The sequence below is a fragment of the Acidihalobacter yilgarnensis genome, assembly GCF_001753245.1.
Lineage (GTDB): Bacteria > Pseudomonadota > Gammaproteobacteria > DSM-5130 > Acidihalobacteraceae > Acidihalobacter > Acidihalobacter yilgarnensis.
Map to the genome: position 1 here is coordinate 885,169 of NZ_CP017415.1, position 57,671 is coordinate 942,839.

46 protein-coding genes and 3 pseudogenes (2 of these 49 only partly in view) are annotated in these 57,671 nt (G+C 57.6%); 31 read left to right on the plus strand and 18 right to left on the minus strand.

All coding sequences use genetic code 11. The annotated features are described in order from the left end of the window. The 7 genes from dnaB to BI364_RS04325 all read left to right on the plus strand — a co-directional run. Positions 1-1,199: the 3' portion of a replicative DNA helicase gene (gene dnaB, locus BI364_RS04295; RefSeq protein WP_070077703.1), read on the plus strand. The gene continues 208 nt to the left of window position 1, outside the view; 1,199 of the gene's 1,407 nt are visible here — the last part of the coding sequence; its start codon lies beyond the left edge, outside the window; its stop codon occupies positions 1,197-1,199. Then, positions 1,196-2,299, plus strand: a complete 1,104-nt coding sequence (gene alr, locus BI364_RS04300) for an alanine racemase (RefSeq protein WP_233279575.1) — start codon at positions 1,196-1,198, stop codon at positions 2,297-2,299. Before dnaB ends, alr begins: the two co-directional genes overlap by 4 nt. A 289-nt stretch (positions 2,300-2,588) precedes the next feature. After that, entirely contained in the window at positions 2,589-3,908 is a 1,320-nt protein-coding gene (locus BI364_RS04305) for an OmpP1/FadL family transporter (RefSeq protein ID WP_070077704.1), read from the plus strand. Between the two features lie 113 nt (positions 3,909-4,021). Next, on the plus strand, positions 4,022-4,963 hold the full coding sequence (locus tag BI364_RS04310) for a hypothetical protein (protein ID WP_070079881.1): 942 nt from the start codon (positions 4,022-4,024) through the stop codon (positions 4,961-4,963). 107 nt (positions 4,964-5,070) lie between these two features. Next, complete coding sequence (locus BI364_RS04315; RefSeq protein ID WP_070077705.1) at positions 5,071-5,508, plus strand: hypothetical protein; 438 nt, start codon at positions 5,071-5,073, stop codon at positions 5,506-5,508. 5 nt (positions 5,509-5,513) lie between these two features. Next, positions 5,514-6,536, plus strand: a complete 1,023-nt coding sequence (locus BI364_RS04320; RefSeq protein ID WP_070077706.1) for a lipoate--protein ligase family protein — start codon at positions 5,514-5,516, stop codon at positions 6,534-6,536. 31 nt (positions 6,537-6,567) lie between these two features. Next, complete coding sequence (locus BI364_RS04325) at positions 6,568-6,957, plus strand: hypothetical protein (RefSeq protein WP_070077707.1); 390 nt, start codon at positions 6,568-6,570, stop codon at positions 6,955-6,957. Positions 6,958-7,003: 46 nt separating this feature from the next. Here the strand turns inward: BI364_RS04325 and BI364_RS04330 are convergent, their stop codons facing one another. Further along, entirely contained in the window at positions 7,004-7,321 is a 318-nt protein-coding gene (locus BI364_RS04330) for a hypothetical protein (protein WP_070079882.1), read from the minus strand. Between the two features lie 120 nt (positions 7,322-7,441). Between BI364_RS04330 and BI364_RS04335 the strand changes: the two genes are divergently transcribed. The 11 genes from BI364_RS04335 to wecB all read left to right on the plus strand — a co-directional run bounded on the left by BI364_RS04335 (position 7,442) and on the right by wecB (position 20,413). Next, on the plus strand, positions 7,442-7,849 hold the full coding sequence (locus BI364_RS04335; protein ID WP_070077708.1) for a hypothetical protein: 408 nt from the start codon (positions 7,442-7,444) through the stop codon (positions 7,847-7,849). 112 nt (positions 7,850-7,961) lie between these two features. Continuing rightward, positions 7,962-8,813: a CbbQ/NirQ/NorQ/GpvN family protein gene (locus tag BI364_RS04340; RefSeq protein WP_070077709.1), complete on the plus strand. Its 852-nt coding sequence runs from the start codon at positions 7,962-7,964 to the stop codon at positions 8,811-8,813. Positions 8,814-8,826: 13 nt separating this feature from the next. Further along, on the plus strand, positions 8,827-11,367 hold the full coding sequence (locus tag BI364_RS04345; protein WP_070077710.1) for a nitric oxide reductase activation protein NorD: 2,541 nt from the start codon (positions 8,827-8,829) through the stop codon (positions 11,365-11,367). Further along, positions 11,364-12,599 carry an acetoin utilization protein AcuC gene (locus tag BI364_RS04350; protein WP_070077711.1) on the plus strand — a complete coding sequence of 412 codons (1,236 nt, stop codon included), beginning with the start codon at positions 11,364-11,366 and terminating at the stop codon, positions 12,597-12,599. Before BI364_RS04345 ends, BI364_RS04350 begins: the two co-directional genes overlap by 4 nt. A gap of 40 nt (positions 12,600-12,639) precedes the next feature. Continuing rightward, the gene (locus tag BI364_RS04355; protein WP_070079883.1) at positions 12,640-13,803 is read left to right on the plus strand and encodes an aldo/keto reductase; all 1,164 of its coding nucleotides are present in this window, start codon (positions 12,640-12,642) and stop codon (positions 13,801-13,803) included. Between the two features lie 26 nt (positions 13,804-13,829). Then, the gene (locus tag BI364_RS04360) at positions 13,830-15,401 is read left to right on the plus strand and encodes an endonuclease MutS2 (RefSeq protein ID WP_070077712.1); all 1,572 of its coding nucleotides are present in this window, start codon (positions 13,830-13,832) and stop codon (positions 15,399-15,401) included. Positions 15,402-15,660: 259 nt separating this feature from the next. Then, positions 15,661-16,548, plus strand: coding sequence for a hypothetical protein (locus tag BI364_RS04365; RefSeq protein ID WP_070077713.1), 888 nt, complete (start codon positions 15,661-15,663; stop codon positions 16,546-16,548). Between the two features lie 55 nt (positions 16,549-16,603). Then, on the plus strand, positions 16,604-17,290 hold the full coding sequence (locus BI364_RS04370; protein ID WP_070077714.1) for a phosphatidylserine decarboxylase: 687 nt from the start codon (positions 16,604-16,606) through the stop codon (positions 17,288-17,290). Further along, a complete protein-coding gene (locus BI364_RS17775) occupies positions 17,287-17,454 on the plus strand; it encodes a hypothetical protein (RefSeq protein ID WP_156782619.1) in 168 nt (55 codons plus the stop codon). The genes BI364_RS04370 and BI364_RS17775 overlap by 4 nt, the downstream gene beginning before the upstream one ends. A gap of 352 nt (positions 17,455-17,806) precedes the next feature. Continuing rightward, positions 17,807-19,057 (plus strand): glycosyltransferase, encoded by a 1,251-nt coding sequence (locus BI364_RS04380; RefSeq protein ID WP_083251157.1) that lies wholly within the window; start codon positions 17,807-17,809, stop codon positions 19,055-19,057. Between the two features lie 237 nt (positions 19,058-19,294). Continuing rightward, entirely contained in the window at positions 19,295-20,413 is a 1,119-nt protein-coding gene (wecB, locus tag BI364_RS04385; RefSeq protein WP_070077716.1) for a non-hydrolyzing UDP-N-acetylglucosamine 2-epimerase, read from the plus strand. A gap of 223 nt (positions 20,414-20,636) precedes the next feature. On the opposite strand, the gene BI364_RS04390 is transcribed toward wecB, so the two are convergent. From BI364_RS04390 to BI364_RS19085, 5 genes are all read right to left on the minus strand, one after another. Next, positions 20,637-21,044, minus strand: coding sequence for a DUF4332 domain-containing protein (locus BI364_RS04390; RefSeq protein ID WP_070077717.1), 408 nt, complete (start codon positions 21,042-21,044; stop codon positions 20,637-20,639). Positions 21,045-21,134: 90 nt separating this feature from the next. Next, positions 21,135-22,508 carry a glutamate decarboxylase gene (locus tag BI364_RS04395; RefSeq protein ID WP_070077718.1) on the minus strand — a complete coding sequence of 458 codons (1,374 nt, stop codon included), beginning with the start codon at positions 22,506-22,508 and terminating at the stop codon, positions 21,135-21,137. A gap of 7 nt (positions 22,509-22,515) precedes the next feature. Then, positions 22,516-23,967, minus strand: a complete 1,452-nt coding sequence (locus BI364_RS04400; protein WP_197495859.1) for an amino acid permease — start codon at positions 23,965-23,967, stop codon at positions 22,516-22,518. Positions 23,968-24,279: 312 nt separating this feature from the next. Next, on the minus strand, positions 24,280-24,582 hold the full coding sequence (locus BI364_RS18890; protein WP_156782620.1) for a sulfur oxygenase reductase family protein: 303 nt from the start codon (positions 24,580-24,582) through the stop codon (positions 24,280-24,282). Then, the gene (locus BI364_RS19085; protein ID WP_156782621.1) at positions 24,522-24,911 is read right to left on the minus strand and encodes a sulfur oxygenase reductase family protein; all 390 of its coding nucleotides are present in this window, start codon (positions 24,909-24,911) and stop codon (positions 24,522-24,524) included. Before BI364_RS19085 ends, BI364_RS18890 begins: the two co-directional genes overlap by 61 nt. 227 nt (positions 24,912-25,138) lie before the next feature. On the opposite strand from BI364_RS19085, the gene BI364_RS04405 reads away from it, so the two are divergent. The 3 genes from BI364_RS04405 to BI364_RS04415 all read left to right on the plus strand — a co-directional run bounded on the left by BI364_RS04405 (position 25,139) and on the right by BI364_RS04415 (position 28,580). Continuing rightward, positions 25,139-25,840 carry a VIT1/CCC1 transporter family protein gene (locus BI364_RS04405; RefSeq protein ID WP_070077719.1) on the plus strand — a complete coding sequence of 234 codons (702 nt, stop codon included), beginning with the start codon at positions 25,139-25,141 and terminating at the stop codon, positions 25,838-25,840. Positions 25,841-25,935: 95 nt separating this feature from the next. Continuing rightward, positions 25,936-27,792 (plus strand): dihydroxy-acid dehydratase, encoded by a 1,857-nt coding sequence (ilvD, locus tag BI364_RS04410; protein ID WP_070077720.1) that lies wholly within the window; start codon positions 25,936-25,938, stop codon positions 27,790-27,792. Positions 27,793-27,800: 8 nt separating this feature from the next. Then, positions 27,801-28,580, plus strand: coding sequence for a DODA-type extradiol aromatic ring-opening family dioxygenase (locus BI364_RS04415; RefSeq protein ID WP_083251158.1), 780 nt, complete (start codon positions 27,801-27,803; stop codon positions 28,578-28,580). A 27-nt stretch (positions 28,581-28,607) separates the two neighbouring features. Here the strand turns inward: BI364_RS04415 and BI364_RS04420 are convergent, their stop codons facing one another. Continuing rightward, complete coding sequence (locus BI364_RS04420) at positions 28,608-29,195, minus strand: CBS domain-containing protein (RefSeq protein WP_070077722.1); 588 nt, start codon at positions 29,193-29,195, stop codon at positions 28,608-28,610. 101 nt (positions 29,196-29,296) lie between these two features. On the opposite strand from BI364_RS04420, the gene BI364_RS04425 reads away from it, so the two are divergent. Together BI364_RS04425 and BI364_RS04430 are read left to right on the plus strand one after the other, a co-directional pair. Further along, positions 29,297-31,198, plus strand: a complete 1,902-nt coding sequence (locus BI364_RS04425) for an ATP-binding cassette domain-containing protein (RefSeq protein WP_070077723.1) — start codon at positions 29,297-29,299, stop codon at positions 31,196-31,198. A 479-nt stretch (positions 31,199-31,677) separates the two neighbouring features. Then, entirely contained in the window at positions 31,678-32,985 is a 1,308-nt protein-coding gene (locus tag BI364_RS04430; RefSeq protein WP_156782622.1) for a DEAD/DEAH box helicase, read from the plus strand. Positions 32,986-33,009: 24 nt separating this feature from the next. On the opposite strand, the gene BI364_RS04435 is transcribed toward BI364_RS04430, so the two are convergent. Then, positions 33,010-33,768, minus strand: coding sequence for an SDR family oxidoreductase (locus BI364_RS04435; protein WP_070077725.1), 759 nt, complete (start codon positions 33,766-33,768; stop codon positions 33,010-33,012). Positions 33,769-33,803: 35 nt separating this feature from the next. After that, on the minus strand, positions 33,804-34,514 hold the full coding sequence (locus tag BI364_RS04440) for a M48 family metallopeptidase (RefSeq protein WP_070077726.1): 711 nt from the start codon (positions 34,512-34,514) through the stop codon (positions 33,804-33,806). 156 nt (positions 34,515-34,670) lie between these two features. Between BI364_RS04440 and hemG the strand changes: the two genes are divergently transcribed. The 6 genes from hemG (at position 34,671) to BI364_RS04470 (ending at position 40,579) form a co-directional block, all read left to right on the plus strand. Next, positions 34,671-36,032 carry a protoporphyrinogen oxidase gene (gene hemG / locus BI364_RS04445; RefSeq protein ID WP_070077727.1) on the plus strand — a complete coding sequence of 454 codons (1,362 nt, stop codon included), beginning with the start codon at positions 34,671-34,673 and terminating at the stop codon, positions 36,030-36,032. A gap of 33 nt (positions 36,033-36,065) precedes the next feature. Further along, complete coding sequence (locus BI364_RS04450; protein WP_070077728.1) at positions 36,066-36,581, plus strand: cupin domain-containing protein; 516 nt, start codon at positions 36,066-36,068, stop codon at positions 36,579-36,581. A gap of 192 nt (positions 36,582-36,773) precedes the next feature. Then, positions 36,774-37,382 (plus strand): DUF2058 domain-containing protein, encoded by a 609-nt coding sequence (locus BI364_RS04455; protein ID WP_070077729.1) that lies wholly within the window; start codon positions 36,774-36,776, stop codon positions 37,380-37,382. A 69-nt stretch (positions 37,383-37,451) separates the two neighbouring features. After that, positions 37,452-37,913: a hypothetical protein gene (locus BI364_RS04460; RefSeq protein ID WP_197495861.1), complete on the plus strand. Its 462-nt coding sequence runs from the start codon at positions 37,452-37,454 to the stop codon at positions 37,911-37,913. 316 nt (positions 37,914-38,229) lie between these two features. Beyond that, on the plus strand, positions 38,230-39,390 hold the full coding sequence (locus tag BI364_RS04465; protein ID WP_207644999.1) for a nitroreductase family protein: 1,161 nt from the start codon (positions 38,230-38,232) through the stop codon (positions 39,388-39,390). 403 nt (positions 39,391-39,793) lie between these two features. Beyond that, the gene (locus BI364_RS04470) at positions 39,794-40,579 is read left to right on the plus strand and encodes a PEP-CTERM sorting domain-containing protein (protein ID WP_156782623.1); all 786 of its coding nucleotides are present in this window, start codon (positions 39,794-39,796) and stop codon (positions 40,577-40,579) included. A gap of 164 nt (positions 40,580-40,743) precedes the next feature. Here BI364_RS04470 and BI364_RS04475 read toward each other — a convergent pair. Next, a pseudogene (locus BI364_RS04475) lies at positions 40,744-41,016 on the minus strand (integrase core domain-containing protein); the annotation flags it as partial. A gap of 86 nt (positions 41,017-41,102) precedes the next feature. On the opposite strand from BI364_RS04475, the gene BI364_RS04480 reads away from it, so the two are divergent. Beyond that, positions 41,103-42,383 carry an IS110 family RNA-guided transposase gene (locus BI364_RS04480; RefSeq protein ID WP_156782624.1) on the plus strand — a complete coding sequence of 427 codons (1,281 nt, stop codon included), beginning with the start codon at positions 41,103-41,105 and terminating at the stop codon, positions 42,381-42,383. A 227-nt stretch (positions 42,384-42,610) separates the two neighbouring features. On the opposite strand, the pseudogene BI364_RS17240 reads toward BI364_RS04480, so the two are convergent. The 8 genes and pseudogenes from BI364_RS17240 to glgA all read right to left on the minus strand — a co-directional run. Then, a pseudogene (locus tag BI364_RS17240) lies at positions 42,611-43,425 on the minus strand (IS3 family transposase); the annotation flags it as partial. Positions 43,426-43,502: 77 nt separating this feature from the next. After that, on the minus strand, positions 43,503-46,292 hold the full coding sequence (prsT, locus tag BI364_RS04495) for an XrtA/PEP-CTERM system TPR-repeat protein PrsT (RefSeq protein ID WP_083251160.1): 2,790 nt from the start codon (positions 46,290-46,292) through the stop codon (positions 43,503-43,505). A gap of 27 nt (positions 46,293-46,319) precedes the next feature. Beyond that, positions 46,320-47,672 (minus strand): PEP-CTERM-box response regulator transcription factor, encoded by a 1,353-nt coding sequence (prsR, locus tag BI364_RS04500; protein WP_070077734.1) that lies wholly within the window; start codon positions 47,670-47,672, stop codon positions 46,320-46,322. Next, the gene (gene prsK / locus BI364_RS04505; protein WP_233279609.1) at positions 47,669-49,000 is read right to left on the minus strand and encodes an XrtA/PEP-CTERM system histidine kinase PrsK; all 1,332 of its coding nucleotides are present in this window, start codon (positions 48,998-49,000) and stop codon (positions 47,669-47,671) included. The genes prsR and prsK overlap by 4 nt, the downstream gene beginning before the upstream one ends. Next, positions 48,910-49,776 (minus strand): hypothetical protein, encoded by an 867-nt coding sequence (locus BI364_RS18570; RefSeq protein ID WP_070077736.1) that lies wholly within the window; start codon positions 49,774-49,776, stop codon positions 48,910-48,912. The genes prsK and BI364_RS18570 overlap by 91 nt, the downstream gene beginning before the upstream one ends. 68 nt (positions 49,777-49,844) lie before the next feature. Beyond that, positions 49,845-51,251, minus strand: coding sequence for a TIGR03013 family XrtA/PEP-CTERM system glycosyltransferase (locus BI364_RS04515; protein WP_070077737.1), 1,407 nt, complete (start codon positions 51,249-51,251; stop codon positions 49,845-49,847). A gap of 761 nt (positions 51,252-52,012) precedes the next feature. After that, entirely contained in the window at positions 52,013-54,826 is a 2,814-nt protein-coding gene (gene ppc, locus BI364_RS04520; RefSeq protein ID WP_070077738.1) for a phosphoenolpyruvate carboxylase, read from the minus strand. 126 nt (positions 54,827-54,952) lie between these two features. Continuing rightward, positions 54,953-56,394: pseudogene (gene glgA / locus BI364_RS04525) on the minus strand (glycogen synthase GlgA). A gap of 296 nt (positions 56,395-56,690) precedes the next feature. Between glgA and zwf the strand changes: the two are divergent. Beyond that, a protein-coding gene (zwf, locus tag BI364_RS04530) for a glucose-6-phosphate dehydrogenase (protein WP_070077739.1) crosses the window boundary here: on the plus strand, positions 56,691-57,671 show its 5' portion. The gene runs 525 nt beyond the window's last position; the window shows 981 of its 1,506 coding nt (coding positions 1-981); its start codon is at positions 56,691-56,693; its stop codon lies off the right edge, out of view.

Sequence of the window (57,671 nt, forward strand, 5' to 3'; positions counted from 1 at the left end):
CATCGCAGAACCAGCCAGTCGACGTTGTGACGCTGTCCGAGGCGCTTGAACGCACGAGTGACCTGGAGCAGGCCGGGGGGCTGGCCTATCTCGGCGTACTCGCCCGCGACACCCCTAGTGCGGCCAATATCCGGGCCTATGCGGATATCGTGCGCGAACGCTCGATTCTGCGTCAGCTCATCAGTGTCGGCACGCGTGTGGCGGATAGTGCCTTCAATCCAGAAGGGCGCGACTCCAGAGCGCTTCTGGATGAGGCCGAGAAGGCCGTCTTCGAGATCGCTGAGCGTGGCGTGCGAGGGCGTGAAGGCTTCACGAGTATCAAGCAGTTGCTGCGTCCCGCACTCGACCGTATCGAGATGCTCCACGAGCGTCAGGATGCGATTACCGGCGTCGCTACTGGTTATGACGAGATCGATGAGCGCACCTCGGGCTTCCAACCCGGCGATCTGGTTATCGTTGCGGGCCGGCCCTCGATGGGCAAGACGACTTTCGCGATGAATATCGCCGAATACGCCGCGGTTAAGCATCGCACGCCGGTCGCAATCTTCAGCATGGAGATGCCGGGCGAGCAGCTCACCATGCGTATGCTGTCCTCCTTGGGGCGCATCGATCAGCACCGTTTGCGCACCGGCCGTCTCGACGAGCAGGACTGGCCGAGGCTGACCAGCGCGGTGCAGATGCTGACCGATGTGCCGCTATTTATCGATGATACGCCCGCGCTGACGCCGACTGAGTTGCGTGCCCGCGCGCGCCGCCTCAAGCGGGAGCACGGCCTGGGGCTGATCGTGATCGATTACCTCCAGCTCATGCAGGTGCCAAGTACGCGCGAGAATCGGGCCACCGAAATTTCGGAAATTTCGCGTTCGCTCAAGGCCGTGGCTAAGGAGCTGGGTGTGCCCGTGATTGCCCTTTCACAGCTCAATCGGAGTTTGGAACAGCGCCCGAACAAGCGTCCCGTCATGTCCGATCTGCGTGAATCCGGTGCTATCGAGCAGGATGCTGACCTTATCGCATTCATCTATCGTGACGAGGTTTACAATGAAGACAGCCCGGACAAAGGTACGGCCGAAATCATTATCGCCAAGCAGCGTAACGGGCCAATCGGCATGGCGCGCCTGACCTTCTTGGGGCAGTTCACGCGCTTCGAGAACCACATTTCGGATGTCTATGGCGGCGGGGGCAGCGGGGGATTCGAGTGAGTTCGTTGGCGCGTGCCGCGCAGGCCAGAATCGATCTCGATGCGTTAAGGCATAATTGCCGGCATATACGCTCACTGGCACCCAATAGCCGCTTGCTGGCAATGGTGAAGGCCGATGCCTACGGGCATGGTTTGCTGCCGATATCGCGGGCATTGGCGGATCTGGCCGACGGTCTGGGGGTCGCGTGCGTACCCGAGGGACTTGCCTTGCGCGCCGCCGGGATTGCAGGACGCATCGTCGTGATGCAGGGATTCAAAAATGACGACGAGTTGTCTGCGGCCAGTGCTCATGCCCTGGATGTCGTGATCCACGAACCTTGCCAGATCGAGCGACTCGCCTCGCGGACGTTTGGGCCGCAGGGCGGACTGTCCGTGTGGCTCAAGATAGATACGGGTATGCACCGCATCGGTTTCGCGCCGCACGAGGTGGCCAACGTGACGGCGCTGCTTGCCAAGTTGCCGATGGTGGACCCAAACCTCCGTTATCTCACGCACTTCGCGTGTGCAGACGAGCCTGGTTCGGCGATGACCGCTCAGCAAATCGGGTGTTTCGTGCGGACCACGCAAGGGCTTGTCGGCGAGCGCAGTCTATGCAATTCGGCAGGGATTTTGACGCATTCCGAGGCGCATGCAGACTGGGTTCGGCCTGGAATTATGTTATACGGTGCTTCTCCGTTGAACGACACGCCGGCTACCTCACTCGGTTTGCGGCCGGTGATGTCGCTGGAGGCGCCGTTGATCGCCATCCATACATACCAAGCGGGCGATTCAATAGGTTACGGAGGTACGTACCGATGTCCCGTGCCGTTGCGCGTCGGTATCGTGGCCATGGGTTATGGCGATGGATACCCGCGACATGCGGCGAATGGCACGCCGGTGGCGATCGCTGGCCAGCCTGGGTCAATCGTCGGGCGCGTTTCAATGGACATGCTGGCAATCGATCTGGGCAGCGTCGATTGTCGACCGGGCGATTCCGTCACATTCTGGGGCGGTAGCGTGGCGGCCGATCTGGTGGCTGCACAAGCTCAAACGATCAGCTACGAATTATTCTGCGCAGCAGGGCCGAAGGCACACCGAAGCTATTCTACTTATGCAGCATGAAAAAATAATTATAAGCGCAGCTGCCTAACGAATATATGGGTCCTGACGGGCCTGCAAAATGATCGCTATAAACATATTTTTGTCTTGCCGCAGTAATTTCCTTCCCACCACGTGTGGCCTTTGAGGTCGATTATTGGGTGATGGAATGGCGCACATCGTTATATTAGTGAAGCCTGTTTGACATTTTTGCGACAAGGTTTAGTCTTGAATCGCTGAAGAACGCGAGTTAAATCTGAATATTAGACATAACTAATAAATTGTCGATTAAAACAGGACTCCGGAGGATTCGATGAAGCATGTTCTCAAACGCTCACTGATCGCCACCTCGATTGCAGCTGCCTTGGGCCTTGGCGGCGCAGCGCATGCCACAAACGGTTACAATCTCATCGGTATCGGCGCTTACCAGATGGGTATGGCGGGTGCGGTTGTCGCCGACCCGGGTTCGGCGATGACGGCAATTTCCAATCCCGCCGGTATGACCGAGGTGCAGCCGCAAACTGATTTCAGCATGGAAGCGTTCATGCCCACGCGCGACGTGAACAACGCGGCAACCGGCGGTAAGAAAATATCTAGCGATAGCAATATGTACGGTGTACCTGCCCTGGGTTGGTCGGCGCCTACCTCGCAGGGCTCCAATGTCTACTTCGGTGGCGGCATGTACGGGACTTCCGGCATGGGCGTGGATTATCCGTATACGGCTAACGGCGTGATGTCGGGTTCATCATTCAGCGGATACAGCAATATTGCCTTATGGCAGATGGCCCCGGCGTTGGCTTGGAAGGTGAACGACAGATTGAGTCTCGGTGCGGCGTTGGATATTGGTTACATGTCGGCCTCATTTCTGCAGTCATACGGTTTTGCTGCGGCACCTTCGCCGGCAGGTGGCACGGCTTACGGCCCATACAGCATCAATATGACCCGCTCAGCGAGCGCTTTCGGGCTCGGCGTGACCTTGGGCTTGCTTTATAAAATCAATCCGATGTGGACGGTAGGTGCCGCTTACACGAGTTCGCAGACCTATAAGCTCAATTACAATCTGGCGCCCGGCGATATTACGGTGCCGGGTGGTGCGAGCCCGAGTGCGCCCGGCAGTTATCAATTCCCCGGTGGCAAGTACACGCTGACCATGAAAACACCGCAGACGCTGACGGTGGGCGGTACCATGCGTCCCAGCAGTGCGCTGGCGATCAGCGCACAGCTCAAGTGGATTGACTGGAAGAGCGTGATGAATAACTTGAGCATCACCGGTCCGCAGGATTTCACGGGCTTTACGCCGAAGTGGAAAAATCAGACCGTGGTTGCGATTGCGGCCAATTATTATGTGAACCCTCATTTCCAAGTGCGCGCTGGCTACAATTACGCCAAGTCACCGATCGACAGTAATGCAGTTGCTTACAACATCATTCTGCCGGCTATCGTGGAGACGCATTACACCGCAGGTTTCACCTATGATCTGAACAATCGTTGGACGGTCGGTGGTGCCTACATGTATGCACCAAAGAAAACTTATACCGCGCCGATGACTGCGAGCATGACTGACCCAAGTAAGGGGCAGAAAATATCTCTTTCGGAACAGGCCGTTTCATTTAATATCGGCTACAAGTTCTGAGATTCAATATCTCGCAACCGTTTTTTCAAAGGGCCATGGAGACATGGCCCTTTTTTGTGTGAAAAGCAAAGTGCCGGCTTTGTCTATAACTAGAATGCATTTGGAGGATGAATATGATGTTCACTGCAAAATTACTACGGTTCATTTTCCTGTCCGTATTATTGGTGTCGTCAAGCGTCGCAATGGCGGCGCAAACTTATAAACCCTTTATCCTCGCGTCTGTGGGTGCGGGAGATTTCCACATGGAAGTTGAAAAGGTTCGCTCGGCACTGACGCAGGCCGGATTCGATGTTGTCGGGACCTATAACCCGGATTTAGGTAGCTATCACCCCTATCAGGCGGCAACGATTTTCATCGTGACCAATGCTGATTTGTTAGCTGATGCGGCCAAGACGCCGCGGGGTGGCTATGGTGCAGTCATGCGGGTCTCTGTGACACAGACGGATGGCCAAATTCAGGTTGCCTATGTCAATCCGCTCTACGTGCAGTACGCTTATCGGATGAAGGCTGATCTTGCACCGGTGAAGACGATGCTAGCGAAGGCGTTGGGTGAGCAGGAGTCGTTTGGTGCCAACGGCTTGACTGCCGATCAGCTCGAGCACTACCACTATACCTTCGGTATGGAGTATTTCGATGAGCCCTATCACCTCAATGACTTCAGCTCTCATGCCAAAGCGGTATCGAAGATCAAGGAGATGCTGGATGCAGGGGCTCACGGTATACATTTCCTGTACGAGCTGAATATCCCCGGTACGGATCAGACGGTATTTGGGGTTTCGATGGATGACAAGAATAATCAGAACGTCAACGATGCCTATCAGATGTCCGTTGTCGACTTCCAGAAGCTCAAGGGAACGGCGTATCTGCCGTACCAGATACTCGTGAAGGGCACCAAGGTCGAAGCATTGAACATGCGTTTCCGCATGGCCGTTTTCTTTCCGGGTCTATCGATGATGGGTGACCACTCCTTTATGACCTTGATGTCTGCGCCGGCAGCAGTGCACCGGGCACTTGCCAAGGCCACCGGCGGTTCATACAGTGAGTCTTTGTTTTGATTCGGCAGGTATAAATTTATTCGATCCGACTAACCCCGGCTCACCCGGGGTTTTCTTTGTGTGGGTGATCGGCCAGAATGACCGCTCGAACATCCTCGGAGCGCCGTATGAAATCGATCAAGATCAGCAATCTGGGCGAGATTCGCAATGAGCTGAATAAATATAAAAAGGGCAAAAAATTCGATATCCATCAGTTCAACCAGATGGCGCGTCTGGCTTGGCTTGGAAAGATCGTGATGCAATCGCTCGATCCACTCGATGAGAAGTGCGAGTCCTTTTTGCTGTACTGCGAATATCCAGATGATTTCCAGGAGCACTTCCTGGATACAGACAAGGACTTGGTTGGGCAGATGCACATTGTCGATGGCGAACAGGCATTGGCGTTGTCCCGGATATTGCAGCAGGGCGTTGAAGAGCGCGCGCTCCTGTACCAAGATCTTCGTCGACGCGACTTCTATTTTGGCGAGTTTTACCGCCCAAAGGAGCCTAAAGAAACAGCGGGCGAGGACGCTGCGGAAGGCGAAGTCCCAAGCGATCCGCGTTAGCCCGCTTGTCGCGTCTCAAGTTCTATGATGCAGGCTGGTTGTCGCCCTACGCCTTGCATGCCAGCTATGCGGGACTGGCGGCTTCATTGGGCGAGGGCGATGAAGCTTGGCTGGTCCTGGCGCGAGCCGATCAGGGGCATATTGCCTTGGGCGCGAGCCAGTACGCCGATGCAGAACTGGATCTCAATTATTGTCGCATGCGCCGGATCCCGGTTGTACAAAGAGCGTTGGGTGGTGGCACGGTCTGGGTCGACAGCCGGCAACTCTGTCTGTTTTTCATCTTCCCGCGAGGATTGGCACCACGTTCGCACGGAGCTTTGTTCGACACGTGTCTTGACGTGCTGGTCGAGGCGTATGCGCAAGTGGGCGTGACGGTTACGCGCGTGGGTGGACAGGATCTGTGGTGCGCTGGGCGCAAGTTGCTGGGCAGCGGCGCCGCTTCCATCGGGCAGGCGATAGTCTTTGGCGCCAGCATACTCGAGCGCTTTGATGCGGAGAGCTTTGCGGCTTGCGTGGATTGCTCGAGCCGAGGGTTCCAGACTTGGTTGCGTGAAGCGCTTGCCGAAGGCATGACCGATCTGCTGTCCTTGGGATACGCTCAGCGCGCTACCCGATTTGCCGATGTGCTGCGGGCCGTCTGCGATACGCGCTGGGATACGGTGCTTGCGCGGCCCGACGCAGTGCAAAATGCCGCTATAGCGGCTGTCGAACACGAGTTGCGTCAATCACTTGAGCTAGGTGGGCGGCGTTTGGTGCGTGGTGGGCTGAAGATCAATCGAGAAACTTATTTATTGGAAGATACGACCTCTCCCTGGCTGAGGCTGCTTTGGCGTGGCGGAAGTGTGATGCGTGCGGCGAGTGCCGACCATCGCATCGATACCGTGCTGCAAGCCTGCGTGGGCCGGCCGCTGGCGGGAGGGCGGCTCGTGTATGAGCAGGCGTTGGCGCACGGTCTTTCTGAGGCGATGGCCCAATCGCTGGTACTTCGAGTCGAGGGCCTGTGCCGGAGTTTGGGGCAGGACGCCTGACGGCATATCGATATTAGCAGGAGAGCAGCAAATGGCTGAACCGACCATCGCCACGCGCATGATGCGCAAATACATCGTGATGACGGGCGATCAGGCGATACTGGATAGATTCAAGACGCATACACCTGCCGAGTGGACGTGCGTGTCGGCGACCGATCTCGATCAGTTGGGTGAGTGGCATGAAGTATTGTTGCATAGATTCTTGCTGCTGGATCTTGACGAAATCGATGCCTTTGATCCTCTTGATGTGATCCGTATCCTGCGGCAGCAGTATCAGATCAACCTTGGGGTTTTCTGCTTTGGCGGGGATGAGGCCATACAAGACGAAATGCGGATTGCACGCGCGGATCGTTTTTTCGGGCGAGATGAAATGGTGGAGCGCCTGCCGGAATTCTTCCGTCAGTACGATTGGGGCGAGTGAGTGTTCGCGCGCGGCCCCGAGATGGCAGCCGCACGTACTTCAGGCTTCAGCCGATCCAGGCATGTTCGATGACATCGATGCGGATGTCCTGGCTGTAAGTCTCGCCATTGCCTTCGATGACCAGCTTGCCGACATATGAGCCGGGGGCCTTGTAGCTGAATTTGCATTCGAAGGTGCCGGGCAGGTTCACTGTGGCATTGCCCTTGTTCTCGCCGTCGACGGTGAAGTTGCACTTGGCAGTTCCCTGGCCGTCGAGCAAGGCTTGTAGACGGAACTCTTTGTTGATGGGGCGGCGGTAGACGTTCGGGTCGCGGTTGGCGTTGTATTGCAGGTTGTTCAGCTTGACGAGTTTGACCAGTTTCATGGTGACTCCCGTGGTTAGGGTATTGTCGAGCATATTAGTAGGTTATGATATAAACGTGAAATAATACCACGTACGGTGAAATATTCACCCCCATACACCGCAGTAAGACGATTGCCTCGCATGGATAGAAATAGTCAACTGGCTGAACGCTTTGTCGCCATCGATACGCACATTCGTACGTTGGAGGCCCAGATCGCGGGGGCCGATGCGATGGCCGACTTCGATGATCTGCTCGGGCGAGCCGCCGGGGTTGCCGGGGATTTGATGGCGGCCTATGCCGGGCATGTCGGTAAGCCGATGCCGGAAACGGACGATCTACTTGAGAAATTGCGTGCCTTCGTAAAAGGCGATCCTAGCCTGAATGCAGTGAGAGACAATGTCAGGGAACTGGTCTACTACCGCAATTGCCTAGAAATGGGTAAGGCGGAGGCGCTGCCGACACGGCCGGCGCACATGGCCGTGCGGACCGCGCGGCACTTGTATCTGTATCTGTATACCCGCTGCAGTCAGGAGCATCGCCTCCCCTGAGGCCTTCGCATCGCTGCCGCCGGCACACGGTATGGTGTCGGCGGGGCGGGCTGCCGGGTACTTCAAATCGAGCATGCGTCGATAGGCGCATGCCAGCGGACGAGGACCGACGATGGACAACAGGGTCAAGCATGAGCGCGGCGTCGAGCGCGACGTAATTCAGCAACCGGTGGCTGCGAAGGCGCCGTTTTATCTGCCACAGACGGACGAGATCGAAATTTTCCGTGCGGCCTATTCAAAGCGCCTGCCAGTGATGCTCAAGGGCCCCACTGGCTGCGGCAAGACCCGCTTTCTGGAGCACATGGCCCATAGCTTGCGACGCCCGCTGGTGACGGTGGCTTGCCATGAAGATCTGACCAGCTCTGATCTTGTCGGACGATTCCTGCTGCAGGGTGATGAAACGGTGTGGCAGGACGGACCGTTGACGCGTGCAGTCAAGGAAGGCGCGATCTGCTATCTGGATGAGATCGTCGAGGCGCGTACCGATACCACGGTCGTGATCCACCCGCTGACCGATCACCGACGTCAATTGCCGCTCGACAAGAAAAGCCGCTTCATCGAGGCACACGACGATTTCATGCTGGTGATCTCCTACAACCCCGGCTACCAGACCGCACTTAAGGACCTCAAACCCTCTACCAAGCAACGTTTCGTCGGTATCAACTTCGATTATCCGGATGAAGAGATCGAACGCCGTATCGTTGCTGGCGAATCAAGCTGCCAGGATGTTGCGCTGATCGAGCGTCTGGTGGCTGCCGGTCGACGTGCCCGGGCGCTCAAGGAGCATGGGTTGGAAGAGGCGACCTCGACGCGTGTGCTGTGTTATGCCGCCGAACTGATCAGTGCCGGTCTGTCGCCACGTGTCGCCGCGCGGGCGGCGATGATTGCTCCGATCACGGACGATCCCTCCCTGGTTGAAGCGCTGGAGGAAATATTCGAGGCGCATCTCGGCCCGGCAGCCTGAGCGCGGCCGGCGCATGAGTTCCCCATTGCCGGAATCGGAAGCGCTGGTCCGCTGCGAAGAGGTGCTGCAGCACCTTGAGGATGTCAGCTTCGTGGCTCAGCGCGATGCGCGCGCGGCGCTGCCCTCGCTGGCGAATGCCGATGCGCAGACGCGACTCCATTGGCTGGAGGCGGCACGAGACCTTTTTTTTCACGACCGTGAGGCGGGCAAGGCCTTCATGCGCCGTACCCCCGAGCTGGTGGCATTGTGGCCAGACATCCGCCGCTGGACCGATCACGCGCAGACTTTTCGCGAGTGGGTGAATTCCTGGTACGCCCTGGATGGCTATCTGGCACAAGCCGGGCACATATTTGAAGAATGGGGTGAGGCGGGCGTGCAGGGCTGGTTCGATACCGGGCGACGCTGGTGCACACGCAGCATCGAGGATGGCCGCGTCTACTTCGAGGCCGACTATGCCCGCTTGGCCGATGGTGAGGGACTGTCCGGAATCGAGGCACTGTTGGCACCTGCCGAGCGGCTCTACGACGCCCGCAGGTTGACGCTGGAAACCTATCTTCCCGGAGCCTTGGTGGCCCGCAATGTGGTTGGCACGCCTGGGTTGGAACCCTGGGCGCGGCGAGGCGCTGATCTGATGCAGTCGGGGCGCTCGCGCGGCGAGGCTTATTTCCGTCTAGCCAACGAGGAAGGCTTGCGTTATCTGCTGGACGAGCTGCCGGGTTACCGACCGCGTCAGCACAGCCGCTTTCTACAGATGCTGTTGCTCGCCTGGTTCGATGAATTGATCCCGTTGGCCGACAGCGATTGGCGTCCCGGCAAGGGAGCGCCGATGATGCTCTGCGACGGCCGTTCACTGTTGATGCCGGCAGTACTTGCGGATCGCGACGAGGCCATCGCCGCCGCGCTACACACCGCGGCGCATCTGCGTTTCGATACCTACGCAGGCGAGGAGGTAGAGGCCCTGTTCGAGGCGCGAGGCATGGCGCATCCGCCGCTCGACGACGATCAACGCATCACCTGGCGACCCTTGTTTGCCGAATTCGGCGAGCGCCTGTTCCGTTTTCAGGTGTTGTTCGACCTATGCGAGGACCTGCGTGTTGACAGTCGCCTCGGCGCGTTGGTGCCGGGTTACTTCAGCCGTCTGACCCGTTTGCTGGATCGAGCCGAGACGCCGGCGGGTGCCGCGGGTTACTTCTATGACTTCGCGCGCGTGCAGCTACGCGCGGTCATCGCGGGCGAGGCCTTGGATGCACGCCTTGCCTTGCTGACCCGGCCACAGGCGCGTCTGCTGGATGCCTATGAGGTGGCCATAGTGCTGTTCGCAGACACATCTTTTCCAGAGCTGGACGCAGCGGATCGCGATCTGGCCTATCTGCCGGCCCACGGCCTCAATACCGGACTTGCGGTCTATCCGCGCCCGCGCTACGAGGTGCTGCACGATGCGCCGCATGCCGATGCTTATTCAGAGCACAAGGCTACGCGCGAGCGCCAACGCGAGGATCAGCCGCAACAGGCGCCGGGTCAACGTCAGGACGACCCGGACGCCGATATCAACCAGTCGCGCGAGAATACCTCTGGCAGCGGCGGACGTATCGGCACCGGTATCCCGATGCCGGCCAAGCACATCAACGGGCGAGGTGCGACGCGAAAGGCGCCGCCCGGTGGCATTCCCTATCCGGAATGGGACTACCGTGAACAGCGCTATTTGCACGACTGGGCCAGGGTCCATGAATCACGACTGACGGAAACCGCGTTCAAGCGCGCGGAGCGCATTCTGAGCGAGCATGCCGGTGTGCTCAAACGTCTGCGGTCGGCGCTGGAAATGCAGCGTCCCAGTCGCCCTGCGCCACTGCGCCGCCAGCCCGATGGAGACGACCTCGACATGGAGGCCACCGTATCCTACGTGACCGAGAAACGCGCGGGGTTGTCGCCGGAAGGTTTGATTTACCGCCGTCGCGCGGCACAGCACCGCGATACTGCCGTCATGCTACTTGCCGACCTGTCCACCTCAATCATGGCACGCCATCCGAGCGGACAGGGTAAAGTGATTGACCGTATCCGCTCAGGACTGATCCTGTTCTCGGAGGCGATCACCAGTCTGGGCGATCCCTACGCGATCAGCGGCTTTGCCTCCAAGCATCACGACAACGTCAATTACTATGTGGTGAAGGACTTCGCCGAGCCCTCGGGCGGTGAACTCAACGCCCGCTTGGCGGCATTGTCAGGGCGTCTGGCCAGCCGTATGGGTGCGGCGATTCGTCACTCGATCCGGCGCTTTGCCAGCGTCGATAGTCATCACCGTCTGCTGCTATTGCTCACCGACGGTCGGCCGGCCGATTATGACGATGGCGGCGACCCGCGCTATCTCAACGACGACACGCGCATGGCGATGAAGGAGGCTCGCGATGCGGGTATCCACCCCTTCTGTATCACCCTCGACCCCAGTGGTGGCGATTATTTGCCGGCGATTTTCGGACCGGGCCACTACACCTTGATCGACCGCGTGGACGAGCTGCCAGCACGCTTGCCGGAAATCTATCTGAGGCTGCGTCGATGACTGAAAGGCAGACCAAGCCAGCGCGTGCGGTACTCATTGCCGCTGCACGCTACCGGCGTCACAGCTATGGCAACAATCACCCACTCGACATTCCGCGAGTGTCGTTGATGCTGGACGTGATTCGTAGCTATGGCGCGCTGGACGAGGGTGAGTATGTGGAGTCGCGGCGTGCATCCGTGTCGGAGTTGGAGTGGTTTCATACCCGCGAATATGTTGCCGCGATACAGTGTTGCGAGGCCATGGGCAAGGTAACCGACACCTACCGTCAGCGGCACAATATCGGCAATCTCGAAAACCCGTATTTTCACGACTTCTTCGCCACGCCAGCTACCGCGACCGGCGGCAGTATCCAGGGTGCTGAACAACTGCTGGCGGGCCGTGTTGCCTTCAGCCCAGCGGGCGGTATGCACCACGCGATGCCCGATCGCGCACAGGGTTTCTGCTATTTCAACGACGCGGCGCTGGCGGTTATCCGCTTGCGCCGCGCAGGGCTACGCGTGCTTTACGTCGACATCGACGCGCACCACGGCGACGGTGTGGAGCATGCCCTGCGTGACGACGCGCAGGCCTTTACCCTGTCATTGCACATGGATACCGACAGGGCCTATCCCTTCGCCGGTGGGAGGAGCGAGGACATTGGCGGGCGGGGCAACGCCATCAACTTGCCGCTGCCGCCGGGTACGCACGACGACGAATACCGGTATGCCTTTGAGCGCGTGTGGCCGGCGGTGCTGGAGGCGGTGCGTCCCGATGCGATCGTGCTGCAGGCCGGTACGGATCCGATCATGCCCGACCCGCTGGGCAAATTCCGCCTGTCGACGCAGGCCTTTCTTGAAGTAGTCGCCCGTATTCACGCCGACGCGCCGTGCCACGCCGATGGCACCCCGCGCCTGCTGGTGATCGGTGGCGGTGGTTATCACCCCCTCGTACTCGCGCGTTGCTGGACCGGCGTCTGGGGGTTGCTCAGCGGGCGAGTGCTGCCGGCCGAGCTGCCGGCGAAGGCCCAGGTGCTGCTGGCCGAGGTGCGCTGGGGGGCGGAGGATCCGGAGGATGACGACGAAGATGAGCAGATCGAGCGTGCCGGCACGCCTTATCGCGAACTGCTGACCAGCCGCCTGGACCGTCCGCAGACCGGTCCGGTGCGTACGGATATCGTTGGACGGGTCGGCCGCCTGTTGGACAGTCACCCCGTATTCCGTTCCGCCACGAGCCATCGCGACGCATTCTGCTAGTCTGCTCACAATTGACCAGGGAATTCGAAAGACCGTGACCATAGATTCTGCCGCCAGCGCATTGCTACCCGGATATGCCAACGCCAAGGCGACACAGGCCTACGCCCAGGCTCATGTTGAGGCCGGCGATGCCGCCGAAGGACATTACAGCGACTTCATGCGCGCGCGCATGCGACTGTCTAGCCTCGGCGTGGGCAGCTTTGGCGGCGGCGCCGAGCCGGCGGTGGATGCCCGTATCGCGGCGGTTGTCGCGGAGGCCTTGATCAAGGGCATCAACGTGATCGATACCGGCGCCCATTACCGTTACGGACGCTCATTGGCGGCGGTGGGTGCAGGTATCCGCGCGGCGGCGGCGCAGGGCGTGCCGCGCGAGGCTATGTTCCTGATGTCCAAGGGTGGTTTCCTAACCTTGCGCGGCGGGATGCCGGCCGACTTGCCGGCCTGGTTCGAGCGCGAAATCGTTACGGCGGGGCTCGGTACGCGTGACGATCTGGCCAAGGGCGCGCATCTGTTGACGCCGGCCTATATCAACTACCAACTGGAATTGTCGCGGCATCTGATGGGTGTGGAGACGCTCGATGCCTTCCTCGTCGATCAGCCGGAGGTGCATATTCCAGAAATCGGCAAAGAGGCAACGCACCGTAAGCTGGCCGCTGTGTTCGAGATGCTCGAGCGTGCCGTGCAAGAGAAACGATTGCGTGTGTATGGCATCAGCACCTTTGAGGGCCTGCGGGTGGAGACCGACAGCCCGATGTTCGAGTCGCTGACCGCGATGGTTGGGCTGGCCGAGCGCGCCGCACAGCAGGTGACCGGCGATGCGCGGGCCCGCCACCACTTCAAGATCGCGATGTTGCCCTTCAATCAGGTGATGTCCGAAGGCTTCACGCGATTCAATACCGCCACCGGACAGGGCAATGTTGCCTCGCCGCTGCAGGCAGCCTATCAGCTCGAAATCTACATGATGGCCAGCCACACCCTGTTCAAGGGCCATCTGGCCGATCAGTCGGTTGGGCCGGTGGCCGAGCGTCTGGCCGCGTTGGCCAATCCCGCGCAACGCGCGATGCAGTTCAACCGATCAACGCCAGGTCTTGGTACCGCACTGATCGGCATCAGCTCGCCCGATCACTTGTCCGACGTGTTGGCGACGGCGCGAGTGTCGCCGATGCCGCGCAAGGATTATCTGGCAATGTATCAAAAGGCCTGAGCCGCGCAGCCTTCCGGAGGGTTTTCATGCACGCCGACCTCAAACCACTGGAATTCAACGCTATCCGACGCCTGCTGGAGCGGTTGAGTGCCACGCCCTACGGTGCCGATGCCGCGCGTGGCCTGGAGCCGGCGCCAGATATTGAAGTCGCGCGTCGTATGCAGCGTGCGGTCGATGTTGCCCGGTTGCTGCTCGATGCCGGTCGGCGCCCGCCATTGGGCGCGTTGCCGGATATCCGTGCTGCGTTGCGGCAGGCCGCAACGGTTGGTGCTTCGCTATCCGGCCAGGCATTGTTCAACCTGCAGGAGGTGATGGCAGGTTGCGCGCGACTGGCCGGAGCGCTGCAGCAGGATGCGGCGATATTCCCTGGACGGCTCGATGATTTACAGCCACCTACCGCGCTGGTCGAGCGCCTTAATCGGACGCTTGTCGGCGCTGGTAGTCTGCGCGACGACGCGAACGAAGCGCTGGCGGCGTTGTTCGTCGAGCGTCGCCAATTGCGCGAGGAGGCCGAGGCGGTGGTACGTAAGCGTATGCAGCGTGCCGACGTCAGCGAATTGTTCGAAAATGTAGAAAAGGTCAGTTGGCAGAACGAACGCACGGTGGTGGTCGTGCGGGTGGCCGAAGCCGAGCGTATCAAAGGCGTGCGCCGTGGCAGCGCGCTGGGTGGGCGCGATGTGGCGATAGAGCCGATGGAAGCCGTACCGGTCAACAATCGGCTGGAGGCGGTGATGGGCCGCATCGGTACCGAGCAGCAGCGTCTGTTCCGCGATATCACGGCACAGGTACGCACGCATGTGGATGCCTTGCAGGCAATGATTGCGGCGCTGACCTGGATCGATCTGGCACTGGCAGCAGGTCGGCTTAGTCAAGCCATGAATGCGCACGCGCCACGGCTGACCGACTCGGCCGAGGTTGAGTTGAATGAGGCCTATCATCCGCTGTTGCTCGTCCAATTTGCTGACGGTACTGGCCCGCAGCCCGTGCCCCTATCGGTACGTCTCGATGATCGCGACCGCTTATTGGTAATCACCGGACCAAACACCGGCGGCAAGACCGTCGCGCTCAAGACCCTGGGGTTACTGGTTGCCATGGCCTACTGCGGCTTGCATATACCTGCTGAGCGTGACTGTATCGTCGGCCGTTATGCGCGGCTGATCGTCGACGTCGGCGATCACCAGAGCCTGCATCATCACCTGTCGACCTTTGCCGGCCACGTCGAGGTGCTCAAACGGGTGCTCAACGAGGCCGACGGGCATACCCTGGTATTACTGGATGAATTGGGTACGGGCACCGATCCGGAAGAGGGGGCCGCACTGGCGATGGCGGTGCTTGATGAGCTTGGCGCACGTGGCGTACAGGGTGTGGTCAATACACATCTATCGCCGCTCAAGGACTATGCGGCTGATCGGGAGGGCGTGCGCAACGCGTCTATGCACTTCGATGCGGAAACGATGCGCCCGACCTACGAGTTGCGCATTGGCGTGCCGGGTAAGTCTCTTGGCTTGATCATCGCCGAACAAAATGGTCTGCCGGCTACGCTGGTCGCTGGCGCCCGTAAGCACTTGCAACGCCTGGCTACCACCGGGCACGGCTGAACCGGGAGCCCCGGTGCGGTGACGAGGTGCCTCCATCGCTACATGGGGCATTTCTCAATCGGATGCTGGTGACCGGATTCTCCCTTCGCTCGTCATCCAGCCCCAAATATCACTCCAGGAGCTGTGTGCCGGCAGAATATGCATCGGATTCCCACCTGCTTATTGCAATGACACTATGCTATAACCGAGTTTCCGCACAGGTATGAGTGCGGATGTGGGCTTATGGGGAGAAGGGATGTTCTATCGAATCAGAAATCGCATGGCCCGGCGTAAACTGGATATCGCGCAGCGAAAAATATTGGCGACCCCCCCGTTGCAGAAAACCGAGAGTACGGGCCCTGCGGTGCTTTCGATGATCAGGTCGATGGACCTTCACATGTACTTGACCGCGCTCAAGTCGTTTGCACGTCATTGCCCACCGTCTCGGGTCTATGTACTCAATGACGGCACACTGGGCGCTGCAGAGCTTGCCGCTCTACATGAACACATTCCATTCGTTGAAATACTGGAGCTGGGCGATTACCAAAGCTCGAAATATCCCACTGGCGGAACCTGGGAGCGTCTTGCGGCACTTGCGACCTTGAGCGGCGAAGGTTATACGATCCAACTGGATGCCGACACGCTGACCGTGGGCTCGATTGACGAAGTTGTGCAGACAGCGCGTGAAGGTATCCCCTTTGCCCTGGGTTCCGCGCAAGGCACGCATTTGATTGGGGCCGATGAAGCCAGTCGCAATGCGCAAAGCTTTCAACGTGAGGGCGATACACACATCCAGGTAGCCGCTGAAATGGCGCTGGGACAACTGGCGGGTGCTGACAGCCTACGGTATGTCAGAGGGTGTTCCGGGTTTACTGGAATCCCTATGGGAGGGCTGAATGTGGATGCCATCGCGCAGTGGTCGGCACGATTTTCAGCGGTATTGGGCGCGCGCTGGAGCGAGTGGGGAACCGAACAATTCATGAGTAATTTTCTGATAGCGAACATGCCGGGAAGTCGCGTGTTGCCACATCCGAAGTATGCAACTTGCCCACCACAGATGGGGAATGGGAATGCCTTTGTGCATTTTGCAGGCTACTGCCGCTTCGAGGGAGGCCGTTATCAGGGTTTATCCCAGCGCGTTATCGAGGAATTACAGTATCAGGCCTAGCGGATATTTTTCCGCAATATGGATTTCCTAAAACACTTATCGACTGACTGACTCAATGCTGTTGATCGACCTTTTAATACTGTCCGCCTGCGCGATTGCATTGTCATTGTGGGCATTGAATTTCCCCTATCCATCACCATTGATCCGACGCTGGCTGCCAGCGCGGCAGCGCTGGCCCGAGGGATTGATCCGAAAATGGTTGCGAGAAGGCGGTTTTGACAAAACCTATTTGCGCTATTTCTATCGTGATCCCGAGCGCCAAGTGCCGGCGGAACCTGGCCTGGTGGCGCCAGCCGATGGTTTGATTACCTCGCTGGAGACGCGAAATGGCACCCGCTATTTGGTGGTGGCACTGAGTTTCTGGGATATGCACATTCAGCGCAATCCACTGGATGGCGTGGTGGAGTCGATTGAAGATGCGGGCAGCGATTATATGGATGGGGAGGGACGGGATTTTGCATTCCTCCAGGAAAAGACATGCCCGGTACAGAAGCGAATTGCGTTACGCACCGCACACGGCCCGGTGGCGATTCGGTTGATTACCAGCCTGGCGGCCAGGCGTTTGGAGGCGTGGGTCCGTGTGGGTGAACACGTCGCGCGCGGTCAGCGCATCGGCAAGATATTGCTGGGCAGTACAGTGGTGCTGGAGCTGCCCGAAGACTGGCCGGTTTTGGTGAGGCTGGGGGAGCGGGTTTGGGCGGGTGAGACAGTGATCGCTAAGGCAAGGAGCGATACCCGATGAATTTATGGAATGTGGTCGCGGGCGCAGCACTCGTCACAACGGTTGTCCTGCTCACGTTCGATTACGCCTGGCGGATCACTTCGTTCTCGATTCGCAGGGCGGTACTACCGGTCCTGTTGATTTGGGTCGCTGGTCTGTGGTGGGTCTATTGGGTGCTAGCCTGATAAGGCGCAGACGATTGCCGGGCGGCCGTGGCATGTCTGATTCAGAAGGTGCTGTGGGTCGGAGGCGTGCATCTCATTATGCTGGAACTCGAAGATTGGTCGATGCCCTGGGAGGGACAGAATCGGTCCATGTTCTCTTGTATTAGTGAATATCTATTCGATTACTTGATTTTAGGCGGAAAATATTTTCTGCTATCGAAATTTCATGCCTAAAACCGTGGAATTGTAATAATCAAAAAAACAGCTGGTGTGCGACGATTGGTCAATGTCACGGCGTTTTGCATGATGGCTTCGCTAAAATTATTCGGAATTATCGTGGCGGGTGTTTGACAGGTGTAACGCAGGAGGAAATTTGAGCGATAAGGTTTTGATGATTGCCTACCACTTTCCGCCTTCCGCCGAAGTCAGTGGCGCTCTGCGTACCTTGGGTATGGCGCGTTATTTGGGGGAATCAGGTCAACAAGTGGTTGTACTGACCCCACGTGCCCTAGCTTATCCGAGACGAGATCCCTCGACGCTTGGCATGGTGCCATCTTCATGCGAGGTAGTGAGGACCTTTGCCCTGGATATCAGACGTCATATCGGTATTCGGGGTCGCTACCCATTATGGCTTGCCCAACCTGACCGCTGGAGTTCGTGGTGGGTGTCGGCAGTGCGCTGTGGCATGCGTATCGTCGCACGCGACAAGCCACGCGTCATCTGGTCGACTTATCCGATCGCCACGTCGCATTTGATCGCAGCAAGTTTGCACAAACGATCGGGTATTCCCTGGATTGCCGATTTTCGGGATCCGGTTGCCGCGCCCGTTGGACAAGAGAAACGCTTGACCGCGAAGACACTCGCATGGGTGGAGCGCGAGACGGTCCGGCAGGCCAGTGCATGCGTTTTTGTCACGCAGGGTGCGCGTGCGTTGTACGAGGCGCGTTATGCGGATATCGAACATGGTCCCTTCGTCGTCATTCCGAATGGCTTTGACGAGGAGGCTTTCTCCGGGCTCGCTTGGGCACGTGAGCCAGTGCCGAAGGCTATTGGCGAACCGGTCGTCCTGGTGCACAGCGGCGTGTTGTATCCGCGAGGCCGCAATCCCGAGGCGTTTTTCAGGGCAATCAGTTCATTACTGAGTGATGGGAGACTGGTACCCGCAGCATTGCGGGTTATCCTGCGCGCCAGCGGGTCCGAGCCAATGTTTGCGAAAATGGTGGCGCGATATGGCCTGGGAGACGTCGTCGAGTTGGCGCCAGGCACGGATCGTGGCTCGGCGCTTGCAGAGCAATCGGCAGCTGACGGTTTGCTGCTTTTCCAGGGCAGTGAATTCAACGCCCAGGTGCCAGCCAAGATATACGAATATTTCCGTGTCGGAAATCCGGTGCTGGGGCTGGTGGATGAGGCAGGAGATACCGCAGCTCTGATCAGGCGAGAGGGCGCGGGTCTGACGGCGAATATCCTGGATAGCGAGGCCATCGCAAATCGTCTGCTTGAATTTGTTGATGGTATTCGTCAGGCGTCGTTCAAACCGATCAGTCGTGATGCCGTGATGCATTACTCGAGACGAGCGGGTGCGGCACAATTGCATGAACTGATGGACCGGCTGGCTCCAGTATGAGCGAATGGTATATGCATAGAAGGGGGGTGGCGCGGATTCGGGGTGGGTGCGCCGGCGAGTCAATTACGCTATTCGAAACGTCAGATCGGAGGTCGATGGCGCACGATGTCATCGTCCAACAAGTGAAGAAAATGAAACCTGGGTCGGGTAATGTTAGCCGGGCGGTGGAGTGCCCGATGCACTTCGATGCATATCCAGGCATGCTCATGTCACTACTGCCCATTACAGGGAGCGTCTATGTCGACCGTTACCGTAGATCTGATCGCCGCGGCACGCCCGAATTTCATGAAAGTGGCGCCGTTGTATCACGCGCTGATCAGGGAGCCATGGTGCAACGTGCGCCTTGTTCACACCGGACAGCATTACGACAAAAATATGTCGGATACGTTTTTTACGGATTTCAATTTGCCGAAGCCACATCTGCACCTGAATGTCGGTAGTGGCACGCATGCGGAGCAGACAGCGGGTGTCATGCTGGCCTATGAAAAAGTCTGTCTTGAGGCCCCGCCAGATAGAATCATCGTCGTGGGTGATGTGAATTCGACCATGGCGTGTACGTTGGTGGGCGTGAAACTTGGAATCCACGTCGCCCATCTTGAGGCTGGTTTGCGCAGTCGTGATCGTAGCATGCCGGAGGAAATCAACCGGCTGGTGACCGATTCGATTGCCGATATGTTGTGGACTCCATCCCCCGATGCGGATGAGAATCTCAAGGCCGAGGGTGTACCCGAGAGCCGGATCGAATTCGTCGGTAACATCATGATCGATTCGTTCGAACTGCTGCGCGAAAAAATAGAAACCGATACGACACGCCAATCTCTCGGACTCGACCATGCGGCCTATGGGATTGTGACCTTACACCGGCCCTCGAATGTGGATAATCCGCAGACGTTGCAGATGTTGGTGAACGAACTGATTGCGGTGAGTGAGCGGGTGCCGCTCGTGTTCCCGGTTCACCCTAGAACGCGTGGTCGGCTTGTCGCCGCCGGTCTGCTGGCTGAGCTGGAGTGTCATGCCGCAGTGACCTTGCTGGAGCCTCTGGGCTACATCCAGTTCATGAACCTGGTGGTCGGTGCGTCAGTCGTCATCACGGATTCCGGTGGGATTCAGGAGGAAACGACCTATCTCGGTATTCCCTGCCTAACGCTCCGTGAGAATACCGAGCGGCCGATCACGGTCACGCACGGCACTAACCGCTTGCTGCGGCCTTCACAACTGCGTACGGCCGTCGACACCTTGCCAAGTACGCCGCGAGTGGATGCCGTGCCGCCGCAGTTTTGGGATGGGCATACCGCCGATCGAGTCGTACAAAGCTTGCGTCGTCTTGTTGCCGAGGGCGGTGCATCGACATCGTGAGGCGCAGCCGATGACCCGTTGGCTATCCGCGTATCGTTGTCGCCGATGCAAGCCAGGGTCAAGTAGCCATTCAGGTGGCAAACTATCAAATCCTCCAGCACAGAGGTGTTATGGGATGCCATGGTGCCCGCCATACCTAATGGGGACCTTCGCATCGGTGGACACCTGCCGGGCAATGCGGGCAAACGAAGCATAGGGCTTTGCTTGCCCGCATTGACTGGTATCAATATTGCAACTTGCCGCCGATCCTTTTGGCTTCGGCCACCCAGCTTTCGATTTCCCCGAGTGTGGGTGCCCGCCCGGCAACTTTGTGCTGCGTGTTGACTTCGCACATCTTGGTATGAAGGTTGTCGGGTCGGCGCGTAGCCAGTTCCTTGACCGTATCTACTCCGGCTTGTTCGAGCAGGTCTCCGAAGACGCCCGCGACACCCTTGATCCGGGCAAGGTCGGCGCGATTGGCGAGTTCCAAGATGTCGCGCTCGCGAGTGCTGGTATCGGCGGCAAGCCGCTTGCGTCCGGCCGGCGTAGCTGCCGCCTCGAGCAGTTTGTCGGATTGGCTGATACCGCTCTTTTTGAGTTTGTCCGCCAATGCTTGGTTCATGCCGCGCAACTTGCTGATCGATATCGTCATGAGTCTTCCCCTTACGGATGGATACAGCCGAAGCGGCCGTCTATTGGCATAGCACATTCTGCGAACAATGCCATGCCGCCCTGGTACTCATCAGCCGTGGTGGAAGCGTCCGTCCGCGGTTTTGGGGTGGGTGGGCGGCGATGCCGAGAGTTCGTCGACTACCTTGGATAGGTCGTTCAGCAGCAGGTCAGCCATGTCGCGCGAGAAGCCCTCGCGTATGACCACACGCAGTACGGCGATGTTCTGGGCCTCTGGCGGCATGGTGTATGCGGGTACCTGCCAGCCGCGTATACGTAGGCGCTCGGAAACATCGTATACCGAGTAGCGTGAAGCATCCTTGAGGCGAAAGGCGAAGACCGGAATCGCACTACCGTCGCTAAGCAGGTCGAAGGGGCCGAGCTTGGAGATGCGCGCGGCGAGTTCGGTGGCCGTGTCCCGCAGCGTTGACATGATACGCGTATAGCCCTTTCGGCCGAGACGGAGGAAATTGTAGTACTGGCCGACGATCTGGTTGCCGGGGCGGGAAAAATTGAGGGTAAACGTGGGCATGTCGCCGCCGAGGTAGTTGACGTGGAACACCAGGTCCTCGGGCAGGTGCTCCTGGCTACGCCATACGGCCCAGCCGACGCCGGGGTAGACCAGGCCGTATTTGTGGCCCGATGCGTTGATGGAGACGACGTTGGGCAGGCGGAAGTCCCAGCGCAGGTCCGGGTGAATGAAGGGTGCGACGAAACCGCCGCTCGCGGCGTCTATGTGCAGCGGTACGACCAGGCCATGCGTTTTGTTGTGCGCGACCACGGCATCGTGAATCGCCTCGATGGGTTCGAACTCGCCGGTGAAGGTAGTGCCGAGGATGGCCACAATACCGATGGTGTTTTCGTCGATACGCTCAAGCACCTCCTCCGGCGTGATCACGTAGCGTCCCTCACGCATGGGGATGTAGCGCGGTTCGACCTCCCAGTAGCGACAGAATTTTTCCCACACGACCTGCACGTTGGCGCCGAGGATCAGATTGGGTTTGTCGGCAGACTTGCCGGAGGCCTCGCGGCGCGCGCGCCAGCGCCACTTGAGCGCCATGCCGGCGAGCATCACTGCCTCGCTGGAGCCGATTGCCGACACGCCTACCGCCGCACCGTCATCAGGGACGTTGAATAGACGCGCGATCATGTTGACGCAGCGGGTCTCGATCTCGGCGGTTTGTGGGTACTCATCCTTGTCGATCATGTTTTTGTCGAAGGTCTCGGCCATCAATCGCTCAGCCTCAGGCTCCATCCAGGTGGTGACGAAGGTGGCCAGATTGAGGCGTGCGTTGCCGTCGAGCATGAGTTCATCGTGGATCAGTTGATAGGCGGTTTGCGGCGCCATCTCACCATCCGGCAAGGCATATTTCGGCACCGGCTCGGACATGGCGCGGGAGCCATAGGTGGGGGCGAGATCGGTATCTGGTAGTAATTTCTTGACCATGTTCGAGTTACTCCGGTTTGGCGGCGATTGTCCAGGTGGGACGGCGCCAGCGGTGAAGCAGCAGGGGGATGATGAGCATGATGGTGAGGGTGGCGAGCATGGCCGGTGTGTAGGCATCCTCGGCAATACCGCTACCGGGCGGCAGCAAGCCGATCAACAGGCACGCAAGCGTAGTGGCAAAACCGGTGCCGGCAACCAACCATAGGCCCCAGGTGCGCCCGCCCGGCACGCGGTAGGGGCGGGGCGCGTCGGGTTCGCTGTAACGCAGGCGGATGGCAGCAGCAAACAGCATGAGATACATGGCTGCATAGAGCACGACCGCCGCCGAAGTGAGCAGGAGGAAGGCGGTATTCACCGAGGGTACGATGAGAAATATCAGGGCCACCGTGCTCATGGCCAGCGATTGGACGACGAGCAGGTTACGCGGTACTCCGTGTGCGTTCACGGCTTGGAGTGGTCGCGGCAGATTTCCAGCACACCCCGCGGCCCATAACCCCTTGATTGGGCCTACCACCCAGGTACTGACTTGACCCGCGGCGCCGAAGGCCACCAGTAGCGCGAATACCGGCGCGAGAGCCGGCAGATGGGCGAGATCGAGCAGCCGGGCGAGGGCTTGCGTGGCGCCCGAGACCAAGTCGAGCTGTTGAACCGGAATGATCGCCGCTACCGCCAGTCCGCCCAGCAGCGTTACCGCAAAACCGAGCACGGCGGCGGCAAACACGGCCATCGGATAGTTTCGGCGTACGTTGCGCACTTCGCGCGCATGGCTGGCGGAAACCTCGATGCCGACCACGCCGAAGATGAAGCTCAGAAACAGCACCAGCGATTGCTGCGGGTGGGCGAGTGGTAGCCAATTCGATGCGGCCGATGAGAGGTTCAGGTGCAGCGGATGGCCCTGGATGACGTACCACGTGGCAAGGGCGATGAGCACCAGGCTCGGCAGCAATACGCCGGCACCCAGGCACACGCTGGAGATCAATCCGGAGGCACGTGTGCCGCGCAGATTGACCAGCGTTGCCGTCCAATATACGACCAAGATCACGGCGACGATGAAATAGCGGTCGCTCGCCAATTTGGGGTCAATTGCCCAGGCGAGGCTGGCGGCGACGTAAGACAGAATGGAGGTGATGCCGAATAGACTTTGCACCCACTGCAACCAAACCGCGACGAAACCCCAACGTGTGCCGAAGGCCTCCTCGACCCAGTGGAACACGCCATTGCGCGGCCAAGTGGTGGCCAGCTCTGCTGATACCAGCGCAATGGGTATGAGAAAGGCGAATACCGTGACCGCGTTGAAGAACACCATCTGCAACCCCGTCGCGGCCATCATTGGCATGTTGCGCAGGGTCAGGAACAGTGCTGCGGTCATCAGCGTGAGCGTGACCACGCCAAGACCACCACGGGCATTGTCACGATGACCGTGTGGATCGGTGCTCGCCACGGGCGCGCGCGTATTCAATACGATAGGTTTCCCGGCAGTCTGGATCTGGATGACACAAGCGGGTTCGGGCTTTGTCCTAGGTGCTCAGGCATGCTGGGTGGCGTCATATATCGTTCTCCTTTTTCAATGATGTGCTGCGTTGCAGGCACCGCATCTGCCGCAATCCGAAAGCGGATTTTGCTCCGTTCCCCGTGGCGCGCGACGCTTACAGTGGTTTGGCGAGGTGCTCGCCGATAGCCACGGGACGCCTGTCGGTCAGGACACTGGCCAGCACCTGTGCATCACAAGATTTTTCGATTTGCTCATTATGGTTCGCGTAGGACCAGCCATTCATGTTCGGTACGTTTTCCTCCGTTCAGGCGAAGGTTTGTGCGGTGTTTTATCAACATCACTTTCGTGGTTGTGCGCCACCCAATGATCGGCTATGACACGTTTCGATGCCGACGCGATCTTGGACGTCAGGGCTTCACGTGCGAAGGTGCTGCCGAGCGCACAAGGCGTGTCGGTCATGTACGGAATTCTCGGTAAATCTGATTTCACCACTTCACAATAAGGCTCCCAGATGCGCTCGATCAGCATATCGAGGGACCTGTCGCATAATTCATGAATTTCATTGAAATTATCGTGATGTATTCATTGCGTGAGAATGAACGTCCTGCCACACGGTGCATTGATACATTCCGATAGGGCGTGGCGTATCGTGCATGCCGACTGATATACCCCCCGTAACGCCTGGCCATGGGGAGTGTGTCGGTTTGGGTGGGCTGCTCGAAGTCGAAGAACTCAGGGTGGAATCGTGTGGTGATGCACATTTTATGGCCCATCTTCATCATGGCTTCAAATTGCCTTGCGTGGTACTTGCCTTGCGCATGTTGATGCCGATAATGGGATTTTGATTGGACATGAAACCGACTGCAATTTCCATCGAATTTAGGGTGAAAAAATCGCCCCTGGCTATTCATGCGACTGATCGTGATCGAATTCGTTCAGTGGATAGCCTAGAGTGTTCGTAATCGCATGCGGATTTCGGTGGGTTTTTATTATTGAGAGGCTGCTGCCGGAGCGTGTCTGCTATCGTCCGTAACGTAATATTCGCCATGCATACCGCGTTGCGAATGTTATATTCGTGGTCGGCGTAACCTCATCGCCACCCTTGCACCATTACCTTGTTGATTTCGGAGTATTTAGAGTGACCACAACCCACCGTGAAACCCATCGGACGCAGCGCATTGGCTGGTTACGAGCCGCCGTTTTGGGTGCGAATGACGGCATTATTTCCACTGCTAGCCTGATTCTGGGCGTGGCCGCCTCGAATGCATCGCATTCGGCGGTCCTGGTTGCCGGTGGTGCGGGTTTGATGGCCGGGGCGATGTCGATGGCCGCTGGAGAATATGTATCAGTGAGTTCCCAGGCTGATACCGAGCATGCCGATATCGAGCGAGAACGTCATGAACTGGCGACCAACGAACCGCATGAACGTGCCGAATTGGCTGCGATTTATGTCACGCGTGGTTTAGATCGGGCGCTGGCCGAGCAGGTCGCCGATCAGTTGATGGCCGGGGATGCGCTGGCCGCGCATGCGCGTGATGAGTTAGGTATCTCCGAGGTGCTGAACGCCCGTCCGGTGCAGGCGGCATTGACCTCTGCCGCGACCTTCTCGGTCGGCGCGGGCCTGCCACTGATCGCTGCATTGTTGGCGCCTACCGCAGTACTCGCCGTGTGGGTGGCTGCCGCATCATTGGTGTTTCTTGCCGTGCTCGGCGCGTTGGCTGCGCGCACCGGTGGTGCGCCTGCGCTGGTCGGTGCCGTTCGCGTGGCGTTCTGGGGGGCTTTGGCCATGGGTGTGACCGCTGGTGTGGGCGCATTGTTTCGTGTTGGCGTAGGTGGATAGCACGAGAGGTTTGGCGAGATGGTCCCGATTCGGTCTAAACTGGCCGTTTCATGGCCGCGCGTGCGGCCCGGATACCGCTAGCCCAGAGGTTTGACATGCCGCAATACCGTTCATGGACCACTACCCGCGGCCGAAACATGGCGGGCGCGCGCGCCTTGTGGCGCGCCACCGGCATGAAGGACGGCGACTTCAATAAACCGATCATTGCGATCGCCAACTCGTTTACCCAGTTTGTGCCGGGTCACGTGCACCTCAAGGATCTCGGCCAGCTGGTTGCGCGTGAGATCGAGGCGGCCGGTGGTGTGGCCAAAGAGTTCAATACCATCGCCGTTGACGACGGCATCGCCATGGGTCACGGCGGCATGCTCTATTCTCTGCCCTCGCGCGAGCTGATCGCCGATGCCGTGGAATACATGGTCAATGCGCACTGTGCCGATGCGCTGGTGTGTATCTCCAACTGCGACAAAATCACGCCCGGCATGCTCAATGCCGCACTGCGGCTGAACATCCCCACGGTATTCGTCTCCGGCGGGCCCATGGAATCCGGCAAGGCAGTGATCGGCGGCAAGACCGTGCACCTCGATCTCGTCGACGCCATGGTATCGGCCGCCAATCCGCATGAGAGCGATGAGGATGTGGACATCATGGAGCGTTCGGCCTGCCCAACCTGTGGGTCCTGTTCTGGCATGTTTACCGCGAACTCCATGAACTGTCTGACTGAGGCGCTGGGGTTATCGCTGCCGGGTAACGGTTCGCTGTTGGCCACGCACGCTGATCGCGAGGCGTTATTTCGCCGCGCCGGGCGCCAAGTGGTCGAGCTGGCGCGTCGCTATTACGAACAGGACGATACCCAGGTATTACCGCGTGCCATCGCTACCTTCGAGGCCTTCGAGAACGCGATGAGCCTGGACATTGCCATGGGTGGATCGACCAATACCGTGTTGCATTTGCTGGCTGCCGCCGAAGAAGCCGGTGTTGATTTCACGATGAGCGACATGGATCGTCTGTCGCGCCAGGTACCCAATCTGTGCAAGGTTGCGCCTTCTACTCCGCTGTATCACATGGAAGACGTGCATCGTGCCGGTGGCGTGATGGGCTTGCTCGGCGAACTGGATCGCGGCGGATTGTTACATCGCGACGTGCCCACGGTACACAGCGCGAGCATGAGCGAGGCGCTGGATACTTGGGACGTGTGCCGGACACGCGATGAGGCCGTGACCACGTTGTATCGCGCCGGGCCCGGCAATGTGCCTACGCAACAGGCCTTCAGCCAGGACAAGCGTTGGCCGACGCTCGACCTCGACCGTGAAAACGGCTGCATTCGAGATATCGCGCATGCCTATAGTCGAGACGGTGGCCTCGCCGTGCTTTACGGCAATCTCGCGGTTGACGGTTGCGTGGTCAAGACCGCGGGTGTTGACGCATCCATCCTGCGCTTTTCCGGCCCGGCGGTCGTCTGCGAAAGCCAAGAGGAGGCGGTTGAGAAGATTCTCGATGGCGCGATCAAGGCCGGCGATGTGGTTATCATCCGCTACGAAGGGCCGCGAGGGGGGCCGGGCATGCAGGAAATGCTCTATCCCACCAGTTACCTGAAATCGCAGGGTCTGGGCAAGGCCTGTGCGTTGATCACCGACGGACGCTTCTCCGGCGGCACCTCCGGATTGTCGATCGGCCATGTGTCGCCAGAGGCTGGTGAGGGTGGCGCGATCGGTTTGATTGAACCGGGCGACCGGATCGAGATCGATATTCCGGCGCGGAGCATCCGCATCGCGGTCAGCGACGAGGTGCTGGAGAGCCGGCGTGCGGCCATGGAGGCGCGCGGCGCAGCAGCCTGGAAGCCAGCGAACCGCACGCGCGAGGTATCGCCCGCGTTGCGCGCCTATGCGGCGATGACTACCTCGGCCTCGCGCGGCGCGGTACGCGACGTCAGTCAACTCGAAGACAAGCGCTGAGGTTCAGGGTGAGTGCCCGTGCACCGAGCCTGTTCGTCTCCCATGGCTCCCCGATGATGCCGTTCGAGCCGAGTCGTGTGCGTGAGTTCTTGCGGGCGCTGGGCGTCGAGTACCGGCCGCGCGCGATTCTGTGCGTGTCGGCGCACTGGGAAACCGGCGATCCTATGCTGGGCGGCGCTTCCTGGCCGCCCACTATTCACGATTTCTATAATTTCCCGCCGATGCTCTATGAACAGCGCTATCCAGCGGCCGGTGATCCTGCCTTGGCTGCGCAGGCGCTTGCGCTGTTGAACGGCGCGGGATTTATGGCAGCGATGGATGGCGAGCGCGGCTTCGACCATGGTGCCTGGGTGCCGCTGATGTTGATGTATCCAGAAGCGGATATTCCGGTGGTACAGCTTTCCGTACAACCGATGCGGGATGCCGGCCACCACCTGCGATTGGGCAGGGCGCTGCGTGGCTTGCGTGATGAAGGTGTGTTGATCCTGGCGAGTGGCGGTGCCACCCACAATCTTGCCGACCTGCGCCAATCGTCGGAGGGGGAGCCGCCGGTCGCTTATGCCGGCGATTTCGACGATTGGTTGTGCGCGGCAGTGACGACTGGGGACGAAGCGGCGCTGGTCGCCTACCTCGAAGCTGCGCCTGAAGCGCGGCGCAACCACCCGACCCCCGAACACTATCTACCCTTGCCGGTGGCCCTGGGTGCGGCATACGACCCGAATGGCCGGGTATTACACCGTTCCTTTGGCTTCGGCACGCTGTCGATGAGCGCCTTCGCCTGGGATTGATGGATTGAGGTGCCGGGCCCCGCATCATCAGTGATGAATCAGGTGCTCCAGTTCGGCCACGCTCTGTGCAATGCCGGAAGGTTTGAGTTCGGTTCCCATCTGGCGTCCAATCTGGCTGAGCGAAAACACGCCGCGCACGACCGGCCCGCCGTGCGTATCGTGCTCGACGACCAGGGCATGTTGTCGGTCGGCCTCGCGTAACGCTTGCACTACATCCGATACCCGCGCCCGCTCCACCTCGCGCATGTCCATCACCTGTACCTCTGCCGCTGAGGTCATGATGTGCTCAACCCGCAGTTGATCATGGGAAATATGCTCGCGGGCGGCCATGGTCATGGGTTTTTCACCCATCAGGTCTCGATCGGTGATCAAGCCGACGACCGCGCCGTTGCGGTCCAATACCAGCAACAGGCGCACACCGGTATGGATCATCCGTTGATGCGCATTGTCCAGGCTGGCGCCGTCGACGGTGGTTACCGCCTTGATGCGCTGCAGGTCGGTCATCACGTCCAGTGCCGGATTGTCTGCTGAGACGTGCTCCGGTAGACAGGTTTTGCAAATGGCCACGGTCGTGCCGGCCTGCAGGGGATGGGGGTGCAGTCGCTGTGTTGGCATGTCGTGACTCCTTTCGGAACGTGAGCTTTCTGTCCGGTGGCGACGGCCTGCTGTCTGCTAAGATGTCGCCACCCTTCGCTGTACTTTTGAGATTCGACCCTATGTCATTGCTGACCCTGCGAGCCGTCACCCTCACTCTGGGCGGTGCTCCGCTGCTTGATCGCGTCGATCTTAATGTCGAACCCCACGAGCGCCTGTGCTTGGTTGGGCGTAACGGCGCAGGCAAGTCGACGTTGATGCGCTTGATCGCGGGCGAGCTGCAGCCAGACAGTGGTGAGATCGTGTGCCGCGGCGCCCTGCGCATCGCCTATCTTGGACAGGAAATTCCCGTTGACGTTCGCGGTACGGTTTATGAGGTGGTTGCGGATGGCCTTGGAGAACTTGGTGCGCTCTTGGCCGAATTCCACCGCCTGAGCGAGGCGCTTGGCGCCAGCGCCGAGGTGGCCGACCTGGATCGTCTGGAGCGCGTGCAACACAGCCTTGAGGCGAAGGATGGCTGGACCCTGGGGGCGCGAGTCGATGCGGTGATTTCGCGACTGGAATTGCCGGGCGAGGTTGCTTTCGAATCGCTCTCTGGTGGCCTCAAGCGCCGCGTGCTGCTCGGCCGCGCGTTGGTCAGTGATCCTGAGATGCTGTTGCTCGATGAACCTACCAACCACCTTGATATCGAAGCCATCGAGTGGCTGGAGGGTTTTTTGCGCAATTTCGCTGGCAGTGTGATGCTGGTGACCCATGATCGGGCCTTCGCGGCTGCCTTGGCGACGGCCGTACTTGATCTCGACCGCGGTCAATTGACGCGCTATGCCACCGATTATGCGGGCTATCTGCTGCGCAAGGCCGAGGATCTGGAGAACGAAGCCGCTCAGTCTGCCGAGTTCGACCGGCGACTGGCTATCGAAGAAACCTGGATACGGCAGGGTATCAAGGCTAGACGTACGCGTAATGAAGGTCGGGTCCGCGCGCTCAAGGCGATGCGTGAGGCGCACCGCGAGCGCCGCGAGCGTGGCGGACAGGTGCGCCTTGCCGTCGATGCCGGTGGTGCCTCCGGACGCCTGGTTGCGGAGGCCGAGGCTGCGCAGGTCGCGCTCGGAGGACGGGCGGTGATCCGCGACCTTAATTTGACGCTCTTGCGTGGTGACAAGCTCGGCATCATCGGCCCCAATGGTGCCGGCAAGACCACGTTGCTGCGTTTGCTCACCGGTGCATTGCAGCCGGACTCCGGCAGCGTGCGCCTAGGTACGCAACTTGCCGTGGCCTACTTCGATCAGCAGCGTGAGCAGCTTGATCCCAACAGTACCGTCGTCGATGCGGTGGGCGAAGGGAGTACCCAGGTCACCATCAACGGGCAGTCCAAGCACATCATGGGGTATTTGCAGGATTTTCTGTTCAGCCCATTGCGGGCGCGTACACCCATCCGAGCACTTTCCGGCGGAGAACGTAATCGCTTGTTGTTGGCGAAGCTGTTCACGCGTCAGGCAAACCTGTTGATCATGGACGAACCCACCAACGATCTCGATGTGGAGACACTGGAGTTGCTTGAGGGTTTGCTCGTGGAATACAGCGGCACCTTGATTTTGGTGAGCCATGACCGCGCCTTCCTCGACAACGTGGTGACCAGCACCCTGGCCTTCGAGGGCGAGGGTCGCTTCGTGGAGTACGTGGGAGGATATCAGGACTGGTTGCGCCAGCGTCCACAGGCATTGGTCTCCGCGCCGCCAACCGCTGCCTCTGTAGCGACGGTTGGGCGAGGCACGCAGCCCGCATCCCTCAAAGCGGCGCGCAAATTGAGCTATAAGGATCAGAGAGAACTGGAGCTGCTGCCCGAACGGATCGCCGAGTTGGAGCGAGAGCAGGCTGCCCTTGAAACTGCACTGGGCAAGCCCGAGCTGTATCGTGATGCCGAGGGCGTACGCGAAACACGGCTTCGTCTGGAGGGGATCGCTACCGAATTAGGCATCGCTTTTGCCCGTTGGGAGCAATTGGAAGCGTCCACAAACGGATGATCTGCGAGCGCCTGGATCATAGCGGATACGACGTTGATGCTATCTGGTACAGAGCGTATAAGGATTGACTGGTGATCGTCGCGGATGGGGCGTATAGTGCGCGGCTCAAACAGTGCGTTTTGCGCGTTGGTATATATTCGTCCGCCACACCCGTCCCAGTCCTGGCGCCCCTTGGCCCGGTGATTGGTGATTGCTCCACGGGACCCGTCGTTCGGGGTTGCAACCTGGGCCGTTCGCAACCCACCCGCGCCTGTGGACCTGAAGCGTCTTTTGAATTTTAAGGCGAATGAAAGACTTCAAAACCTGTTCGGGTAATCCATCCACCGGATTTCGGCGATTGCCGACCGGATGAATACGTGTTTCCGCCTCGGCGAGAGCCAAACCGTTTATGGCGTGAGCCAACCCGGTGTCTCCTCGTTTGGGGCCATGTAGGTATTCCCCGCCATGGCGGGTGATCGCTTGGAAAGAGGAAAACTATCTTGGCAGAATCATTTGCAGACTTGACGCTCGCGGACCCCTTGTTGGCAGCGATTGAGGAACTTGGACTTGTCGCCCCCAACGAGATGCAATCTCAATTGATTTCCGCGGTACTGGCCGGGCGCGATGTGCTGGCTGTCAGTCCTGCGGGCAGCGGTGGTACAACGGGTTATCTGCTGGGCCTAATGCAACACCTGTTGGCACAAGCACCCCCCGAAGGACGTGGCCCACGTGCATTGGTATTGGCGCCAACGCGGGATCAGGCCATGCAGGTTGGCCGCATGATCAAACAGCTCGGACACGATACCCGTTTACGCTTTGGCACGGTGGTCGGTGGCAGGCCTTACCCGACCCAACATCAATTGCTGCGCCGCCCACTCGACATATTGGTGGCTACGCCAGGACGTCTGATGGATCATATTCGTCGTGGGCGAGTGCCGTTCGAGCGTCTTAAACTGCTGTTGCTCGACAAGGCCGATCAGATGCTGGATATGGGTTTGGGCAGCGAGATCTATAGCCTTGTGGATGCCGGCGGCTCGAATCTCGAGCAGACCATAATCCTCTCCGATGCGCCCAACGACGCCGTGGGCCTGTTGGCTGCGCGGTTGACGCGTGATCCCCAGCGTGTGGGGTTGGCAGCCGAGCTAGCCGCTCCGGCAGTGAGCGCACCGGCGCTACCCACGACCGAATCTGCTTCCGCCGAAGATATCGACGATCTCGACGAGGACGAAAGACAACCGGCGGGACTGGGTGACACTGACGCGCAACCGCGAGCACATGCCCCGCGTGCCAAATCTTCGCGGGGTTCGCGCCGTTCGGGGTCGGGCAATAACGGCAATAACGGCAATGGCGCCCAAGGCAATAAATCCAGTGCGGTGGGCAAGCCGCCGCGTGGTCCGCGTCCCCCTCGTCAGAGTAACAACGGTAACGGTAACGGACAGAAACCCGCTGCGCAGGCGCCTGCCAAAACGGCTGGCAAGCCGGCTAAAGGCGGGCTACGCGGACCTGGACGCCGCGTGGTGGCCGGTGGTGGTGCCCAGCAGCCGGGACAAGGTGGCCGGGGGCGGCGCCCCTCAGGGGTGCGTTTCCCTAGTGATTATGCCTCTGGGCCAGGTGGTCCCGCCAAGGCAGCACCGGTCGAGCCGCGCGGGCCGCAGCCGAACGAACCGGTGCAATATTCCGCAGACTACGGTTTTTCGGTGGCCCCTGGCGCGCGTAAGCCGGTCAACGTGGTGTATCGCACCAAGAATCGCCGTCGCCGCGATGACGACGACGAGGGTGACAACAAGAGCGAGAACGGCAGCGATTGAAACCTAGTGGCGTACGCGGGGCGCTTAACGTGTCTCGCGGTGGACCGCAAAAGGCCCCCATGCCTGATCGGTCGGCATGATTTCCAGCGTGTTGATGTTCACATGTGCGGGTAGCTCGGTGACCCAATGTACGGCCTCGGCGATGTCTTCGGCGAGCAGCGGTCGCGTGCCCGCGTAGACCGATTCAGCCTGTTCGGCATTCCCCTTGAAACGCACCAGGGAGAATTCAGTCTCGGCCATCCCTGGTTCGATGTTGGTTACGCGTATGCCGGTCCCTAACAGGTCGGCGCGGAGATTGCGCGAAAATTGCTGAACAAAGGCCTTGGTCGCGCCATAACAATTACCACCGGGATAAGGCCAACTGGCTGCGACTGAGCCAAGGTTGATTACGTGTCCACGTGAGCGCTCGCACATGCCAGGCAGCACCGTTCTGGTCACCGTCATTAGACCCTTGATGTTGGTGTCGACCATCGCCTCCCATTCATTGAGGTCAGCTCGTTGAGCAGGTTCTAGGCCGAGCGCGAGCCCCGCATTGTTCACCAGGATGTCGATGTCGGCGAACATTGGCGGAAGGTTGGCGACAGCGCTTTCGACACCCGCGCGGTCTCGCACGTCTAGCGTCAGCGGTAACAGGGTCGCGTCGGGCAAGGAATCGACCAGTGCTTCGAGGCGATCACTACGGCGGCCGCTGGCGATGACATGGCAGCCGGCTTGTGCGAAGCGCCTGGCGATAGCCTCGCCGAAGCCGGAGGTGGCGCCGGTAACGAATACGGTTTTGGTCATGTTTCAAACTCCAGTACAAATATAGATCGGGCGGCCTAGTGTTCCAGCCATCCGGGCAGTGACGACGAGGCCTGACACAGCGCGCGACGGTGGCTGCGCCAAGCCGGGTCGGCAGCTTCGACGACGGCCCAGAAGGCGGGTGAGTGGTCGAGATGGCGGATATGCGCGAGCTCGTGAATGATGACGTGCCGCATCAGCGCTGGGCTCAGCAACAGCAGCTTGGCGTTCAGGCTGATGTCGCCGTGCCGGTTGCAGCTACCCCATCGAGTCCGTTGCAGACGCACACTCACACGTCCGTGGCGCAAGCCCATTCGCTCGGCCTGTTCGGCGATTACCGGCAGGTAGGCCGCATGAGCGCGGGTACGCAACCAATTGGTGAACAGCGTCCGCCAGACGTCATGCGTGCGCCAGTCGCCAGTCAGATACAGGCCGTTACACGTTTCGCGCAGATGTGGACGTTCCCGGCTTTCCGATACGAAGTGTACGGCCAGATCGAGCCCCAGTGCCGGTAACGCCACGCGCTCGGGTGGACCCGGAGGCGTGGGCGGCGGCAGGCGCGCGAGTTGCCGTTCAATCCACTCGCGCTGCGTTTCGACGAAGGCCAGCGCGCGCGCGCGACTGATACCGGGGGGGAGCGTTACGACCACCCCGCTACGCGGTGATACGCTGATGCGCAGGCGCTTCGCTCGATACGAATGGCGAAATTCGCAGTCATCGAGCCAAGCGATCGCGGATGTAGCAGTCATGGCGTGAAGTGATCGGGTGTGAGTGGTGGGCATGCGCCTTCATAGCCCGGCGAGTGTAGAACGATCCTGCCGGGCTGCGCTACCCGACGCCGGTTTGGCAATATTGTTCGGAATCGGGTACAAGGTAGGTCCGCGCATATTCCTGATGATCGCTGCATGAACGATTTTCTTATCGTCGGTGCGGGTATATCCGGCCTGACACTGGCCTGGTCGCTGCACCGACGCGGCGCGCGCGTCCGCATACTGGAAGCCGGCACGACGGCGGGCGGGAAAATCCGTAGCCGTCTGACCGATGGCTACCTGTCGGATGCCGGCCCCAATTCCCTACTCGATCGTGGAGAGGGGTTGAGCCGTTTGATCGACGCACTCGATCTGCGGGGGCACGCCGTTGAAGCAAATCCCTTGGCCCAACGCCGTTATGTGACACGCGCTGGGCGCATGATCGCCTTGCCCGCCAGTCCGCTGGCTTTTTTGCGTACGCCGTTGTTCAGTCTGCGCGCCAAGCTTCGCCTGCTGAGCGAGCCTTGGCGGGGACACGCGGAAACCGACGAGAGCGTTGCGAGTTTTGTCCGGCGACGGTTGGGGCCGGAGTTTCTCGACTGGGCGGTTGACCCCTTTGTGTCCGGTGTCTATGCAGGAGATCCTGAGCGGCTTTCGGTGCGTGCGGCGACTGGGCGTATCTATGCGCTTGAGGCGGAGGCGGGTTCGCTCTTCCGAGGCGCCCTGCGGCGCGCCAGGCAAGGACGTGCTAGTGGGCCGGTGCCGCAGGGGCGATTGATCAGCTTTCGAGGCGGCGTTGGCGAACTGCCTGCAGCATTGGCTTCGGCGCTGGGTAGTGCGCTGGCCACCAACACCCCAGTGACCGCTTTACGACGCACTGATCGGCATTGGGTAGCGGAAACATCCAAGGGCATTGAGTCTGGATCGACTCTCATCTTGGCTACCCCAGCCTTTGTGGCGGCAGAATTGCTGGAGCCATTCGATCTTGACCTCGCGACTCGTTTGCGTGCCGTCGAATATCCGGGCGTCGTCAGCCTCGCGCTCGGCTTTGCGCGGGAGCAGATCAGGCATCCGCTGGACGGTTTTGGGCTTCTGATTCCGCGGCGAGAAGGGTGCGAGACGCTGGGCGTCCTGTTCTCGTCAACACTGTTCCCAGGTCGGGCGCCTGCTGGCCACGTACTGCTGACGGCCTTCATTGGTGGTGCCCGCAATCCTGGGGCACCCGCGCATGAGGACGCCGCCCTAGTCGCGCGCGTGGTCCAGGATCTACAACCCTTGCTGGGCGTAATTGGAACGCCTGCGTTCAGTGCGGTGAATCGCTGGCCGCAAGCCATCCCCCAGTACACGGTCGGTCATCTGGAACGGATGGCAATGATCGAGCAGGGCTTGGCGGCCTTGCCAGACATCCACGCTGCGGCTAATTGGCACGGTGGTGTCGCGGTTGGGGATTGCATCAACAACGCCCTGGCATTGGCCGAGCGTCTAGTGCCGACTGAGGCGCCGCACGGTGAGGTGTAGCGAGTGAAGGCCTTACCGCCGGCGCAAAATGACATGAATGCGAATCCAACGTTGCGCGCCTTTGTCGACGGTGTCCGAGTTGATCGGCAGGCGAGCCTGAGCCCGGGCGGGGCGGCCCGGCGGCATAAGCCGTTATATCGTATGGGGGGCGAATCTGGTTCGGTCATCGGTGTGGTGCGCTATGCACCAGGAAGGTGCCTTAGCGCGCATCCACATTCTGCCGATGAGGCATTTTTTATGCGTTCGGGTGTGTTCTCGGATGAGCGAGGCGATTACCCGGCAGGTAGTGGGTTGCTCAAGCCGGAAGGCGTTGTGCACGCGCCTTATTCGGCGTCCGGGTGGGAATTCGCGGTCGGCCTGCGTCAGTACCCTGGTGCAGGCGGTGCGCGGCGGCGACAGTCTGCGTATGCCATGGCGACATGGTGTGCCGGTATCGACGTATCCGGTTTGAGCTTACTGCCGTGCTACCGCGACCTTGGCGCGTCTGGCGTCTGCCACCATACTGCCCAGGCTGACTTTTCCTTCGAGCGTGGAATGCTTCGTGCTTGAAGGTTCGTTGCGCGCGGCAGGTGACGTGTCGTACGGCCCCGGCACTTGGCGCTTGGTTGGGGTTGCCCCTGCACAGCGCGCATACACCGCCCAGCGGGTCGGGTGCGTTGTATTATCTACGCCAGAGCCAGTGCTCTGGCGATATCTACGAGCAATTTGAACCGGATTAGGTCCGATGGTGAGGATGTTGGCATGAATAACGCGTTGCGCGATCAACTGCTCAAAGCGGGATTGATAACGGAGGATCAGGTCAAGGTGGCGGATGATAAACCGCGACGTGAGCCGTCTCCACGCAAACCCAAGCGAGCGGACGCAGAACGTAAACGTGAGCGACGGGTAACAGAGGATACTCGCCCACCGCGCCGCAAACCTACGCCAGAACCTAGCGCTGCACGTGTCCGGTCGAAACCGACGAACGGGGGTAAAGCAGCGAAAGCGAGCAATCCCGCACAGACGCCTAGCCCCTATGCCCATCTCGACAAGGCACAGCGCGAGGCCGTGCGCCGCTTTCTGCGCGAACAGCGTGTCAATGCGGGTGATGGCGAGACGCCGTATCACTTTCAAGAAGGCGCCGCGGTGCGCAAAATATGGGTGACGGCGGCGCAAAGGCAGATGCTGGCCGACGGTGCGTTGGTGATCGTGCCGCGCAATGAGCGCTACTACGTGATTGACGCCGCACAGGTGGAGCCTTTGCAAGTGCTTGATCCCAAGGTCAAGATCATCCGTGCTGACGCACTGAGCGATGAGGATGAGGATCCGGCCTACAAGGATCACCCGATACCGGATGATCTGGTCTGGTAATCGTATTCGATTCTTGATCCTTGCAGAGCAGCAGCTGCGGTCGTCGTTATACTTCCAAGGGCGTCCGTCGTGGGTTCAGGGCTTCCGGCATCTGATGAATCAACTGCTAAGCTAAAGGAGGACGCATGTGCGTCCCAAACGCTGCTGCCGCAGCTCCGCTGCATGGTGGTCGGCAATATGAGCGACGCAAGCATGATATCGATAGTCCCACCGTCGCAAGACAAAAAAATCCAGGTCATCGTGCGAATCGAACCTGGTTGTCTCGGCGCCACTGGAGCCGAGCATATCGATGCGTTTTGCCGTTTCGCAGAAACTGAATTCGAAATCGTTGACCCCGGCTTTACATGCTGGACGTTTCTGCCGAGAAACGATAAATCCTTAGCTGAGATCGAATATCAATTGACCAACAAGCGTCTCAATCGCGCGCAGGCGTTTCAATATCTCAGTGTCTTTGGAAAGCAGTTGGAAGATTTCGAAGAGCAATTGCACCTGCATTTGGCGGATCTGATCGATCGTTATAGGTCACGTTGATTATCACCTAGTGTTGTCTGAGTTGAGTGGTTCGATAAAACTTCCACCGTCATGCTTGACGCGCGCAACGATTGATTTCACATAAACGGCAGCACAAATTTGTCAGGTCGTCGATTCTCGTGAAAAAAATTGGTGTTTCTGACAGGGTCGCCTCTGGATGTGTCGTTCATGTGCAAAAAAATTAATGGGTTAATTAATCATGTAGTGGCGGTATATTCGCTTGATATTTACTTGATAAGCGTCAAGTGTCCGGTTGTTCCCTATGGTGTATGAAAAAGGCTAGGGGATGACGTCATGAGTATGCTGTATATGCTATTTGCTGATGATGGCGGCTTGCCTCGCGAAAGGAGCCGAATCCATGTCACCGAAGCGGTTATGCGGCCATTGGTTTAAGGGTGTATCTGGGGGCAAACGTAGCATGGGTTCGCTGACGCCAACGCGCGAGAAAATATTGGCTGCGGCCGTTGCCGCACCATCGGCCGATAATTCACAGCCCTGGCAGTTACGCTGGCGAGGGGGCGCACTTGAATTGTGGATCGACGAAGAGCGATCCGGGCATGATTCAGATTCATCGTATTTATTGAGCGATCTTGCGCTGGGTGCCTGTATAGAAAATATTTGTATCCAAGCTAGCGCCTTGGGTTATGTATCTCATGTGGCGCTGATGCCAGAACTCGATCATGAGCCACGTAAGGTGGCGATCATCACTTGGAGTGCAGCACCGAAACTGGACGTTGATTTGGCCGCGGTGATTCCTTGTCGGCATACGGATAGGCGCTTCCCATGGGGCCCGGTCGCCGAATCCTCAGTAGTGCGGCTGCAATCGGTTGGCATAGATGATGGTACTGCCCGTATCCAGCTGATTCCGGCTGGCGAAGCCAGGGCGCGTGCCTCACGTATCCTGATGCGGGCTGAGGGATTGCGTTTTTCCAGCCGAACCTTACATGCGGAACTCTTCAGGGCTATACGGTTCGATGTCGGTTGGCACCAAACATGCGCGGAAGGGCTTGCACCAGGAACGCTGTTTATCGAGCGTTTGCTTCGCCTACCGTTCACGGCGTTGCAGTACTGGCCCATAATGCGCAGCCTCAATGTCCTTGGCGCAGCTTCAATGCTCGCCTGGCGTGGCGCCTATCTGCCAGTATCAAAATCCCCGCTCCTTTTTCTATTGACCGCAGAGTCGCTCCAGCGCTCCCACGTTTTAGCTTCGGGGCGCCTGTTGGAGCGTTTTTGGCTGAGAGCAACGGCACTCGGCCTGGCTGTGCAACCCTTCGCTGCATTGGGGGCGGCCGCTTACGGCACGGTGCCTATCGAATCCCGCCTGGAGCGTCGTCGTCAATCATTGAAAGCGAGCGTGGAATCGATTTCTAAGTCGGGAGTCGGTTTGGTTTTTTTGCGGGTGGGTCAGGCGGATGCCAGTAGACCGCCGATGCGTAACGCGCGCCGTGAGGTCGTAGATCTTTTGATGGAAGCGTGATCGCCATGCACACATATGAAGCGATGCGTCGAAATTTCTTACGCCAGTCTGATCACATTCAATCGATTTGAGTGGATGTATACGACCTTTAGCATGACACGAGGGTAGTAGGCGAGTGTGGCCATTGGGTTCAGTCAATATATTGAGCGGACACCTTGTCGATATTCTTTACGTGTTGGTATGGCCTCTCCTGAAATCATTCAGTGAAGCGTCTGAGGCTTATGAAAAATCATTATATATAACAGATGGTTGCGCTTAATATTGCCGGACAGGCCCATGCTGGCCCGATAAATGCTTTATCCATGGTGGCGAGGTTGATTTTGGATGGGCCGGGCTAAGGTACATCGGATCAGGCAGCTCTGCTGCGCAACGTATTTCACTGTATTTCTGGAGGTTTAACGCGATGAAAAGCTTACAAAAAAGCAGATTGATTCTCAGTGGCTTGATTATGGCGGGGGCCATGGGGATGGCTCAGACGGCATCGGCAACGGCCATTGATGGTATTAACTTGCCCGCTGGGAACGGTTTTACTAGCACCAACGGTTGGGAAACATTGGTGAGTGGAACAGGCCAGACGGTTACGGGTTGGGGTATCGTCAACAGCTTCAACAACTCCGCCTCTAGCTATTGCGCCGGCGGCACTGCCTGTCAGTTGACCTATTACTTTACCGGCGATGTGACTAAGTTTGATCCGACGGCTACCAATGGTAACAAGATCATTCTGGACAATGTGAATGCGTATTTCTACGCCAACCCAACCTTTACGTACAATGGTTCCGCGCAGAGTATGGCGGCTGCGAACGTGACGGACGGAAGCTTGTGGTTGCAGGCGGCGGGTCATACCAGCCTTGTCAATGGTGAAACAGGCCAGATCTTTGGTACGGCGGTGGGTACGACTGCGCAGACTTACAGCGGTTTCGGTGCCGGTCTGCTGGATGCAACAGGTGGTCCTGCTGCACCTTACTTCATCCCGTCGTATACGGACGGGCTTACAAACAACCTGGCTGCCTTCCTGCTGACCATGACTTACAATCACTCGGCGGGTAATACGGTAGTGCAAAATCAGGTCATGACCGCGAATTATAATGCGGTGCCTGAGCCGAGTGACCTTGGCATGATGGGACTTGGCCTACTGATGGTCGGTTTGATGGGGCTGCGCTTCCGCCAGTCACGTTACCGCCGCGACTGAGCTGCAATTGAATATCCTCCCCGTATGACTTGAAGTCACACATGGGAGAGTACTTGAGGCGCCCCAAGTGGGCGCCTTTTTATTGTTTATGCAGTGGTAATCTGGCGATGAAGTAACTTTGGGGGTAATCCCCCCATTTTTAGCGATGTTCAGAAATGGAAGGGTTAAGCCACCAGGGCGAGCTTCTGTTTTGGGGTGATGCCTCCGAGGGCCATGTTTGGCCGTTCGTGGTTGTAGGTCCAGAGCCAGCGGGTGGCGAAGTTTTGGACCTCGTGGATCGACTCGAACAGGTATTGGTTCAACCAGTCGTAGCGCACGGTGCGATTGTAGCGCTCGATATAGGCGTTCTGCTGCGGTTTGCCGGGTTGGATGAAGTTGAGCGCAATGCCGTGCTTAGCTGCCCAGTCGGCGAACGCGTGGCTGATAAACTCGGGCCCATAGTACATATCGAAGCATGAGCCGTTGGGCAGCCATCATCGAGAAGAGCATCCTGAGGGTTCTCACACACCACAGGAGATTCGCGATGATGACTACCCGCAATGATGCTACGCCAGCGGCCACCTGGGTGGCGATCGATATTGCCAAGCGTACCCATGCCGTTCTCATCGAAACGCCTGATGGCAAGCATCGGCGCTTCCGGATGAACAGCTTGCAGGAAGACCATCAGCGGTTGGTCGATCTGCTGCATTTGTGCCCTGCTCCGGTTCGTATCGCCTTTGAACCGACCGGGGATTGCCACCGGACACTGGCGTACCGTTTGCTCAAGGAGGGTTTCGATGTCTGCCTGGTTTCCTCGATCGCTGGCGCTCGTTACCGCGAGGCGCTGTTCAACTCGTGGGATAAGAACGACCCGAAGGATGCCGCAGTGATCCTCGCCCTGCTCAAGCAGGGCGTTACTCAGCGCTATGTCGATCCGCTAATCGCCGGCCACCATGGGCTGCAGGAGCTGTCCAAAACCCACTACCAGATCAGTCTGGCCCGAACGCGGCTCCAACACAGCCTGATGACACACTATTTGCCGCTGTATTTCCCGGAGAGCGAACGCTACTTCCACTCCACGCAGGCGGAGTGGTTTGCACGCTTCCTGATCCGTTTCCCGACGGCGGCCTCAGTGCGTGCGTTGTCCTTTGAGGCGTTCGAGCGCGAGGCCTGGGACGTGGTTGGGCGCAAGGTCAACAAACGCTCGTGGATTCGGGAACTGTACGATACGGCGTGTACCAGCGTTGGCTTGCCGATCGCTGGCGACGATGTGGCCATCGAGACGTTTCGGCTCCAACTGCGCCGTTATCAGCAACTGATCGAACAACGCGAGGCCCTGGCCGAGACCGCGCATCGCCTGCTGCAGGGACGCCCCGATTACGAGTCGTTGCGATCCATTCCCGGTATAGGGCCTGTGCTCGCCCTCACTATCTTGGCCGAGGCAGGCGATTTGCGCCGTTTTTCCCATCACCGGCAGTTTCTCAAGTACTGCGGCCTGGACTTGTCCAAGTCGCAATCAGGCCAGTTCCGTGGCCAGGAGAAGTTGTCCAAGCGCGGCAACGCCAGACTGCGCTTCGCCTTCTGGTTCGCCGCCACCATCGCCGTGCGCATGCGTGAGAACAGCTTCCGGCAAAAGTACGAGCGTTATGTGCAACCCGACCCGCTCAACGCCGATCGCAAACGCAAAGCGTTGACGGCGGTCGCGGCCAAGATGGCGCGGGTCGCTTACAGCCTGGTCAAGCATCGAACCACGTACCGCTGTTATTTCGAAACGAGTTTGCCCCGTGGATCGACCCCTCTCTGTAGGGCCGTTGGGACCGATTAGGATCCCGTAGATAATGTTCGGGCCTTCCACGGGACCCCATGCTGTTTTAAGCACGGTCGAGGCCGCTTGGCGGACCTCGTGTTCACTATGGTTAGATCAGGGGATCTTTTCGATCGTGGAAGCCCACGGGCATCGTTCGATAGCGGCGGATACAGCCATTCAAGGACGTCCAGCACGGCCTAGGCTGCTTTCGCCTGTACCTCAGCGCTTGACTCTACAGTTAGCACGTTATCGCAGCGGATCGCCCGCGGCTTGCCGCGCCATTCGATGACCCGATCCAGCGCCCGCACAACCCGTTCGGCCGGTAGCGAGAAGTCGGCCTCGATGCACAATCCTTCGCGGTTGTAGTCGTCAATGACGTTGAACAGCCGATACGGGCGCCCATCCTGTAAGCTGTCGTGCATGAAATCCATCGACCAGCTCTGGTTGATCGCCTCGGGCACGGCCAATGGCTCGGGCTTGTCGCGCACGATCCGTCGCTTGGGCTTGATCCGCAGATTGAGCGCCAGCGCCCGGTAGATGCGGTACACGCGCTTGTGATTCCAGGCAAAGCCCTTGACGTTGCGCAGGTGCAGAAAGCACAGCCCAAAGCCCCAGTTGCGCTGCTTGTGCGTCAGCCGAACCAGCCAGTCGGCGATGCGCGCGTTCTCTTCCGACAGCTTCGCTTGATACCGATAGCATGTCTGACTGATCCCAAACGCACGGCAGGCCAGGCCGATGCTGATAGCCCGTTGCGCCACACAGTCTTGGGCCCTCTCCCGGCGCGAAGAGGGCCTTACCATTTTCCCTCAAGGGCTTCCTTGCGAATCTCCGAAACCAGACGCTCCTCGGCGTACATCTTCTTCAGTCGCCGGTTCTCGTCCTCCAGCTCCTTCAGGCGGGCCATCAGCGAAGCGTCCATGCCGCCGTACTTGGCCCGCCACTTGTAGAACGTGGCGCTGCTCATGTCGTGCTCGCGGCACAGCTCAGGCACGGGCGTGCCGGCCTCGGCCTGCTTGAGAATGCTGATGATCTGGCTGTCCGTGTATCGCGATTTCTTCATGCGGAATCTCCTTACCGGTGAGTATCGGAAAATTCCACTTCTGAACGCTACTACTTTGTAGGGCGGATTACCATTTACTATGAAGGTTCCAATTTCTTGAGAAGTGATTTCGCGGCCATTTTTTCAGGGAAATTATCTTTATTTTTGATAATGGATTTTAGTATGGAGGATGCTTTTTCTTCATTACCGGTGTCTGCAAGCGCAACTGCATAATGGTATTGAATGGTACCGCTGCTGGGTACTTTTTTTGCTGCATCCTGAAGCAACGGTAGCGCTGATTTTGGATGTTTGAACTGGACCAATATCCATCCATAAGTGTCGCTGATGAGGGGGTTGTTGGGGTCTAAATTGTGAGCTTCGTCTGCAAGTCTAATGGCATCTTGATCCCCGTATTTTGAGCGGATCCAAGCAAGATTATTCAAAATAACGGGGTTTTTTGGGTTGCTTTTAAGGGCGATCTGATATTGTTGTTCTGCGGATTTGTCATCGCCATTTGTTAAGTAATAACCGGCTAATGCAAAACGTACGACAGAATCTGCAGGGTTTGATTTGAGCCAAGTTAGCAGTGGTTGTTCTGGTTCTTTGGTGCGGGCACGAACATTAACGGTGAATGCAGCTAATGCCAAATCTCGAGATGGGCGGATGGAGATCGCTTCTTTATATGCTTGTTGAGCAGCTGAATAGTTGCCACTCATGCTGTAGAGTTGCCCGTTCAGTGCGGCAGCGTCAGCTTTTCCATTGGGTAGTTTTGAGAGCGTTTCAGTTGTCAAAAAAGCGGCCTTGATTTCTTTGTTGTGCCATTGGGTAAGTGCGAGCGCTCTTAGGCCAGGTATGAAATCTGGTTTTATTTTGATGATTTCTTTTAGGGTTTTTTCAGCAGCACCCCATTGCTTGAGTTTTGCCTGCACGGAAGCCATATTTAGACTGAAATAAGGATTTAATGGTTCTGCCTGATGTATTGTCGTGAAGGTATTTAGAGCATTTTCATCTTGATGGTTGGCGAGCTGTGTGTTAGCCATCAAAGTGAGTATTCTGGGATTTCCTGGTGCAAGTGCAACAGCTTTTTGGATAGTATCAAGTGCAGCGGTTGCGTGGCCGGTGGCAAGTTGAAACTGTGTAATAGCAAGGATGGGCTGAATAGATTTTGGGTTGCTCGTATGTGCGCGCTCTAACCACTTCATCGCCGCGTTGGTTTCGTTGCGGTTCGCAGATATTCTTGCTAAGGCCATTAGGGCTGTAAGATTGCCGGCGTCGTTACTGATTGTTAGCTTGTAATATTTTTCGGCGCCATTAATTTTTCCTTCGCGTAATTTTAGGTCGCCAAGTTGATTGGTGATCGCGGTATTTTTCGGAGAATATTTTAATCCAGAAGCAAGGGTCTGTTCTGCTTGTTGGTTTGCATTTGAAAGAGTGAAGATGGCGGCGGATAGTTGTAGCGCGTCTGGATTGTTTGGATGACGGCGCTCGATATCATGTGCAATAGCTATCGCCTTAGCGAATTGTTTTTCACGGACATAGGCTGCGGCTTTCAGGCTCAATGTGTTCAGTTGTCCATGCTCATTATTTTTGATATCATTTAATATGGAAAGCGCTTCTCCTTGTTTGTGATCGAGCATGAGTGCTTGGGCTAAAGCAAGACGTATGGTATTTGAATCTGAATTTTCAGATGCAGATGCCTGTATGTTGGATAGGGTCTTAATTGCTTGCTCTGGGGAAGAAAATAAAGATAAAATTAGGCTGGCGGCTGTGTTTGGGGGCGCGCCCTCGGTAATGGTCTTTATAGCTTGTGCATTATCACCGGATTTTATTTGCAGAGATGCCAGCATCCTTCTTGCTGTCAAATCTCCCGGATTTTGTGCTAATGCTCCTACCAAGTGATTTGCGGCGAGTATATCTTGCTCTTGGGCCATTTCACTTGCGCCGAGCAGAGTAAGTGCATTTGTATTGTAAGGATTTGAGTTAAGTGCGATTTGGAGATGCTTGGCTGCTATTGGGTAGTCCTTCATTTCATACGCGAGTAAACCTTTTAGATAGTTTGGGTAGCCAGCATGTGGAGCTACCTTTAACATGGTTTCAATGTTAGCCATGGCTTCGGATCTTTGTCCGAGAGCAATTTGTACTTGTGCGAGTTTCCCATGGGCAATAAAAATCTGTTCCGGCGATATGCTTGGTGATCCTATCGACAATGCTTTCAAGAAGCTTTCAGCTGAATTTTGGATGCGTTGTTGATCGTATTCCGCATATCCTTTGACAAGCCATGCCTGCGCATTTTTGCTATCTACAGCTATCGCACGGTCAGCGGTTTTAATGGCTAGAATCGTGTCGCTGTTTTGCAGGGCAAGATTGGCTTGGCCTGCCAGCGCGCGAGAGTTTTTTGGGTCTGTATCCAGGGCCATTGAATAGAGTTCGTTTGCTTTCTGAGTGTTTTTTAATCCGGTCTCCGCGTCTCCTTGAGCTGCATAGATGTCGGCTTTTTGTCCGGGGCTCGAGGTCTGGTCAGGATGCAATACAGCAAGTGCTGATTTGTAATCCGAAATCTGAATCAGTGCAGTTGCAAGTGGTAGTTCGTACTCAAGAGGTGTGGCACCGAGCTTTTGTGCTTGTTTCAACTGTGCGATTGCCGCCTCAGGATCGCCGAGGCTCAACAGGAGTGCGCCCAATGCAACTCGTGCTGGCGCATACGCTGGAGTTTTGTTGATGAGGCTTTTTAGCTCTATCAGTGCTGCTCTGTTTTTGCCGGATTCTAGATATTCGTGTGCTTTTTGAAGTTGTGTCTGCGGTGTGGAATTTGAACCGCATCCGGAGAGGGATAGGGCAAAAATAAGCGGAATAGATAATCTCTTAAAGAGAGATCGAGAAATTTTCATGTTAGGGTCCTGTGTCTGATTTATTGGTTAGTCTTGATGTATATTATGACGTTTCAGCAGATCGTAGAGAGTGGGTCTCGATACCCCTAATAAATCCGCGGCGCGGGTGAGATTTCCTTCCGAAATGGCAAGTATGCGCTCAAGGGCTTCGTGTTCTGCTGAAAAACGGATTTCTTTAAGTGTAGGCAGCATACCGCTGGCGGGTTTTGAAAGACCCAGGTCTTGACTGCTGACCATTTTTCCCTCGGCCATGATGACCGCTCGATTTATGCGATTTTCGAGTTCTCGGACATTACCTGGCCATGGGTAGGTTTCAATGGCTAGTATGGCATCTGACGTAAAGCCTCTCATTGAGCGCGCATGTTTGAGCGACGCCTGCCGCAAAATAGATTGAGCTATGGGTATCGAATCACCGTTCCGTTCCCGCAACGGGGGAACGTCGATCGTGATTTCACTGATGCGGTAGTAGAGATCTTCTCTGAACAGGCCATCCTTGATACGTTCTTGAAGGTTTTGATGCGTAGCACATAAAATTCTTGTGTTAATGGGGATTTCAGTTCGGCCGCCAATTCGCTCGATGACTCGTTCTTGCAAAAAACGCAACATTTTGGCTTGAAGTTCCACGGGCATATCACCAATTTCGTCGAGAAACAGCGTACCCTCGTGGGCACTTTCAATTTTTCCTGGTGTTTGTTTTACTGCGCCGGTGAAAGCCCCTTTTTCATGACCAAATAATTCGCTTTCGAGTAAATTGTCAGGGATGGATGCACAATTTATGGCAACGAATTTTCCATGCTTATGCGTGCTAAGTTCATGTAGTGACCTGGCTATAACCTCTTTACCAGTTCCAGTTTCGCCAATAATTAACGTGGTTGCCTGAGTGGGGCCAACTTTTTCGATAAGGCGTACAATACCTAGCATGCTTTGGCTGCTAGCGATTAAGCCGGCCAAAGCTGATTTTGAAGATTGGCTTAGCGATTTGTATTCGTGCTCCAGCGACCAGATGTGCTGTGCGCGATCAATAATGATATTTAAAATGTCGATGTCGAGCGGTTTTTGATAAAAATCCCAAGCACCCAATCCGATTGCACGCACGGCACTTGTTTGGTCCCCATTTCCCGTGACGACTATCACCTTTGTATCCGGTGCATATGCCAATATTTCCTGCAGGGTTGCTATGCCTTCTTCGATTCCATTGGCATCAGGTGGTAAGCCGAGATCCTGTAGGACCACAGAAGGGTGATGTAACCTGATTTGCGTGAGGGCGGATTGACGGGTATCGGCGAAATGCGGTGCATATTTTTCAAGCGACCAGCGTAGCTGACGCATCAGGCCCGGGTCGTCTTCAACTACTAATAAGCCCTGTGAATCTGGATTCATGAGTTCGTTTCGGCTTCTAGTGAATCGTCTGAGATGGGTGTGGTGAGGAACCATAGGCGAAATTTTGTACCGACACCTGGATCACTTTCAACTTCAACATCGCCACCATGTAGCCTAGCAAACGTGCGTGCCTGATAGGCACCAATACCCATACCACGTGATGATTTTGTTGAATCGAAAGGGGTAAAAAGCCGATTGCGGATAAAATCCTGGGTCATTCCACAGCCGGTATCGCTGACATCTATCATGATGTAGGGTGCCTGGACCGTGATGTGAATTTCAATGGTGTCGTCATTTGTACATGCATCCTGTGCATTGCGTATGAGATGTAGTAACACCATTGCGAATGCGTGATTGTCGATGACGATCTCCATGTTCGAAGTGTGCGCATCGATTTTGAGCGTTGGACACGGTAGCCTGTCATGACTGGTTGAGATGGCATTTTCTATCAGCTTTCCAATTTTAAATTTAGCTTTTCGTCTGGATTCTTTTCCATCTTGAAGTTGATTGAGTATATGTGACATCCGCTGAACTGAATCGTCGATTGTTGCGATCATATCGTCAACAAAAACTGGGTTGTGTTTATGCCTATTGGCATTCTGAACCAGTAGGGATTGTTGTGCGATAAGGTTTTTGAGGTCGTGCATCAGAAACGTGCTGAGTTGGTTGAATGTTTGGAATTGCCGTGCTTGTGACAATGACTGCGAAATTTCATATTGCGCAAGGTATGCGGCAATTTGCTGTGCCGCAGTTTTAAGAAGGTCTAGATCTTCCCAACTTAAGTTATGGGGCGCACGCGATTCGGTAAGGATGACGAATGATATGAGTTTGGATTCATGCGATAAGGGTATGATTAGCCACCATTGGTTGAGCGATATCAACCATTCCGGGTAGTGATTTCTCGAATCGCTTGGATTGTTATCATTCCTCGAGTCTATGATCCAGTTATGCTCAGTTAGTAGTTTAACAAGTGGGCTTTCGGGTGATGTGTGTGTATTCTCTGGTAATGGAAAGTTCCAGTTTGATATGGGCTTGAAATATTTTTCCTGATCTTGTTTTGCCCATATGGCCCCGCCCGGACTATCGACGATTTCGGCTAGTGCCTTGATCGCTTTTTCATAGGGTGATGAAAGGTCATCGATCCGGTAGAGTCGGTTTATTAATCGATACCATTCGACTCTGTAGTCATATTGATAAGTGAAGAAATTTTTTACAAGAAAGACGCGAGCGGTCGCCCTCATTTTTCCAGACGAAAGCAATATAAGAAGTGCAATAAGTGACGCCGAAATGAAAAGAATAAGCCAAAATTTTCCCCATGTGCCCCCCAGTAACGTATGTAATAGCCACCTGCCGAAATCGTAATGAGGTATGTGCCTACGCTGAGGAGTGTCGCTGTACGAAATGCGGCCTGGCGTGAGATGAGGAAATTTCTGGTCCATTGCGGATTTCTGGTAGTGGCAATCATCAGCATGGGGGCGGCCATGGCGACTACGGCTCCTCTGGCATCCCAAAATGCAGCACTTATTCTGTGATAGAGGAGCGCCTCCGAATATAAAAATATGTCATATCCGACTTGGATGCCAATCCCAATACATAAATATTTCAATGCCCAACGCCGTTCTGGGGCTATATTGCGACACACTTGTTCAAGTAGCGCCAGTTCGATGATGGAGATGACCAAGCCACCTGAAATTAGGTTATTCGGCAGCGTTGTAGTGATGTCTGATAATCCGCTGGGTATGCTCAGGGATGGCACAAATACATATGAAATCCATGCAATGGGCGCAAGTGCAGCTATGTAGGGCAGGATGGCAATCCAATTGTGTCTATCGTCAGTTCGTTGCAAAAGCGTCGATAGTAAATACAACCATCCACCATCACGGATCGCTTCGCTGATGATGACGGCGGGCCATGGTAAAAAAGTGGGGTAGATGGACCACAATGCAGCGGTAGCCAGCCAGAGGATATTCAATGCGCAGGCTGCAATCAGTGCGATCCCGAGTGATTGACGACCCCAATTGAAAATCTGGAAGGTGAGCAAGCCTAGGAATGCAATGGTTCCTATGCCGTAGCTTGTCGCCATGATCCAGTTAGATGTATGCATTAGTGCCTTTTATTCGAGTTTTGCATTTGCAATGGTGCCGTGTGTGATCCGAGCTATCTGGCTGGGTGTTATCTTCCGCCTTTCCCTAGGAGGATGACTTCGACGGTTCCCAATAATATATAGAGATCGAGAATTAAGTTGGCATTTTTTGCGTAATATAAATCGAATTGCAGTTTTTCAAGGGCGTCACGGTCATTGGCTCCATATGGATATGAGAGTTGTGCCCATCCTGTTACACCAGGTCTTACTCGGTGCCTCAGATCGTAGTAATTGATTTCTTTGCGGAGGTTTTCAACAAACTCAGGACGTTCCGGGCGGGGGCCGACGAGGCTCATGTGACCTAGAAATATATTGAAAAGTTGAGGCAGTTCATCTATGCGGTATTTTCGGATGAATGCACCTACACGCGTGACGCGGTTGTCATTAGTGTTGGCCCAGCGAGCCTTGCCATCGGCTTCTGCATCCGGCCGCATACTGCGTAATTTTAAGATCTGAAACAGTTTTCCCTTGTAACCGACGCGTATCTGCTTGTACAGCACTGGCTTATTGAAGCCATCTTCGATCCAGATGGCGAGGATGGCGGCTAACATGATTGGCCATGATAACGCCAAGATGGCGAGTGATAGCACTAGGTCGAAAGCACGCTTGATGACTTGTTTCCCGCGGCTTTGCTCGAAGCCATCTGAGAAAACAATCCAGGTTGGATTCATCAAGTCGGTTTGCAATTTCCCCATATATCGCTCGTAAAATGTTACTGCATTGGAAATTCGGACGCCTTCAAGCTTGAGTTTGAGCAGGTCGTCTACGGGTAGCGATAGGCGACGTTCATCGGGGACGACAATGATTTCTTCAACTTTGTTGGCGTGCGCAATTTTTGCAATGCTGTCGCCAGCCAGTGGAATTACGATTTCATTGGTCACTTGTATCGTTTCGTCGGTTGCAGGTATGCAGCCAATGATTCTGAATAGTCGCCGATCTGATTTGCGTTGCATGCGTTCCAGAAGGCTGCTTGCATTCTTGCCGGCTCCGTAGAGGAGGACGCGCCGCTTGAAGGCTTCTTGGTCGAGCGCGGAAATGAAGAGGATATGCGTGCTAGCGATGCCAGCAAATGAAATCAGCCCCGCCAGGGCCATGATTCCTCGGCCTATGTATAAGGAAGGGAAGATGTAATAAATGACGGATAGCATCACTGCGGCCAGTCCGACAGCCACCAGTACTTGTAAAATGATTTGGTCGACAGTGCCTCTGATCTGATGTCGGTATAGGCCTATTGCGAAAAGACAAAGTGTCATGCCGAGGGCGAAAATAAGCGAATGCATGAATAGTCCGTGCACCATGGCATGCAGGCGTTCGGATCCGTGCATTCTTATCCAGGTGGCTAGATAGACTGAGCCAAAGGCGATGCTTGCCTGAAGTGCAACGAGGATTGCGATCCCCTTGGATAGGTGATTGCCGAAATTCTTTGTGGCTAGCATTAATATGACCTGATGTTTGGTGGCGGTTTATAGCGGCCGAAGTTCTACCGACGTTGCGAAATTCGAGGCTTGTTGCCGGTTGACCATTAATTGGGAAGTTGTGCCGGTAGGTATCCATGTTTGAGATGGCATGTAACTGACTGGCATGTTGCCGTATCCGATAGCGAATGCGGACGTGTTCTGGCGTGACCGCAATACTATCCACAATCCATTTGTTCGACTGTATGGACGTACGCGTGCGCGGCAAATGAATGCTGGAGAGTGAGTGGTCGTAGGCCAGATCTGTGGCACGCGAAGGAATTTCCCGAGGGGTAGTGAGCGCCGGGTCAACTGATGACATCAGCGTTGCCGGCTTTTCGGCCATGCCGCGTATTGCTGCTGATGGCTGTTGCTTGCCTATTGCCACCCAAGATTAGCCCTCCCCGATGACATGTCGATGTGTGTGGGTCCTGGTCCACTGCCAGTGATCGCGATTCTGCAGGCTGTGCGGGTGCCATGTCTGGGCCACCCGTGGTCGAGGACCTGGCGTCGCCGGTGGGGCAAGCGCTGCAGGCTCGCTTGAGACGCCATTTTCGACTGGAAAGCTCACCGCCCTGAGCGGACGCTACGCCAGAGATCCGCGACACGCGAGGCGTCAAGCAGTCTTCAGCATTGCATCTCCTTCGGGACGGCGTGCAATCGGTACGCGCCTTAGGGAGAGCCCGCTACCCTAGCCCAAGTAAAGCGCACTGATGGTTAGGTTGTCCAGTGCACGCTAGCGCTTACCCAGTATTGCGCTGACCGGTGGCGATGGCGTTGATGGTGCGTAGTAACGGATTGAGCCAGCGCGTGCGCGCGTCCGTCTCTTGGGTTTCGTCACGCACTCGCTTGAGCAGCGTGATTTGGATGTGATTGAGGGGGTCGAGGTAGGGATCGCGTCGGGTCAGCGATAGCGCCAGCGTTGGATTCTCCGCCAGCAGATTATCGTTGTCGATGACGAGCAGTATCTCATTGACTGTACAGATATATTCCTCGTGGATCTGGTCATAGATTACCTGCGACTGCTCGCGGTGCTGGCTGAGCGCGATGTATTCCTGGGCAATACGCATATCGGCCTTGTAGAGCGACATTTGGGTATTGGACAGTAGCGAGCGGAAGAATGGCCATTCGGCATACATGCGGCGTAGGCAGGTCAGGCGCTCCGGGTCTTCGCCTCGCCAGCGTTTCAGGGCTGAGCCGATGCCGTACCAGGCCGGGATGGTGTGGCGAGATTGCGCCCAGCCGAAGACCCAGGGGATGGCGCGGATCGAACGCTTGCTGCGGTCGCCCTGGCTGCGATGCGAGGGGCGGGAGCCGATATTGAGCTGGCCGATCTCGCTGACGGGAGTGACTTCGTAGAAGTAATCGAGCAGGCCCGGTGTCCGGTCGATCAGATCGCGATAGGCCTCTTCGCCGAATTCGCCGAGGGCGGCGGCCACCTCCAGATAAGGCGGGCGGTCCTCGGCGACTTCCTGGATCAAACTAAGGCTGGCTTTCATCAAGCCGGTGCAGCCCATGGTCAGTTCGTAGATCGCGGTTTCGGGGTTGCCGTATCGGTAGTACAGCACCTCGCCTTGTTCGGTGAATTTGATCTGCCCCTGCACGGTGCCGGGAGGTTGCGCCATGATGGACTCATGGGTCGGGCCGCCCCCGCGACCGACGGTACCGCCGCGGCCATGGAACAGTCGGCAGCGTACTTGGTGACGCTGGGTGATCGCGAGGATCTTCTTCTGTGCCGCATAAAGCCCCCAGGTGGAGGCGAGGATGCCGCCGTCCTTGCAGGAGTCGGAATAGCCGAGCATGATTTCTTGGATGTTGCCCGAGGCTTGCAGCATATCGCGGTAAACCGGGATATCGAAGAGTTGTGAAAGAACGGCTTCGGTCTGCTCCAGATCCTCGATGGTCTCAAACAAGGGGGAAACGCGCAGATGGCAGAATCGCTCCCGTCCACCCGGGCCGCAAAGCCCGGCAAGACGTGCGAGGAATAGCACCTCCAGAACGTGGCTTGCCGTATGGGTCATCGAAATCACGTAGCTGCCGAACGCTTCACTGCCGGCTTCCTGGCGGAGCCGCGCGATGGTGTGCATCGTTTCCAGCGTTTCCTGGGCGCGCTCGTCCAGTGCCGTAGCGTTAACCGGAGGCAGTTCGGGTGCGGAGAGCCATGCGGCGAGTTGTCGTTGACGTCCGGGTTCGTCGAGGGATGCATAGTCGCACCCGGAGAATATCTGGGTTGCGATTGCATGGACGGTATGGCTGTGTACGCTCGATTCTTGGCGCACGTCCAAGGCTAACAGGTGGAAGCCGAAGGTCTCGACCAGGCGGATCAGATCCTGCAGTTCGGCGTTGGCGATCAGATGGTCGCCATGGCTGATCAGGGATTCACGGATCAGTTGCAGGTCGGCCAGTAGTTCTTCCGGGCCACCGTATGCGCCGGGTGCTACCGTGTGCCCTGCATTGGCGATGCGCTTGCGTACGGACTCGAGGTTGAGACGTAGCCGGTAGCGCATGGTGTAAAGCTTGCGCCGGTAGGGTTCGTGTCCGAAGCGGCGTCGGGTCTCGTTTTCGTAATCCTCGCCGCCAAGGGTGCGGTCCTGTTCCAGGCTTTCAAGAAAGGCAGCAGAAGGTTGGCACAACCGGCTGGAATGTATCAGGCGCTTGCTCAGGTCGACCAGTCGGCGGTGGTATTCCTCCAGGATTTCACGCATCTGCAGGCGCATCGCCAGAGCAGTGGTTTCCGGTTTGACGTTGGGGTTGCCATCGCGGTCCCCGCCGATCCATGAGCCGAAACTGATGAAACTGGGTATGCGTACAGCGTCCGGGCCGTAGCAACGGGTGACCGCCTGTTCCAGATAGCGGTAGGTAGTGGGCAGCGCATCGAACAGGCTCTCTCGGAAATAGTACAGGCCATTGCCGATCTCGTCGCGGACCTCGGGGCGTCGCGTACGGACCTCGTCGGTTCGCCACAAGGTCAGTATTTCGGTGCGCAGGCGCTCCATGATTCGGTCGCGTTCGGTCTTGCCCCAGCGCCGCAGACTGAGGCGGTCGTTGGCGAGGAAGACGCGCCGTAAGGCTTCCATGATGGTGCGCCGCCGCGCCTCGGTGGGATGCGCGGTGATGACCGGGTTGTAGCACAGCCGATCAAGCAGTGCCTGCATTTGTACGGGCGTCACACCATGCTCGCGCATTTCCTCCACGGTTTGCGCGAACGAACCTTGCCAGAGCCGCAGGCCGCGGTCGATCTGCTGGCGCCGCCAGCGGTGAGCGAAGTCCTCTTCTGCGATATTGACCAAGCTGAAGTAGGTGCTGAAGGCACGAATGACCTCTTCGAGCGTGTCGCTGTCCAGGCGGCCGATGAAGGTCATCAGGCGCTCGCGCCGGACGGGGTCTTCCTCGCGTCGCAGACTGATGTAGCCCTTGCGCAAGGTTTCGACGGCGGCGTAGACGCGATGTCCGGCGTGTGTGCGCAGAACCTCACCGAGCAGCGCACCGAGAAGTTTCACACGGGCACGCAGAATCTTGTCGTAGGACCCCGAGGGGCTCACTGCTGTGTCTGGCATGTCGGATGGCTCATGGCGTCCGGGATCGTCTCGCAGGGCGGGATTGCCGTGCGCAGGACTCAACCGGGTGTGGGCGCGGAGGCCAGGATTATACGGATTTTACTGGTTTTGTTAAGCAGTTCATGGCTAGCTTATTGATTTATATAGTGTTGAATAAGCTTGCGCACTGCGTGTCCAGCTGAAATCCGACCGTGTGCCACTACGAATCAGTATCTCCCAGTCGGGGGTGTTCCAGAGGACGAGTAGACGTTCCAGGCCTGCTCCAAGGGCCTCGGCGCTTGGCGCGTCGAACAGAAAGCCATTGGCGGTGCCGGCGGCGAGATGATCGGGTGTGGCATCGATGATGGTGTCGGCGAGGCCACCGGTACGGTGAGCCAGTGGCGGTGTGCCGTAGCGTAGGCTGTACATCTGATTCAGCCCGCAGGGTTCGAATCGCGAAGGCATCAGAAAGGCATCTGCGCCGGCCTCGATATGATGTGCCAATGTTTCGTCGTAACCGATACGGACCGCGAGGCGATCGGGATAGCGCGTGGCCAGTGCACTCAGCGCGAGCTCGAAGCGTCGTTCGCCGCTACCGAGGATGACGGCGCGGGCGCGGCCTTGTGCCAGTAGCGGCTCGATCGCGGCGATGACGAGGTCGATGCCCTTTTGTTCCACCAGGCGTCCGATGAGTCCGAGCAGTGGGGGGCGTGCTCGGATTCGTTTAGATCGAGTGCCTCGCACAAACTCGCGCGGCATTGGCGTTTGGCAACCTCGTCGATTGGATCGAAGGGGGTTGGCAGATAGGTGTCGGTACGGGGATTCCAAGCGGTTTCATCGATACCGTTGATAATGCCGCTGAGTACATCGACGCGGTGGGTGAGCAGGCCTTCGAGCCCGTAACCGAAATCTGGCGTGAGAATCTCTTTGGCATAAGTCGGGCTGACGGTGGTAATGCGATCGGCGAAAACCAATCCGCCTTTGATAAAGGATAACTGGCCATAAAATTCAAGCCCATCGGGACGCCACAGTGTCTGGGGTAGGTCGAGTTCGTGCAACGCCTCGGGAGGGAATAGGCCTTGATATGCGAGGTTATGGATGGTGAATACGGTGGCAGGGCGTTCGGCGCGCCCGTTCAATAGCGCCGGTGCAAGGCCTGTTTGCCAGTCGTTGCAGTGCAGTAGCTCGGGCCGCCAGCGCAGATCGGCCTCGCCCATGGCCAGCGCCGCGATCGCACGTCCGAAAAGCCCGAAGCGCAGGTGATTGTCCTGCCAGTCGCGCCCGTCGGGTGCGCGATAGGGATTGCCGGCGCGCTCGAAATACAGTGGAGCGTCCACCAGATAGACTGGCAGGCGGGTGCCGGGCAGAGTACCGGAAAGGAGTTGCCATTCGCTGGGTTTGCCATTGAGTGGCGGAGTACCTAGCGATTTCCAGCGTCGTGCGCGTTTGATAGCCGGGTAGGCGGGGAGGACAAGGCGTACATCGTGCCCCAAGCCGGCAAGCGCCTGCGGCAGACTGCCGCTGACATCGGCTAGCCCACCAGTCTTGATCAGGGGGTGGGCCTCACTGCTCGCAAAGAGTATTCGCATATGTCTTCTTGGGTATGAAAGGGTGGTGCTGCACCGGCCGGACCGGCCGGTCAGCCCGGATCTGGCCGTCTATATTCCAGGCTGTCTATATTCGAGGATCGCTTTGTCTTTTGGATTGTCTGAGTATATGGAGGTCAGGGCAGATATGAGTATGCTCGGTTGTGTTCCCGTGTGAGGGCTGCGACCATTTGCCCCGATCTCGTGTGAAAGTGTGCCGGAACGTGATAGGCGTGGCGAGTGCCACGCAGTCATGTCCGGGCCGAAACCATCTCCCCCAGCCCCTGGAGGCTCTTTCGATGGTCGATCCCTGCACCTTCGTCATCTTCGGCGCTACTGGCAATCTTGCCGAGAATAAATTGCTCCCCGCACTTTACCATTTGGATCGCGCTGGTCGTCTGCCTGAAGGGCTGAATGTGATTGGAATCGGTCGCCGTGACTGGGACGACGCACATTGGCGTGGCGAAGTGGTCACCAGCCTGCGGCAGCGGGTGCGGGGCGAACCACCTGACGAGGGCGCGTTCGAGCGTTTTGCCGGACGCCTGCATTTCGTCAAGGGCGATCTGGGTGAGCGCACGTGTTACGAGGCACTCAGTACACGCGTGACCTCAGAGCCCGGTTTTTCGCCGAATGTAGTCTTCTACATGGCCATTCCGCCGGCCGATTTTGGCGTGGTCAGCCAATATCTTTCCGAAACCGGGCTTAGCCAGGAAGGCAGTGGTTGGCGGCGGCTGGTGGTCGAAAAACCTTTTGGTTACGACCTCGAGAGCGCACAGATGCTCGACCAGCGCCTGCACCGTTGTTTTGCGGAGGAGCAGGTATTCCGCATCGACCACTACCTGGGCAAGGGCACGATCCAGAATATCCTGGTTTTTCGCTTCGCCAATCTGCTGCTCGAACCGTTGTGGAATCGCAACTACATCGACCATGTGCAGATCGTGCATGCGGAATCCCAAGGTACCGGCGGTCGGGCAGAGTATTATGACAACGCGGGCGCGCTGCGCGACATGATTCAGAGCCATCTGATGCAGATGCTCACCCTGGTGGCGATGGAGCCGCCGGCGGTGATGGAGGCCGAGGCCCTGCGCGACGAGAAGGTGAAGGTCCTGCGTTCCATCCGCCCGATCCCGCAGGCAGCGGTGCATGCGCACGCCTTTCGTGCCCAGTACGCGGCCGGTACGACCGGCGGTGAACGGGTGCCCGGTTACGTCGATGAGGAGGGCGTGGCGCCCGGGAGCACCACCGAAACCTTCGCCGCACTCAAGCTTTATATCGACAAT

Coding starts and splice junctions, on each gene's coding strand:
- BI364_RS04435 (WP_070077725.1), bottom strand. CDS start 33,768: ATGACCAAAACCGTATTCGTTACCGGCGCCACCTCCGGCTTCGGCGAG.
- wecB (WP_070077716.1), top strand. CDS start 19,295: ATGTCGACCGTTACCGTAGATCTGATCGCCGCGGCACGCCCGAATTTC.
- BI364_RS04370 (WP_070077714.1), top strand. CDS start 16,604: ATGCTGTTGATCGACCTTTTAATACTGTCCGCCTGCGCGATTGCATTG.
- BI364_RS04360 (WP_070077712.1), top strand. CDS start 13,830: ATGCACGCCGACCTCAAACCACTGGAATTCAACGCTATCCGACGCCTG.
- BI364_RS19085 (WP_156782621.1), bottom strand. CDS start 24,911: ATGAATAGCCAGGGGCGATTTTTTCACCCTAAATTCGATGGAAATTGC.
- BI364_RS04470 (WP_156782623.1), top strand. CDS start 39,794: ATGAAAAGCTTACAAAAAAGCAGATTGATTCTCAGTGGCTTGATTATG.
- BI364_RS04310 (WP_070079881.1), top strand. CDS start 4,022: ATGATGTTCACTGCAAAATTACTACGGTTCATTTTCCTGTCCGTATTA.
- ppc (WP_070077738.1), bottom strand. CDS start 54,826: ATGCCAGACACAGCAGTGAGCCCCTCGGGGTCCTACGACAAGATTCTG.
- BI364_RS04440 (WP_070077726.1), bottom strand. CDS start 34,514: ATGACTGCTACATCCGCGATCGCTTGGCTCGATGACTGCGAATTTCGC.
- hemG (WP_070077727.1), top strand. CDS start 34,671: ATGAACGATTTTCTTATCGTCGGTGCGGGTATATCCGGCCTGACACTG.
- BI364_RS04325 (WP_070077707.1), top strand. CDS start 6,568: ATGGCTGAACCGACCATCGCCACGCGCATGATGCGCAAATACATCGTG.
- BI364_RS04390 (WP_070077717.1), bottom strand. CDS start 21,044: ATGACGATATCGATCAGCAAGTTGCGCGGCATGAACCAAGCATTGGCG.
- prsT (WP_083251160.1), bottom strand. CDS start 46,292: ATGAAAATTTCTCGATCTCTCTTTAAGAGATTATCTATTCCGCTTATT.
- BI364_RS04330 (WP_070079882.1), bottom strand. CDS start 7,321: ATGAAACTGGTCAAACTCGTCAAGCTGAACAACCTGCAATACAACGCC.
- BI364_RS04480 (WP_156782624.1), top strand. CDS start 41,103: ATGATGACTACCCGCAATGATGCTACGCCAGCGGCCACCTGGGTGGCG.
- BI364_RS04515 (WP_070077737.1), bottom strand. CDS start 51,251: ATGCTAGCCACAAAGAATTTCGGCAATCACCTATCCAAGGGGATCGCA.
- ilvD (WP_070077720.1), top strand. CDS start 25,936: ATGCCGCAATACCGTTCATGGACCACTACCCGCGGCCGAAACATGGCG.
- BI364_RS04340 (WP_070077709.1), top strand. CDS start 7,962: ATGGACAACAGGGTCAAGCATGAGCGCGGCGTCGAGCGCGACGTAATT.
- BI364_RS04350 (WP_070077711.1), top strand. CDS start 11,364: ATGACTGAAAGGCAGACCAAGCCAGCGCGTGCGGTACTCATTGCCGCT.
- BI364_RS17775 (WP_156782619.1), top strand. CDS start 17,287: ATGAATTTATGGAATGTGGTCGCGGGCGCAGCACTCGTCACAACGGTT.
- BI364_RS04335 (WP_070077708.1), top strand. CDS start 7,442: ATGGATAGAAATAGTCAACTGGCTGAACGCTTTGTCGCCATCGATACG.
- BI364_RS04455 (WP_070077729.1), top strand. CDS start 36,774: ATGAATAACGCGTTGCGCGATCAACTGCTCAAAGCGGGATTGATAACG.
- prsR (WP_070077734.1), bottom strand. CDS start 47,672: ATGAATCCAGATTCACAGGGCTTATTAGTAGTTGAAGACGACCCGGGC.
- BI364_RS04425 (WP_070077723.1), top strand. CDS start 29,297: ATGTCATTGCTGACCCTGCGAGCCGTCACCCTCACTCTGGGCGGTGCT.
- BI364_RS18570 (WP_070077736.1), bottom strand. CDS start 49,776: ATGCATACATCTAACTGGATCATGGCGACAAGCTACGGCATAGGAACC.
- BI364_RS04450 (WP_070077728.1), top strand. CDS start 36,066: ATGAATGCGAATCCAACGTTGCGCGCCTTTGTCGACGGTGTCCGAGTT.
- BI364_RS04420 (WP_070077722.1), bottom strand. CDS start 29,195: ATGCCAACACAGCGACTGCACCCCCATCCCCTGCAGGCCGGCACGACC.
- BI364_RS04305 (WP_070077704.1), top strand. CDS start 2,589: ATGAAGCATGTTCTCAAACGCTCACTGATCGCCACCTCGATTGCAGCT.
- BI364_RS04345 (WP_070077710.1), top strand. CDS start 8,827: ATGAGTTCCCCATTGCCGGAATCGGAAGCGCTGGTCCGCTGCGAAGAG.
- BI364_RS04395 (WP_070077718.1), bottom strand. CDS start 22,508: ATGGTCAAGAAATTACTACCAGATACCGATCTCGCCCCCACCTATGGC.
- BI364_RS04365 (WP_070077713.1), top strand. CDS start 15,661: ATGGCCCGGCGTAAACTGGATATCGCGCAGCGAAAAATATTGGCGACC.
- BI364_RS04315 (WP_070077705.1), top strand. CDS start 5,071: ATGAAATCGATCAAGATCAGCAATCTGGGCGAGATTCGCAATGAGCTG.